This is a genomic window from Rania fehmarnensis (genome assembly GCF_056494185.1).
This window is the reverse complement of the sequence record NZ_CM151398.1, coordinates 3593432-3651102: the sequence shown is the minus strand read 5'-3', so window position 1 is coordinate 3651102 and position 57671 is coordinate 3593432. Positions and strand designations below refer to the sequence as shown.

Sequence of the window (57671 nt, the reverse complement as noted above, 5' to 3'; positions counted from 1 at the left end):
ATCAAGTCGCTGGAGAACGTCGGCTATACCTCGACGGGACCAGGACAGAACTTGTTCGTGGGTTTATGGGATTGGCGCTTGCCCATCTCGCGCGTGGATTCCACCGCTCTGTCGGCGCCTGATGGAGTCTTATCAAATGCTTCCGTGGCGACCATCACCGATAACGTCTTCGCAACCGGCTTGGATTACTTCGGCAATCTCTTAGCCCAAGTCAAAACGCTCTACCCGTCAGCCACCAAGGTGGATGTGATTGCCCACAGCGCAGGTGGTTTGATCGCCCGCAGTTATATCCAAAGCAACGTGTACGCCCAAGGAGGTCTGCCGGCTATCGATGACCTGGTTATGGTCGGCGTTCCCAATCAAGGCGTCTCGGACGTTTGGAATCTCACGCGTAATAACTGGGAATCGGAATCGACACCCAGTATGACTAGCCAGATTGTCGAGCGTGCCTACGACTTGATGCGCAGCGGAACTGCCCTCAACGTAGTTGGCGTGCCGGGTTCCGTCATCAACAACCCGAATATCTCTCTGACTTCGTTCGTGCAGCAATATGTGGGTTCACTCAAACAACTCTTGCCCACCTATGCGGCTATCGATGAAAACAACGACGGTCTCTTTGAGCCGCTCAGCAGTGCCGTGCCTGCCGGCAATACACTGGTCAATGATCTGCTGACCGACCTCAATGCGCCACCCACATCACCGGCAGGCGCCGATAAAAATGCGTGGCTCAGCCGCGTTGGTCGCACGAACATTGTTTACAGCACCGAACTCGACACAAACGATCGACTGATCAAACGAGTTGGGCCTGCCGCCGATGGATTCTCCAGCGATGAATTGCTTTCCTTTACGAACATCGTGGGCGTTAGCCCGACCGCGGGTCAAGTTTGGTATGAAAGCGTACCATCTGGCCATGGTGGCGATGGCGTCGTCTCCAGTTTCTCGTCGATCGATCCGTTTATCGAAGATGCCCGCATCGGGGGCAAGCTGCGTTTGACCCCGATCAAGTCGGCGGCGGCTGGTGGTGATGTTAATCACTATGCGCTCTTGGCCAATCCACTATCCCAAAACAAAATTCTCTCCGCCGTTGGTGCCACGAACTTCACTGCGGCCAATCTCGAGACAACGCTGGTCAAATCCGCCGCCGCCTCAGCCGCTAAGTCGATCGCGCTCGGCATCGTGCGACCGGTCGATGCTCTCCAAACCGCAGCCCTGCGATTCAAAGACTTTTTGTCTCAGGCCAAATCGCAAGGTCCGCTGGCCGGCACAGTTGCTTATGTCAATACGCAGCTATCAACTCTATTACCTATCGAACAGCTTTGGCAAGATCGTGTGGTGACACCGCTCAGTACGCTCCTGAGCACCAATGCATCGGCCACACTGAACGAGATCGCAGCCGCTTTGGGGCCGGCGGTAACTGTGCAAGCCGACACAGCCAACGAGAAGTCGCTGAAGTTCACCTTCAATGCGACGCATTTCACCGGTGGTATACCAACGATCAATGTCGGTAGCTTGAATCTCGGTCCGTCTGCGACTCTCAACAGTGGTGGCTTTACCTTCACAGGCAATTTGCAATTGGAAGGTGTGCTAGGTCTGGATCTGACGCACAGCGATGATTTCGGTCAATCACTATTCGTGCGTGATCTCTTTCTGGAGTTAGGCGGCACTGCCTCGATTCCCGATCTCGACGCGAGTATCACGCTGGGTAGCGTGACGGCAAGCGTCGAAAATGGCCACTTCAGTTTAGATGCCAAAGCCCGCGTGGCCTTGCAGAGCCCGCAAGGTGGTAGCCAGGTAACCTTGGACGATATTGTCGATGGCCTGTCTGACCTACGCGGCCTGGTGGCCATTACTCCGACTGCGGCGCTCGACCTGCGTTTGCCGCTGAACCTGACCAATAGTGCGACGAGCTTCAACCTGGCCAACTTCGGTCGACCAGTTGTCAGTGCCGCTTCACAAAACCTGTTCGCTGGCCGACCCGATGTTGTCATCGATCTCGAGATCGGTCCAGCCATTCAAGATCAGTTGCTAAACGTCATGGCATCGCTCGATGCGGCCGCGGATCGTATATCCAATCAAGCATTTTTGAATAAAGTCATCCCAGGCGTTGGTCAGTCGCTCAATGGCATACTGCGGAGCAGTCCGAGTTCAACTGCGGGTTGGGGCGATCTGATCAAGCTTGAACAGGCGGCCTCTAATTACTTCAGCAGCTTTGATCCTAGCAGCCAAAACTTCTTAGCCACGAACATTGGTAAGAAGCCGTCCGTACTCGACCTCCGCACTGCCTTAACCAATAAGATCCAACAAGTTTCTTCCACTGGATTCTCAATCGGCGGCGGCGCTTCACCTATTTCGCTTTCAGGTGGAGTAGACCTGGCGACCAACCAGTTGAACTTCAAGCTGGCGGTCAATGGAACTTTTAATCGCGATTTCAATTTCGATCTGAGCGCTTTGGATGTTGACTGGAACAAGTACGGCATCGAGTTCAATGCCAACGCCATGATCAACGTCAACACCAACATCGACATGCAGGCTCAGTTCGGCGTGTCCTTGAGCCGAGCGACTGGCATCGATCCCTACTTCTCGCTCGATCGCTTTAACATCAATGCGTCGGTCGATGGAGCCGGATCGTCGATTGGATTTGCTCTAGCGGGCGGTACGGTCACTGGCAATGTCACTGCCAATTCACTTTTGATTGCTGCCGGGGCGTCGATTGTACTTGTGAATTCGGCTGCGCCGATTTCGGATCGACTGTCGATTACACCGACGAGTTCCTTGGACTTGAACTTTGCATTTAATGCCACGCTCTTTGGTGCACCAATCGCCACCGCTCCCAATTTGCCAAACATTCGCGTTGTCGATTCCAATCTATTCGATGCAGTGGCCCCAACCTTCACTGCCAACATGGGTTCGCTCGAACTCAGCTTATCATCGGACATTGTTGTGGGTGCCCTGGTCAAGTTGGCCGAGTGGCTGGAGAGCGCCAGCGGTAGCAGCGTACTGGCCTCGAAAATCCCGCTGGTCAACAAAACGATTGGTGAGGTGTTAGCCACCGCCGCCGAGCCACGGCAATTTGATAGTCACCAGATTCTGGAAGTTACCGCTCTCACCACCGCAGACGGCTTTCGACAGTTCACTGCGCGACTCAATACAGGCGGTCGCTCAGCCGCTGCGCTCGGTATCCGCCCAGGCGATGTCGTGACATTCCTCGCCACCAATGGCGAACGTTATGCTGCCGAAGTTGCCACGCTGGAAGACGAACTGGTCACGATTCAGTATCCAGACAACCGCACGGACCAGCCAGACTTGGTCAATCCATCTTTGATCTTCCAAGTTGGTGGTACTTTAGCCGATACACTGCGAGCTGCACTGGCCAAGTACTCGGATCCAAGTGTGCTGGCACCGTCGCTCGGCGATTTGCTGAACGAGTTAGCAGGACCCCTGGGCATTAATTTTGCCAACATCAGTTACAACTCGACAACCAAGCTCCTAACCTTTACACCGACCTTTACCCCTAAGCCGCTGCAATTCAAATCGAAACTCGACTTTGGCGACGAAATTCCTGGCTTGAGCTTTAGCGCATCGGGTGAATTTCTGATTACGGCTGCACCGACCATTCGTTTACCATTGGAAATCAACCTGGCTTTGAATAGTGGGCTAACGCCCACCAATCGCGTCGCGATCATCGACGATGCTGAACCCGAAGTACGCCTGGCTATCTCAGCCCAACTCGACAATCCACAAGCTCGCGCTTCATTGGGCTTTGTGACCGTCCGCTTGAGCGAAGATGCTACACCCGACAACAAGGGTATCCTGTTTACCACCAACCTCGCGCTGAACATCAAAGATCCAGGCGTAGGTCCGGCTGCCAATAGTCGCGCCACCATTAGTGAGTTGCTAACACCGAGCAATCTTTCGACCACTTTCATACCCAGCGTCGGTGGCGCCTTCGATATCGATGGCCTGGTGATTCGTCCAGAAGTTGCCGGCACGCCAATACCTGGTTCCATTTCCATTTTCACAACCACCACGGCCGGTGGCAGCACACGTGGACCGGCTCCCTATAACAGCCTGGCTGAACTGGGCAGTTTGTTCGACAAGATCACCATTAATAACTCGATCGGTTCGTTCACTTCGCTGACTCCCGAGTCGGTGGTCACCATGTTCGTCCAACTCGGCAACTCGGTACAAGAGATCGCGGCCGAGTTGGATGTCCCCGATGGCATTCCGTTTGTTAAAGATGCAATCAGCGGTGTCGTCGACTTTACTAAAACGGCCCAAGACTTCGCGCGCCAGCTCTATTTCAATCCAAAGTTGATCGGCGCCAGTGATATTGCTGTCACCAATGGTCGCTTGACCGCTGATGCAACCTTTATGGTACGCATCGAAGGGGGCGAGCCGCTCTTTATCACCATCCCAGCCAGCGCCACTGCAACCAATAACTCGATCGACGATCTCTACGCGGATATCAATCAAACGTTAGCCAGTCTCGACCTGGACGACAAATTAATCGCCGAGCGTCAAGAACCGTTTACTTCGACCTCCATCACATTAGCGGATATCACGTCCAGTCCCGTGCCGTCTTATGTTGAACCACTGCCTGTGGGCTTCAGCCGCTATCGCGTTACGTTCAGCTCGGGTGAAAACCTGTTCAGCTTGGGCATTCGCGTGGGAGATGTCATTCAGTATCTCGATACAACTGGCAATATTCAGTCGGCTTCAATTGATGCCATGTCCCTAACCGCCATTGATATGCGATTCGCCGACACACAAGCGGCCCCGAGTATGGCAGCGGATCGGGCCGTCAACATCTACGATCCCGATGATGCTAACAAACTGACTTTGCGCACGACCAGCCCCACGGCCGGTATATCGCTCGAGTTAAACACTGTTCAAATCACGGCGATTTCGGACTTGCCGAGCCAGGTCAGCGAAGACTTGACGTTTGAACTGGAGATTGATGGCAGTCCCATCAGCGTCACCATTCCCGCCGCCTCAACTCGGCAAAACAGTCAACCCGTAGACATGATCGGCAGTATCAACCAGGCGTTCAACAAAGCCACCTTTGCCGGCGCGGGCCTGGATCAGAAGTTGCGAGCCGTGTTGATTGGCTCGCGCGTGCGACTGGTCAGCATCGATAGCGCTACCATCGAATTGAATATCAACGGCGCTGAACTCTTAGGTTTTCTTGATAGCCAATCTAAGGATATTAACACGGCCCAAACCGAATTGGGTTTGGGTGAGAACCAAGTCGAGTCCGACGGCGAAGGTGGTTCAGCCGATGGTTTCCGCGATGGCATGTTGGCCAGCCCCACTTTCCGCGTCGATACGATTCAAGATTTAGTGCATGTACTGAATGGCCTGATTCAACAACAGTTCGCCGGTCTGCCGTTCACTGCTTCGCTGAACTACTCAGCCTCACCTGTGCGCACGGTGACGTTCAACCTGGCTATGGGTACCACCTTTACCCAGAGTGTCGGTCTGAATTTTGATCAAGGCTTGGATGTTGGCTTTACACAGTTGAGCGTCGCGGGCAACGTCGATGCCACCATCACTGCCAATGCGGGTGTCGAACTGACTGTGGGCCTCGATTTAGATGCCATCGGTTCTGGCCAGGTGGTGAGCGCGACCACACCGCTTTCGAGTTTAGATAAAGGCCGCGGCGTTCAAGTCAAAGTTGGGCGTCTGGGCACCCCTGTGAACTCAAGCGGTCGAGGTACTACGGCTTCAAGCATGACATTGGCCTTGACGCTCAACCGGGCAGGCGGTGCCAGCAACGATATCAGCGTAACGATTCCAGCCGCACAAGTGGCTGATAACACCAGCCTCACTGACCTGGCGCGCGATCTCTCCGATGCGCTACGGGCGGTCAGTATTCCTGGGCTGACGACGGTCGGTGGCATCGCGCCGATCGAAGTGCAAGCTCTCGATGGCAAATTGCTGATCGTGGCCAATGCCAAATCGATCAATGGCTTTACGATTCGCACCGGTACTTCCGCATTTCTAGGATTTGCGGTTGGTCAAACGAGCAATCAACCCGACCTGGTGGTCGAACTACGAAATGGCAATACGTTTACGGTCGATTTGGACTTCAGCCAAACTCTGGGCGATATCAAATCCAAGATCGAAGCCGCGGCGGGTGGACCCAACATTTTAGAAGTGACCTTTGTCGGGGATGCAGTCCAACTGCGAGACAAGACCACGCCAGTGGGCGACAACAAGTTTCGCGTTATGGCAGCCAGCGACGAAAACGGTATCAGCCCCATCGGTTCCATCTTGGGCATCATCACCGAAGTGATTCCTGCAAGTGATGACCCCAGTACGCCCGCCAATGAAACCAATGACGGCGACATGTTGTTAGGCATACCGCTGTTGGCCGCACCCATCACCGATCAGTTCTACATTAAGACTGGCAGCAGCAAAGCCTTCGCCAACGTAAGTATCGAAGCGGAGAACATTGATCTAATTGCTTCGCTGGGCATCTTGGATTTGGCCATCGTGGGCGGCATGGTGGACTTCAGTATCAATGCATCACTAACCCTAAGCGACGTTGACAATCCGGACACGCCGACCAATGAAAGTACCGATGGCAAGTTGCGCCTGAGCGATTTTAGCACAGCTGGCTTTGGTGATATTCTCACGCCTTCGTTCACCTACGGTGGCTTGACCAGCCTGCCCATCGATGGCTCGCTACTGACCTTCTTGCCACCACAGTTTCTGCCGGGCGGATCGTCGCCGCTGTCCATCGAAGTCAGCCTGGCCAATCAGCCTAGCTCGCTCAAACCCAGATTGCAGTTTCAAGTCAACAATCTAGAGACTGCTCTGTCCAGTTTCAAAGACTTCTCGGTCGCTGACCTGGTTGGTGTCATTCAGCGTGTGGTCGAACTGCTGCAAAACAGCGATCTGCAAGGCCTGAATACGGTTGTGCCGGTCGTCAACAAAACGCCCAATGAAATCCTGGATGTTGTGGGCAGCCTGGCCGATGCGGCGGCCGAGCTGTTAGGTGGCCCTGATCAAGAGTTGATCGATGCCAAGATCGCCGAGTTAGAAGATTTGTTAGTGGATCTCGGTGGAACACCGGAACAAATCGATGAAGTGCGCGAGCAACTCGCGCAAACAAAATCGGCTGCTAATCCGAATCACGTCTTCCGCCTTTCGCTCACTCAAGCGCCACCTGTCGCTGACCCAGCCGACATACCAGTGGATTCAGCTGCAGGCGAGGTCTTCGACGAATTGACTCGACTGTTTGGTCCCAATGTCGTCGATTCGGTCACGGGCGAGCGTGGCGGACCCTTTACGGTAACGTTTAACCGCACGCTCGGGGACGTGGCCTCGCTCAAAGGCACAAGTACCACGGGAGCTACCGTTCAAACGCGCACCTTAACTCCGGGTTTAGCCAACACGACCAGCGAGGTTCAACAACTTACGTTTGTGACCACTGGGCCATTGATCGCCGCCACAACGTTGCTGCGCAAGACCTTGCTGGCCATGCCTGGCACAGTAGCTGGCCGCAACGACATGAACGCTACCCTGGCTGAGTTGAGCGGCGCGATCGCTTCGCAAGCCAACCTCGGCAAGATCATCGGTGATGCCATCAAGGAACGTCTGGGACTGCCCGAAGGAGCTTTTCAATTAGAGTTGCAATTCGTCGATGCTGACACCAACCTCGCCGGCTTCCAAGCAGCCGCTGTAATACGCTTAGACATCAACAAAACGATTACCAAGAACGTAGGCTTTGATCTCGACCTGCCCGATCTCGGACCCGTTACTGTTAAAACCGGTGGGAACGTCGACTTTACCGTAGTAGCGGATCTTGATCTTGATTTTGCATTCCGCTTTGGAACGTTTACTCCCTACTTACTCAAGTCGACTTCCATCGTCCTGAGCACTTCGATCAACTCGGCGGTCTCTTTGACCGCAGGCATTGGCGGCATCGAAGGCAATCTCACGGGCCAAATGCGCCTGCGCGGTTCGACGGAAACGCCGATCGGCAATGGGCTGACGCAATTCCAATTACCCGTGGTGGCCTTAGATAACCTGGTTGTGGTCACACGCAATGGCGTTGTATTGAAACGCGGTAATGCGTTGACTGACGTCGGCGTAGACTACATCTTGGAAACCAATGTTTCACCAGCACGATTGCGATTCAAGACCGCGACTACTGGTGGCACAAGAGTCGAGTATGCCACGGCGACTAGTCCCGCGAATGCGTCCATTAACATCAACGTTCAGAATCTAGCCCCTACCGAAGTTAACACCATCGGCGGGCTACCATTTTCGCAGGTCTTTTCATCTGCGATTCCACTGGCCAATAAATTTGGCTTCGCACTTAACGGCATGGCGATCGCATCGCTAGATGCCAGCCTGTTAGGTCAATCGATCGATGACGCCGTCACCGTCGTGGTGGGTTTGAAGAATCCAGGATCGCCCGATTTACGATTTGATGGTGTCAAGAACTACATCAACAGCTTGACCGACCTGAGCGGCATGAATCTGCAGCAGTTGGTCGCCGGCGCGCGCTCTGTGGTCAGTCTGCTCGAGTCGGGTTTGAAAGATGACTTGCTGCAGAAGATGCCTCTGGTAGGTGATAATGTCAATTTAGACAATACGTTTGTCGGCGATCTGAAAACCATGATCGACAGGCTGGAGACGCTGCTCAATCAGGTCTCGGGCAGCGTGGACTCGCTCAAGTTCCAGATTCAATCTTCGATCTTTAATGCGTTGGGACCTGCTGGCGCGAATGTTCTGCAGCTGAATCCACTTCTGCATGATGATCCCAACGTCGACAACAGTAGCGAGCGGGCCGACGCCCGCGATGTGGATATCGTCATCCCCAACCCGGTTACGACTGCGCCGGCCGATCTCGAGTTTGCCATTAATCTGACCATCGGTGGCAGCGATCGATTCGAAGCCGCTTTCGACTTGGGCGTCGACGCTCTGGCCTTCGAATTGAATACGACAGGCGGCGTACAGATCGATTGGCGCTACAACTTCAGCTTCGGCTTTGGCGTTAGCCTGCAGCGTGGTTTCTTCTTCCAAGTTAATCCCAATGTGACGTACACCGGTGGCCTGCCGTCGGCCGGTACCCCCGAAATTGGCCTGGCCGTCGATGTGCGGCTCAAGCCCGGCACGACGCTCGCTGGCAAATTGTTCTTCATGAACGTTTCGGCCACGACCAACGCGACCGAAGATTACAATCGAGATGGCATCATCAATGATGGTGGCAGCGGTAGTGGCCGCGGACCGCGACTAAACGAAGCCGCGGACCAGTTCGACTACAACCGCGACGGCGATATCAGCGACCTGCTTACCGAAGTCGATATCGATGGCAACGGTCGCTTGTCCAAGGGCACGGGCCTGTCGGGTAGTATTTTTATCGACATCGTCAATCCAGACGGCGATGCCAAGAACCGCTTGACCTTCAGTGAGATCAAACAGACGCCGAAGAACGCTCTATTCAATGCCGGTATTACCACGGAAGCGTTTGCTGATCTGAGATTGAGTGCCGATATAGGTGCCGGACTGCCGCAGATCAACGCAGACTTGACGCTCGATTGGGCGATTGGCTTGACGACTCGCGATGGACTGATCGGCGGCGGCTTGCCTGACATTGTGATTCGCGATGCCAAACTGGACATGGGTAGCTTTCTGACGACTGTTATCACGCCCGTGTTTGACAGCTACACCAAATACATCGGACCGCTGCGACCACTGATCGATTTTCTGGCTTCGCCGGTTCCCGGACTCAATGACCTGTCACAACTATTGAATGGTCCGGAGTTGACCTTCTTGACCCTGGGAATTGTAGGTGCCAGCCGGACAGAGCAGTCGATCGCGATCGCTCGCCAGGCACAAAAGGTGGTCGGTCTGTTGCAAGAAGCGTTTGTGTTCATCGACAGCCTGGAAGAAGCCACGCGCGATGGCAACAACATCGTGATCAACTTCGGCACGTTTTATGTAACCGGCAAGCCACTGCTGGTAGTCAAGACGGCCACCACTGGTACAACGCTTGAGCGCATTCTGCCGAGCAATCCCAGAGCTGGCACGCCGGTGAGCGTCTTCCGCAACAACGTAGAACTGCCACGCACCGCTTACAAACTAGTGCGTTACAAAGAAGGCACCGTCAGCAAGAGCAAGATCGTCTTCACCACCGCGCAAACGGGCACGATCACCGCCAGTTACACCACGACCGAAGGTGGTTCCACCGACTTGACCAACAAAAACACGGCGGTGAAAGTCAAGCCAAGTGCATTGGAGACGACAATCCCGACCAGCCCCAGCGGCGCACCGTCCTCCAATATACTTGATCAATCAACTAATTCTACGAACCCTGGTCTCTCGCGCAGCAAGTCGTTGCTCAATCGATTGACCGGCCAATCGGATGCGCGCGGCAAAGGTGGTTTGGGGATCAAGATTCCGTTGCTTTCCGATCCGTCGAACATTTTCAAATTGTTCACGGGTGAAAAAGCGGACATCATTCAGTGGGACATTCCGACGCTCAACCTAAATGTCCCGTTCAGCATGCGATTTGGACCGATTCCGATTCCGCCTGTGCCGCTGTATGCCACCTTCAAAGCCAGCTTGAATGCCTTTGCGGATTTCTCGATTGGCTTCGATACACGCGGCATTGCCAAGACCGGCAACTTTATCGATGGCTTCTACTTCGGTGACCTGGCCAACGTCACTTCGGGCGCCGACATCGACGAGTTTGGCTTGAGTCTGCAAGCGAGCGTCGGCGCGGCAATCGACCTGGCCATTGCCACAGCTGGTATCGAAGGCGGTGTGAGAGCCGATATCGGTATGAATTGGAACGACCTGGACGGGGATGGCAAGATCTATTTGGATGAATTGGTCGATCTATTCTCGCTCATGCCTACTCCATCGACGGGCGCCGACTTTCCAGGCATTTGCGTCTTCGATGCGCACGGATCGATCAACGCCTTCATCCGGGCTTACTACGAGGTTGCCTTATTGGGTGGCGATAGCTTTACGATCGCCGACATCAAACTGTTTGAGTTCAATCATCATTGCGTTGCTCCAGGCCTGGGCGAGGTCACGGCGGGACGCGGCGATTTTGAGAATGGTACCTTACTGCTGTACGCCGGCGACTACGCCGAAGGTCGCAGCACCCTGTACGGCACCAATCCCGATGAAGAGTTCACAGTAACGCAAACGGTCGAAGGTGGTCAGCCGGCGATCAACGTGACGTTTAACTATCTCAACCGCGATGGCGAGCCCGACACGCAAACTCGCATCTTTACGGGTGTGCAGCGAATCTTTTTCTCCGGCGGTAGTGGCAACGACAAAATCACTGTCGATCCTAGTGTGACAGTGCCCGTGAGACTGTTTGGTGGGACAGGCAATGACATCCTGGTCGGCGGTAGCGGCGCCGACGTGCTGGTCGGCGGGGATGGTGATGATCAACTGTCCGGCGGGCTGGGCAACGATCGTTATGTCTTTGCAGATGGCTGGGGAATCGATTCGATTATCGAACCGCCCCTGGGCACCGATGCGCTGGATACCTTTGATCTCAGCGCTGTGACGGCGGATTTAACGCTCACCAATGCACTCACTGTGGTGAGCGGCGCCAACACAGTGAATGGTGGCCAGGTGGGCCAACCGGTCATTGGTATTGAACGTGTATTGTCGGGCGCTGGCAATGATCAATTGACCGTTAGCAATGTGATCGGTGCGGGCTCGAGCAATGTCTGGACCATGACCGGTGTCAACAAGGGCAATATCAACAGCGCCTTTGTGTTTGAGAATGTGGAGAACCTGGTCGGTGGTGCCCAAGATGATCGCTTCGTCTTCGACGGCCAAGATCGCTTGAGTGGATCGATCTCGGCTGGGGCAGGCAATGATATGCTGGACTACTCGGCGTTTAGCAGTTCACAACCCGTCACGGTCAACCGGCAAGCTCGCACAGCACCGGGCATCTCGCGTTTCGATAACATTGAAGCGGTTCTGGGTGGCGCCAGTAGCGCAGATCAACTGACAGGCCGCACCGTAACGGCCACCTGGAGCATCACTGGTCCCGATGCGGGTTCGATCCTGGACAATGGAACCACCGTTCCGTTTGCTTTCTCGGGCTTCGAAAACCTGACGGGCGGTGACAGCAACGACATTTTCATGGTCTCGGCTGGCGGTCGATTGACCGGCAAGCTGTTGGGTACTGCCACGCCCGGACGCACCGATTCCGATCGCTTAGATCTTTCCAGTTTCACTATCCCGTTGAATGTGAACGTCAGCGCGACCAACACCGGTACGATTGTCGGTTCCATACCGCTGATGAATTTCGAACTGGTTGAATCGGTCTTTACCGGAGCAGGGGATGACACCTTTGCGATGGCACCACTATCAGGCTTGACTGGGGCAACCAATGCGGGCCCCGGGTCACGCGATTTGCTTAGCTTTATCGATTGGACCGTGCCAGTTACCGTGAATTTGTTTACCGGCGCAAATAATGTCGGCACCATTACGGGAGTCGAAGATGTTGTGGGCGGTGCCGCTGGCGACACCATTACTGGTAACGACTTTGACAATCGACTAATCGGCATGGACGGCGATGACGTGATCGTGGGTCGCAATGGCAATGACTTGTTGATTGGTGATTCAGCCACTGTGAGCGCCGTCGGCGGATTGGTGACCTCAGTGCGCGTGCTGGCGACCTTTGCGGGCAATGATCGGCTGACCGGCGGCAGCGGCAACAACTTTGTCTTCGGTGGATTGGGCAACGATACGCTTGTCGTGGGCAACGGGAATAATTTTGTCGCGGGCGATGTAATACTGCTCTCGTCCTCGGGTACCAACATCTCAATGCAATCGTTGATCGGCCCGGCCGAAGGTAATGACACGATCACGCTTGGAACTGGCAACGACGTTGTCATCGGTGGTTTAGGTAACGACACGATCATCGATGGTGGCGGCCGCAACGTGATCGTGGGTGATCGCGGATCCATTGAATTAGTGAATAGTCTGCCAACCAATGCGCGGACGATCATCTCGTCGCTCAGCGGCATTGACTCGATCACCACAGGCGCGGGCAACGATACCATCATGGCCGGAGGCAATATCGATACGGTTACTGCAGGCAGCGGCAACAATTTTGTGCTCGGCGATGATGGAGCCGTTGTCTTCGCCAGCGGAGTCGCGATTTCCGCGACTCTCTTTGAAGCCACCAGCGACGGTAACGATCTGATCACCACGCTCGAAGGTCGCGATATTATCTACACCGGTGATGGCGACAATACAGTGCTAGCCGGTGGCGGTAACGATGATGTCTTTGGTGGCGCAGGCCTGGACGCGCTCAGCGGACAAGACGGTGACGATTTTCTGGTGGGCATGCTGGGCGATGATACGCTCGATGGTGGCATCGGTAACGATGTCATGTTCGGAGGTTTGCCGATCGGCCGGCGCGATGACTATGAGCTGAACACCAATGACTTCACACTGCCGCCTGATTACGTCGCGACCGAAGCACTCTATTCGACCAGCCTAGCCAATTTTGGTTTGAGAGACATCGCCGTAGGGGGCTACATTCCCGCAGTCTTGATCACGCCCGCGATCTTAGGTGGTCTAACCATTGATGGCGCCGCGTTAGACGGGCGCGACGTCTTGCTAGGCGGCGCAGGGCTGGATGTATTGCTGGGTGGATCGCAAGAGGACGAACTCCGGGGCGGCGCTGATGCAGACTACTTGGATGGTGGCGCGGGCAACGAGATTATCTTGAGAGGTGACAGTGGCGACGACGTCGTGCGCGGCGGGGCCGGTGATGATATCGTCAATGGCGACGCCGGTATCGACAACATCTATGGGGACGACGGCGACGATCGTTTGCTGGGCGGGGCCGGAGCGACCGGCGATGTGCAAGCCGGTCAACGTTTGTTCGGCGGTGCAGGTCGCGATAGTTTGTATGCTTATACACCCACTGTGACCGCAGCCAACTTCACAGCCCAGACGCTCCTGGTTGGCGACCAGTTGTTTGGCGGCGACGATGGCGACTTCTTATACGGCAACATTCGCCGCGAAGTATTCGATGGCGGCGATGGCAACGACTACATCGCTGCGGACATCACGGTCGGTCCTAACAACATCTCGCATACTCAAGCCAACATCCTGTTGCCATCGGGAGCGACGACCGTCTTGACCCAAGCCGACACGCACGGCGGGGCAGATCGCCTGGTTGGCGGCGGTGGCGAAGATCAACTGTATGGCGGTGGAGGTAGTGACGTCATCTGGGGCGGTTCGGGCACCGACTTGATCGATGGCCAGCGCGGCATCGATCAACAGTTTGGTGGCTCGGGCATCGATATCTTCGAGCTCCGCACCGATGAAGTACTCAACGACACCATCGATGGACACTTCGGTAACTTCACAGCTGGCGATATAGCTGATGACAATGCCACGGACTTGTTGATGATCAGCGGCACGACCAGCGCAGATACCATTCTGATCGGCACGCGCGGTACCCAAGCTGCCGTGCTCTATAAAGTGGGCTCAGCTGCCACGCGCGAAATCCCGGTGACAATGCTCAGTGCCACTGGCGACTTCCTGGTGGAGCAGTTCCGCATTGCAGGCCTGGCCGGCAGCGACACGCTCGGCTTCTATTCCCTCAGCGCTATTGATGCCAATCTGATCAGTAGTGCTTCGATTCCTTCTGGCTTCTTGCCTATCAATACGAGCGGCCTTACTCAGCGATCGCGCGACTTCGTGGGTGTCTTCGACGGCAATAGCGGCAATGATTTGCTGCTGGGATCGAGTGGTCGCGATCACTTGGATGGCGGTCTGGGTAGTGATTCACTGTATGGTTTCGCTGGCGATGATCGTTTGTGGGGCGACCAAGGCAACGGCTCAGCAGCGGATGTCGATCGTCTGTTTGCGGGTGCGGGCAATGATGATCTGATTGGAGGACTAGGAACCAACAGTCTCTACGCGTGGAGTTTTGATCCGACTCTAGGCGGCCAGTTCGGCGTATTCGTCAACAGCGCCGGACGATTGTTTACCAATGATGGCGACCTGAACGACAACGGCATCTTGGACCTCGATGATAGCGTGACATCGGGTGTGCGCCGACTGCCGCATGCTCGCGAGAACACTGGTCTGAATCGTATGCTGGGCGGAGAGCGGGCCGATAATCTGTTTGGAGGCACTGTCGTCGACTTTATGTACGGCAATGGTGGTCGCGATACGATGTACCGCGCCGATGGCTCGACTTTCGAGTCGATGGATGAAGGCCTGGCCGGCGATGACTGGAAACGCTATGCGCGTGAATCCGATCAAGTCTGGTATGTCGGCGGCAGCAACGCGGCGGATGAGATTCGCGTCGACTTTGTAACCGAACCTGGACTGCTGACCGATCACCACTTGATCACGCGGCTGACGAACAACAATGGCAACTTCAGCTTCGCTGCCCAGGTGCGTTTGGACTTTGATGCACTGGATAGTCAAGGCAATCCCGTATGGGACGCGGATTCGCTCAAGTTCCGCGTCGATCAATTGCATGCAGATCAAAGTGTTGACTCACGCACGAACGAGCTGTCGCGAATTAGTAGTGCTACTGTCGAGAGAGTCAACGCAGATTTGCTGGCCAGTATCATTCCACCGGAAGGTGATTTCCAAGTCATCCTGATCGATACCTTGGATGGCAACGATCAAATCACGGTCGGGCCCACGGTACAAAAATCGGTGTGGATCGATGCAGGTGCGGGTGATGACACCGTTGAAATTCGCACCGGCAATTCGATTTTGGTTGATAAGACCGAACGCACGATCAACACAGCAACTGGCGTTCAAGGTCGCAATGACTTGCCGACCCAAGCCTTTACGCTCAGTCGCATCGATGGCGGAGCGTTGCAGGCCTTCGATGGCACCGCGGCCAGCACCGGTGGTTTGGAATTTAACGGGCTGAGCATCGATAGTCCCAACGACGTCGATTGGTATCGCTTCACATTGGCGGCTACGCCCTCGGCCAACGCCCGTATCGACCTGGCCAGCGGTTCCACCATCGATGGACTGGGCATGGAGATCTATGCCGAAGGCAGCGACACCGCTGTCTTGGCCAATCGCCTCAAGCTCGGTACCACCACAGGCAATGCCGGCGCGATTGGGCTGAGTGGTTTGGTCGCGAACCAGGTTTATCTGCTCAAGGTCACCACGCCGAATGTCGTACCCACGACCTACAGTCTGCGCATTAATCTAGTCGGTACCAATTCAGCAACTACGTTGGCTGCCATTCCGAAGATCGATCTGGCGTTGCGCACCGATATGCAACGTCGCGATGTGATTCTGGGTGGCACGGGTGATGACATTTTGCGCGGTGGAGCCGGCGAGGATTGGATCTTTGGTAACGCCGGCAATGATGTGCTCACAGGCGGTCAAGATCGCGGTGAAAGCGATTTATTGTTTGGTGGTAGCGGCGACGACACCTTCCAATTGATCACCGATGCACTTCCTTTGCTGGGCAATCAGCCCAACACCGACTTTGATCCAGCTACTAAGACGGTGCGCACTACGCTCAGCGACCAGCTGTTTGGTGGGCCAGGCAACGATCGCGTGTTGTATCTGGGTGGTGATACGGATCGTCGTGGTTTCGATGTGCCAGACTATGCAGCTGTGCAGTATGATTCGCTGCTACACCGGTACGAACTGACGGACCTGGTGTGGGATATCGGCACGCAGTCGTTCCGCACTACTACCGATGCCAATGGCTTGACGGTCTATCAACAGCAGTATGTCTACTATCAGCCGCATGACATCGAAAGTAGCGTAGTCAGTCTCGGGGCAGGGGATGACACCTTCCGCGCCGACGCCGGCTTCCGCTTCTTGCCATTGGGGATCGCCGCGGACTCCAGCGCTCGTGCACACTACTCCTTTGATGGTAACAACGCCAACGATGTCAGCGGTAAGAACAACCACGGGTCGCTGCAAGCCAGTGCGACCACCGCGGCTGATAACTTTGTGTTCAATCGCGCATTGTCTCTGAACGGGACATCCGATTTTGTATCGGTGCCTGCGCCGAGCGTACCGATCGGTAACGCACCCTACACCCTCGCCGCTTGGATCAAGCCTGATGTTATGGGAGGCGGTATCGTGGGCTGGGGCAACTTCGGCGCCACCAATCAAGTTACCTCGTTGCGATTGACCAGCACAGGCATCGTCAATGGTTGGGGTAACAACGACCTGGTTTCGGTTCGCAACCTGGTCGGCAGTTGGAATCATGTCGTAGCGACGTTTGATGGCACGACCCGAAGGCTGTTTGTCAACGGAGCGCAAGTCGCCAGCGATGTGCCCACCACCGGCGTGCACGCCGTCCCAAACAGTAACAACTTTGCGATCGGCCGCGCAGGCGCAGTCGACTTCTTCGATGGTTTGATTGATGATGTCCGCGTCTACGATGCCGCGCGGACTTCGGCTGAGATTGTGGCCATGTTCAATACGGGACGCATCGGTCTGACAGGCGCCAGTCAGTTTCCAGCCTATGGCTTTGAGTTAGGTGATTTCGAGCAACAGGCAACCATCGCTGCCATGCGCATCGATGGTGGCCCAGGCAATGATGCGATCTTTGGTGGACCACTGGCTGATCGCATCGATGGCAACGAGGGCAATGATTACCTGGTAGGTGGACTGGGTGACGATGAGTTGGATGGCGGTGGCGGCACAGACACGCTGTACGGCAATCAACCAGACGGCGGAACGACCAGTCTCTTCGCACCAGCTTTGTTCGCCAAGCCCGCTGGCTTTCCCGCCAGCGCACTACCCGAAGCGTTTTCGCCTGAGTTGGCTGCCCCGTTTACCGATGTGATCGCGGTGAATCGACCAGGGTTTGACGTCAGCTTGCCTACGCCGATCGTGCACTACACCTTTGATGATGGCACTAACCTAGGCAAAGATTCATCGGGCTACAACAATAATGCGACCGCAACCTCGGGGTTAACATTGGCCGCCGATGGGAAACGTGGTACCGCAGTTCAGTTTACTGGCATCAATGATGTATTGCAGATCGGTACACAAGGCATCAACTTGGGTTCTTCCTGGACCGCCAGCGCTTGGTTCAAAGGCGTGTTCAATACGGCCAGCGCCAATACGCTCTTCGAAACCTTGGCCGGCGAAGAGATCATTATGATCGCCCCAGGCACAAACGATGTCGGCATTTTGTATAAGGGCGTGACTTTTATCGATTCATCGCTCGACTTGAATCCGACCGTGCTGGGAAACACATGGAACCAAATCACCGTTGTTGGCTCGGGCATCGGTGTTACGGTCTATCTCAATGGAGTGCTGGTGGCTCGCAGTATTGCCGATGGTTCGCGTATTCAGTCCATCGGTAATGTCAGCACAGGTGGCAAACCGTTCGCTGGCTACCTGGATGACGTAGCTCTGTACAATCACTCGCTAACGCCAGATCAAGTCGAGTTGCTTTATCAGTTTGCACCAACTGACAAAGGAGATGTCAATTTAGATGCATTGACCATTAGCGGTTCCACGAAAGACGATCAGTTGAATAGCCTGATCTCGATCGGCGACTTCAACGGCGATGGTCGCGAAGACTATATGGCCAGCCAGGCAGCGCAAAGTTTCGTACTGTTTGGCCCCGTCGAGTTGACCAACGAACACAAGATCGACGACCTGGCCGACATCGTCATCGAGCATGCCAGCTTTGGTGTGCCTGCGTCGAGATTCGGCGATGTAAACAACGACGGTACGGCAGATATGGCATTTGTTCGCAATAGCGGCACCGACTATCTCATTACACTCGTATTCGGTGGCGAGACGAGCGGTTTTGCGGGGGGTAACCTCGCACCGTGGCCGCGCACTTGGGATGGCAACTATGCAAACTTGCTCGGGAACACCACCGGTTCATTCAGCAGTGCCCGCACCGTGCGCATTGCCAGGGACCTGTTAGGCGACCATGGCAATCTATCTCTGCAGTTAGGTGACCTGACCGGCGACAATCGAGCCGACCTTGTGTTCAGTTCGGATACAACCGCTGGTGCGGGAACAACCATCGCGGGACGATACCAACTGGGTTATGTCTTTTCAGGTGCCACGATCAGTGCGTTTGTTCCAAGTTCAGGCCAGCCCAACTTGTTGGCTAGTCAAGCCATGGCGTCGATTCAGTTGAGCGAACCAACGTTTATGTCGTTGAACGCCCAACCCATACAAATCGCCACCATTATCGCTGGAGATGTTAATGGTGATGGCATCGAAGACTTGCTGTTTGGCAACGAATCGGCCGGCGTCCAAGTCTTCACGGTGAACACGACGCTTAACACCGAAACGTTATCGCCAAGTCAATCAGGATTTTACCCAATAGTAAGTCGCCTGTTTGATAACCAAGTAGCTCGCATAAGTCTCTCGACGAGTGACTATCGCAGCTCGCAACCCGTTGCTCTAGGTGACCTGGATAACGATGGTCGCGATGAGTTTGCGTTCGTCTCAGACAACATTATTCAAGTGTTCAACGGTGGAATTGACATCAGCAGCATGTTTACCACCACTGACATGCGGATAGTTGCCAACGACGCCACCATTACGGCAGGCGATTTTGACCGCGATACCATTGGCGAAGTCGTGGTCACTGGCCGACCGTTTTACAAGATACCGCTGAGCAACCTGTTTGACGACTTCAATGGCGAACGATTGCTGGATGCGATCCTCAGCGATTCAAGTACCGACAGTGTATCTGAAAGCCGGTTAGGTGTTGATCGGGTTGTGCAGTCCTCGCCACCGACCTTCAGCATCAACGGCTCGGTCAATTTCAACTTTGCCAATCTGCAGTGGAATTCGGCCGCCAGTGGATTGCCTGCCAACGATCGTGTTTCACTGACGTCGAACGCAGGCATTCGCACCAGCGGCGTTCAGTTGGAGAACAGCGGATTCTTTACGTCGTTTGAAGATGGCATCGGGATGAGCCCCAACACGGCCATCACCTTTGACTTAGATGAAATCCGCGCTGCCGGTGACATTTCGGCGACGGAGACGCTGCGATTCGTGGCGGACCGGATGGGTTCCAATGATTCGGCTACTGTGGGGCAAGGGCATTTGATTGTCTTAGTCAGCAATAGCAGTGGCGTGTTGGCTGGGTACGTCAATGGTCAACCTGTTGCAGTTACCAACAACGCTGGGGTCTGGAGTTTTACCGCGCCATTTCCTATCGAACTGTTTCCACGCGGTCCATACGCATCACTCGATACCGTCCTGCCGGCGGGAGCAAAATTCTTGACATTGGCTGTGGCGGTGTTTGCGCCAACTTCGAATTTCCAAGCGGTCTTCTCAGGGGCTCGATTGGAAATAGGTGAGACGCCGAGCGCGAGCGCACGCGTGACGCACGTCTACCAGGCGGCCGGTAATTTTCCGGTTGAGCCACATCTCTTGCCCAGCAACGGCTCGACGATGACGATCGCCGGGCTAGACCGTTCGTTTACAGGTATCGAACTGGATGGCTTTGATGACTTCGCCACTCTACCCTCGTCGGTCTATAACAATATCCCCGAACACACCACGTCGTTGTGGTTTAGCACTACCCGCACGACAAGTCAGGGGCTTGTCCTCGGTTCCGACTCTAGTGAAGGGGTTTTGGACAATCAACGCATCTTTGTGCATCTGCAGGACGCGCGAACACTGGAAGTGCGCACCCAGACGAACTCAATCACGTTCGCGATACCATTTGTCGCCGATGGACAGATGCATCACCTGGCTGTCGCAACCAGTGATTCACAGAATCTAGTGACTGTTTATGTCGACGGGAAGCTGATCGGTAGCCAATCCGTACCTGTGTCAACCGTTCAACTCGGGCAGAATGAACTGACGATTGGCAGGGGATTGGGTCAATTCGATGGTCTGATCAGCGAGTTCAGCGTATTCAATCGCATTCTCTCGGAAGCAGATGTGCGCAACATCCGGAACAACGGACTAACTGGATCCGAAGCCGGACTGCATGCCTTGTATCCATTCAGCGAAACCAGTGGCTCCGCACTGGTCGATCGCACACGCAGGCACCTCAATGGTGACTATACGCCCGCAGGTTTGACAACCAACCCTTTGCGATCGCGCCGCTCGATAGACAATCCGATGGTCGCTTCACCGGCTGGCCTGGATCTGAATAGCGATGGCAGCGATGACCTGGTCATGTTCGCGCGATACGCCACTAGTCCCGATAACATTACCAGCGCCGGTTCCTTACTGGTTAGCTACGGTTCAGCCCTTCGCGTGGCCCTGCCCGAGTCGGTGGCCATTCTCGAGAACACGTCTGTCTCTGGCAGCGGATCGTACGTGGTTGATCGCGGTACTGGCCGGCCACTGACGTTTGACGCGGGCGGCGCAGCCTTTGAGTTTGCGAGTGCATCCGTCGGCAACCTGGTAGATCCTATTGATCTCGATAAAGATGCCTATCTCGACTTGACCAACCTATCGATCGATATCGTCGGCCAAGATCGTATGCGTTTCACCGTTACCACGCGCGGGCCAATTCCCGCCGTGGGTGATCCGCGTTGGATTGGTGTGGGCTATCGAATCTACGTCGATGCAGTCGCTCCATTTGATAACGCTGTATCGACTGCGCAGTGGGAATTGTATGCGGACAGTCAGTTTCGCCCAATTCTGAATGGGCAATTGATTGACCTGCAAGTCGAGGGCAATCAGTTCTCATTCACCACTTCACTTAGCGATGAAGGGCTATCAGGTAGCGACCGGTTGTCCCTCTTTATGGATAGCGTGAATTTCAATGAAGTCGAACCCAGTGGTCGTTGGTTCGATCAAATCCCCAATACGCTTCTCAATTTACCTACCAACAATGCCAGAGTTGGTTTAGGCGAGCGCTGGTACCAGTTCTCGACGCTCGGCGATGGCAAGGCGGGTAACTTCATCGCGCTAACCGGTGAAAACGATCGCGCCTTGGCAGGCGTGCGCATGGATCTATTCGACATACAGGGTCAGAGTGTACTGCGCAACGTGGGCGCAGTAGACCTACGCACGGTTGTCGCCGGTACCTATTACTTGCGAGTGACCAATACCGAAGGCCTGGCCGATCAATTTACCATCGCATTTAGTGCGCCTATCGGTGGTCAAACGCACAGTAGCCCGTCTGCTCCCGATAGCGACATTCTTCGCGCCGGTGATGGCAATGACTTCTTAGTCGGCAATTCTGGTATCGATACCTTGATCGGTGGTAGCGGCGCGGATCAATTCACCGGCGAGCCAGTCGAGATTCACGATCGCGACACAGCAGATCTGCTGGACTTGGTTGTTTCACCAGCGGAAACAAGTTATGGCAACGTGGTGCCAGTACTCGATCCAGTTGTGGGCTTCACTTCCTCGGTTGTGTTCACTGACAATTTCCAGAGCGGTAGCTTCAGCGGGGCACGGTGGCAATCCGTCAACAATGTGGTGATGGATAACACGTTGAACTTTCCAATCGGGAACTTCGCCGCGAGATTGAACGGTAATCCCGGTGGCAACGATTCACTGGTAACCCAACCAATCAATTTGCTGGGTAGTAGCCAGGTTCAATTGCGATACGCTTTCCAACGCAAAGGAGCCGGCGAAGCCCCTGACCCGGGCGATGATTTGATTGTCGAGTTTAGCACGAATGGGGGCGGTCTATGGACCGAGGTCGATCGTCAATCGGGTGCTGGACCCGATATGACCAGTTTCCTATCGCGCTCGATCAATCTGCCGGCCAGTGCCATCTCGGCCAATCTTCAAATTCGCTTTCGTAGCATCGGAACGCCTGATGTTGCCCTCTTCTTCGATGATTGGTTTGTAGATGATGTCTCGATAATCAAAACAGAAGGCTCAGCCCAGTTGTTGGCCGCCGTGGCTCGTGAACTGGGAATGCCGATCACGACCAGCGTTATCACCGGCGCACCACTGCTCCATCAACCACTCACGGCCAGTCAGTTTGGATCGATCGTTCACTTCCGCGCTAGCGATCTTGGCCTAAGCGATTTGCATGGCATTGAGCACCTCGTTAATGCCCGTTCGATCGATTTGACGGACAACAGTATCGATGACACGGATGTTAGTCGGCTGCTGCCTAAATCAACTTCGACCGGTGACCCAATCGGGACTGGATCGTTGCACCGTTTGAAACTCGCAGGTAACAGCGAAGTTCGCGATGTAACGCAATTGGTTGGGTTGACTCAATTGCACGAGTTGGACTTACAGCGCACTGGTATCGATCCCAATGCACCTGCCAGCATTGGTGCCTTGGCCTCGCTCAATCAACTGCACACATTGCATCTGAATTCAACGCTGCTGGTGCCAGGTACTAATGTGGTGCTCACGGAGAGCCAACCAACATCGATGCCGACTACCCTGCGCTCCGTCGAGTTCAATGGCGTCGATGCCAGCATGTTAGCTGGTACGGTGCTGAGTCTCGGACTGCAAGGCGACTTCACTGCTTCGGCCTGGCTGAAAGCCGACACTTACGGTGGTCCAACCGACGACAGCCCAATCATTAGTTCGGGCGGCCCGACGGCCAGCCAAGCTCTGCTGCTGACCATTCGCGGTGGTCGCGCCTTTGCGTCGATACTGGGCGTCGAACTAACGGGCACAACAGTTTTTGAACCCGGCCAATGGGTGCACATCACCTGGCGTCTTGCGGACGGCAACCTGAGCTTGTTTGTCAATGGAATCCTGGACGCCACGCGCACGGGCGCGGGGGCATTTAATGGTGCCGGGACGGTCCATCTGGCAGCATGGCTCGGGGGCAATCGATTCTTCGATGGCCAGTTGGACAATGTGCGCATCTGGCAAAGGGCACTTTCATCCAGCGATGTGATCGCCAACATGCATGGTACGCTCGCGCCAGACAGTACACTCAAAGCTGATTGGCGCTTCACCGAGGGCAGTGGTGTGACCGTGGCTAACTTCAGTGACGATACGTTCGCTGGTCAACTGTTCGGAACAACCGCTTGGGTCGATAGTCGCACTGAGATCCTCAATCAATTGAATTTCGATGGCATAGATGACTATGTCTCACTGGGCAACGCGAGCGCGATCACCGATCTCACCAGCAACTTTACGATTGCTGCCTGGATCAAAACCGATACGCTAACCAGTTTTCATTCGATCTTGAGTGGTCCCAACTGGGGATTCCGCCAGCTCAATGGAACGCTGATCTTCACGACTTTTGGTATCCATGATTACCAAACCAGCAACCCGGTGCTTCCGTTAGGCGTATGGGCGCACGTGGCTATGACCATGAAGCCCGACTTCTCAGTCAACTTCTTCGTCAATGGTCAGTTTGTCGAGAACCGTCCGTTCAACGCGCCCGCGGCCAATGCGAGCGGTGAAGTACGCATCGGCGCACGCATCGAAGGGGATGAAATCTGGAGCGGCAGGCTCAGTCAGGTAGGTATCTGGAACACGGCGTTGGATGTTAACCAAATCAATCAAATCCGAACTGGCTTTGTTGATGGCGTCATCAACAACCAAGTTGGTTTCTGGCCACTCGATGAAGGGACAGGCACGGTAGTATCCAGCACCCCACCATCCGCCATTTCCGGCACGCTGGTCAACGGTCCAGGCTGGTACATCGACTTGCCATCGCCATGGAGCGTAACGGGGGCGATTAATGCTAGTGGTCTCCAGTCACCGATTCGCTTTACACCGACCGATGACGGCCTGGCCACGGTGACGACACGCGGTGAAAGTTTTCCGATCTTCATTCGCAACGCAGCTCCCAATCTGATTCAAGTACCGGACCTAGGCACAAGTATCACTGAGGGACAATCGATACGACTGGGCAGTGCTCGGTTGATGAATGCCGGTCTGGATGAGTTTTGGTTCGATGGCAGCTTTGGCGACGCCGAGATCTTCCCGATCGATCCAGTCGTCAACTCAGCCAGCCTCGCAGCCAAGACGCCGATCCTGACTTCGACACTCAGCCAACCGCTCAGTTATGGCAGCAGTGAATTCAGTGCGCGCGTGGGTGGTCTGATGGACCTGGACGAATTCGCGACGCTGTGGACTGGCCGCGTCACTATCGGGGCGGCCGGCTCAGGCATGCCATTGGTGGCTGGTGACGTAACCTTTGGAACAGCCAGTGACGATGGCTCAGCGATCTATCTCGACGTGAATGGCGATGGCTTGTTCTCGACCAGCGAACTACTCGTCGACAATCGCGGTGTCCATGCCGTAGTCAATGCCGTTGGATCTATCAATCTGCCAGCCGGTAGTTACAACATTGCGATTGCCTTCTACGAGCAGTTCTTTGGCGAGTTTATGGAAGCTCGCTTTGCCCAAGGCAATGTGGCGGCAACTGGCTTCAACACGATGACGGTCATCAATCCTGCAATGCCCGCGCAAGCTGGCATGTGGACCAAGTCCGGTCCAGTGCGCATGGAGCTACCGGTACTTGTCGGTAATGGCTCTACGTTTACCCCTCGCGACCCCATCGTGGTCACCGAAGCTGGATTTGCCGATGCGCAATCGCTTGACTCGACCGTGTCGATCATTGCTGAGGACGGAACCGTCACCGATCTTTCTGGACGAGCTCGCCAGTTTGCCGATGACGCTCTGTTCCTGCCCGCCGATACGCTCGATGGTCTCTCGAATATGACGTTAGCGTTTTGGATGAAGACCACTAAGACGCCCGCCCAGACAGTCGTCAGTGCTCAAGCCGATCAAGCAGGCAATCGTTTCGAAGTACAAATCAGTGCAACGCAAGTCTTGATCACGGATCTAGTTTCATCCAGCGTGGTCACCTATAACGTCCCGGCTACAGTTGCGAACCTGGCCAACAATCAATATCACCACATCACGATTATTCGCAATCGCACCGCAGGGCAATACCGCGTGTTCATCGATGGCCTTGCAGCCACTGCCACAGGGTCGATTTCTATTCCTGTCACGCAAGGTCGCTTGAGCGTTACCGACGCGGGAGTGGTACTGGGCCAAAGATTCACCAGCAACGGTGGGTTCGAATCGGGGCAAGAGTTTGTGGGACTATTGGATGAGTTTGCAGTTTGGGATCGCGCGCTGACCTTTGCTGAGCTCACTGCCGTGTTCAACGGCCGGATATCAACAAGCGATGCTGGGCTGCGCGTGTGGTTGCCGCTGAACGAAGTAGCTGGCAGCCTGGCCCAGGATCGCAGCAGCGCGGCTCGCGATGGCAATTTTGTCAGCTCCTACGCAGCCACACTCTTGGCTGGTCGACCGGTGCTTTATTATCCAATGAATGATACGGGTACCTTCATCACCGATGCCTCTGGCAACGGACGGCACGGTACGCGCTCGGGCGATGCCAGTGGCGGCGCGACCAGTGTCAACAATAATCTGGGTACTGCACTGGGCATGATTAATGGCGCCGTGAACGTGCCCGCTGTGGGGCGTTTGCCGCAATTTACCTTGGAAACATGGATCCGTCCCGAGCAATTCGAATCCAATCCAATTCTGTATGCCACGCAAGCGACGGCCGCGGAATCCTTGCAGATTTCCTTTGCCTTGCCAGGCACTTTGCGCGTAGCGATTGGCGGCGCAGCCACTCGCGATTTCGGAACAACTTCCAACTTCCCACTCAACACTTATACGCACTTGGTTGTTACCTACAACTCAGTGAGCGGTACGGTAAGCGTCTTTACCAATGGTCAACTGCTGGATAGTCAAAGCGGTGCGCCGGTCGTGACCAACTTGACGGCTGCCAACATTGGGTCGCTGGGTGGAACCACGCGATTCTATCGCGGACGGATCGATGACCTGGCGATCTACGATCGGGCGTTGTCATCCCCTGAGATTGCCGATCGCTTTGCAGCTCGTCTGACCAACGCGCATGGTCCGCGCCCCTCGGCCGATATTCCTGCGGCGACGACCAGCGATTTCACCGCCTTGGACAACGGCAACTATACTCTGCGTGTGCAAGTGGCGGATAAAGACGGTGGCCTGTCGATCTCTGAAAAACCGTTCACGGTGCAGAACGCCGCTCCAGTGATCAACGATCTCAACACGCTGGGTCCGATCGGCGCCAGTTCGGTGGCCCCAGTTAGCTTTGGCAAGTACCAATTCGATGCGGGAGATGTCATCGACGCTGGCGTAAACGAGCAGCTCAGTTACTTGTGGGATGTAACCTCGAACAATGGTACCCGCATTCTCTCCTCGGAAGGCTTCAGGTTCGAGTTTGCGCCAGCTGCTTCAGGTCGTTACGTAGTGCGCTTGACTGTCACCGATAGCGATGGAGCCACGACCACATTCGCACAGACCATCACGGTTAGTCCTATCGCTTTCGTAGAAGTAAGCCCCGCTCCGACGGCTGGTTCTATCATTGAACTTACGAGCAGCCAGTCCAGTCCGCTGGCTCCAGCGGGCGATCTGCAAGGCTCGGGGCGTTCGGTGGTTCGCGTTTACGAATGGACAGTGCGCCGTGGTACAACGACAGTCACCACTAGTACTGCCGAGAGTCTTGAGTTTGTACCGCTAGTAGCGGGCGCCTATTCGGCTCAGTTGGTCATCCGCGACCGCTTCTTTAGTGGTACTACTCAATCGCTTGAACTGACCAGTACTGTAACGCGCAACTTTACCGTAACCGCAGCAGCCACTGTCACTATCAACTTGCCTACGACCCCGATTGCTGAAGGTAGCGAGTTTCTATTCACACTCGGTAATCTACCAGCCATCCATAGCTTGGGCGAACGCTCGGTCGCCTGGACCATCACCGGCGGCAACACCACCGTACTTCCATCCGCTGACAATCAAGAGTTTCGCGTCCTGTTTAACAACAATATTGCGGGAGGTGGAGCGTTTACGATCAACGCTACGGTCACCGATGTTATCCGCAGTCCCGATGGCTCCTTCGCCACGCGGAGCTTTGTGCGTACAGCGGCACCAGCGACGCTGACAATAAATAACTTGGCCCCAACCGTGTTTGTCGATGACCGGACCACGCGCGAGAACCAGGCGGTCACTTTGTCGGCCGTCGTCTCGGATGCCGGTATTGGTGATACACATGAATTCGTAATCAACTGGGGACATGGATCCAACTCAATTGGTCCAGTCGCTGGCGGCACCTTGCAAGCCACCCATGTTTATCCGCAGAATGGCCAATACTTCGGTACGCTAACTGTGAAGGACAACGAAGGCGCGGAGCGCAGCGTACCTTTTACGGTCAACGTGACCAACGTGGCTCCAGTAGCTGTGAACGACACGGGATTGATTGCCAACGAAGATGCCGTGTTGGAGATCAATAGCTCTGTATTGATGAGCAACGATAGTGACGTTGGTCCTCAAGATGTGCTCTCCGTCGTAGCGGTCAGTGGCCGTTCGAGCCAGGGTGCCAATGTAGTATTAACAGGTAACACGATCGCTTACGATCCCACGCAAGTCGCTGCCTTCAACGCTCTTAAAGCGGGTCAATCATCGACAGATACCTTCACTTATGTACTGTCGGATGACTCTGGTGCGCGCAGCACGGGTACGGTTACCATAACGGTACAAGGCCGTAATGATCGGCCGCAAGTGGTCGCTGCCATCAACGCGCTATTCGAAGACGCTCTGCCGGTGAGCGGCTCGCTGCTCAGCGGAGCGACGGATGCCGACAGCAATACAACCCTGTCGATCCTGAACGTCGCCGGTTCTGCCGCGACACTGACCACCGGACAGTTTGGAACGCTTAGTTGGTCCAGCAACGGCGCGTACACTTATTCGCTCAACAACACATTGCCAGTTGTCCAGCAATTGGCTGCTGGGCAAACTCTGACGGATACATTCGCTTTTAATGTGCGCGACGAGGTAGAGACTGCGCTCAACACATTGACCGTGACGATCCAGGGAACCAATGACGCGCCGCAGGTGTTTCCTCGGTCCTTTAGCGTGGCTGCCGGCGCCACAGCCAGTGCGCTGAGCGGTACGGCCGACGACGCGGTGTTGATTAATACGCCGGTGGCCTACTTCCGACTCGGAGAACGGGAAGGCACGGTCGCCGCCAATACGTTAGCCCCCGTATCGCGCGATGGAACAATCGTCGGCAACGTGCAGTTGGCTCAGCCCAGCTTGATACCCAACTCGCCGGACTACGCGATGAGCTTTGGGGGTACGGAGTATGTCAGCATCGCCAGCAACGCGCTGATCGACTCTTACAGTGGCGAAGCCGCGGCCAAGTCGATCGAATTGTGGTTCAGTACGGTCGACACATCAGCTCGCCAGATGATTTTCGAACAGGGCAGCTCGGTCGCCGGCTTGAATCTCTACATCGATGCCGGTCAGCTCTATTTCGGCACTTGGGATAACAGTACGTTCAGTCCCTTGGTGCGCACTCCTATCGTCAGCAACGTGGTCTATCACGTCGCGGGCGTATTCGCCACTGGTTCATCGCGACTGTACGTCAATGGCGTTCAAGTGGCTTCGGCGGTAACGGCGTTCGATGGGGCAGGGGGGATCAGCGCGGGGCCGAGCGAAAATGCGATTGGCTTCTCACGAAATAGTCGCTTTCATAACGGCGCAGCCGGCTTGGGCTTTGGCTTCCGTGGCACGATCGACGATGTGGCTCTATACAATTCCGCTTTAACGGGCAGCCAGGTCCTAGCCCACTATCGCGCCGCCGGCTTGTTGGCCGGCACGCGCGATGTTGACAACGCGGACACGCGATCCGTGATCGCTGTCAATGGCCAATCCGTTGTGGGCCAGCCGATCAGTTTGGATTCTGGTGCACGTTTAACTGTCCAGGCCGATGGCTCATACGTTTACAATACGTTGCGAGCATTCGACTATCTGCCGCTCGGTGTCAATGCCACGGAAACGTTTGCCTACACAGTTGCCGATGCGTTGGGTACTACTCAAACTGCCACAGTAACGGTCACGATCGCTGGACGCAACGATGCGCCGACGAACATTGCCCTAAGTTCCAGCGCGGTCACCAACTCCAATACGATTGGAGTGCTGACGGTAACTGATGCAGACACTACGGACAGCCATACCTTCACGATGGTCAATGCTGGTCCTGCGGGACAATTTGGAGTGAGCGGCAATCAGTTGGTGGTGCTCAGTCGGACCGGCCTGGTCCCTGGCCAGTCTTACCTGGTTACCGTGCGCGCGACGGATGCCGCTGGTGCGACAATCGATCAAGTATTTTCACTAACGGTGACAGAAGCCCCCGCCGCTCGCCTGGCTTTCGCAAGTCAACCGATGGATGTCAATGGCGACGGAGTGGTCACACCCATGGATGCCCTGCTGATCATCAATCAGCTGAACATGGCCGCAGGATCTGCACCGAGCCAGGCAGAGAACGATACGCTGTTCGACTTTGACACCAACGACGATGGTCACGTGAGTGCCATCGATGCCCTGTTGGTTATCAACCATCTAAACCAGCAGTTCCCCAGTACAGCCGAAGGCGAACCCTCAAGTGAGACCACAGTGGACATGGCGATTTGGGAACTAACTGAAGGCATGAAACGGAAGGGCCATACTTTACATATAAAGTAATTGTCAAACAGAGGGTTTTATCGTACTTCTACTCCTACTCCTACTCGAAAATTCTGCGAGTAGGAGTAGGAGTAGGAGTACGAGTACGAGTAGGAGTACGAGTACGAGGGCGTCGCCAGACGAACCCGTCCAGTACGTAGTGCGTAATTTGAGGCACTGCCAACAGCGGTAGCAGCACTGCATGGTAAGCGCTCCAATCTTGAGGCGAACCAAACAGCCAACTACGCTCGTGCCAAACGCCCACGTCCCACAGAAATTCCTCGGCGTATGCCAACAACCACAATAGCGCCAAATACTTGAGCCAACGGGCCTGGCCGCTGGCCTGCTCCTTCACATGCTCCTCCTTCACTGGGTTCGCTGGCATGTGAGGCTCTCGCACATGGTTCTCACTATGCGACTGATGGCCATACCAATAGACCAGCACCAGGTACGGGATACCATGCGCAACGACGTTGGTTACCGTAAATGCATAGTCAGAATTGAATACGACAATACCTACGAACCATAAGACGGCCGTGGTCGCTACAACCAGGTCCTTGCCTGGATTCCAGCGACCCGAACGGGCAGAGGTGATCGAACGCACAGCGTAAGTGCTGAGTGCCAGTACGTAGACGGTTGCAGCCAGGGGCGAAATCCAGGTTGGCAACGTGACGAAATCTTCCGGCGTAAACCAGGCGAAGTTACGAGGGTGCGTATGCCAATAGACTAGTGGAAAGATTGTAGCCGCGTATATTGCCGTGGCGTCGATCCACCAACCTGCACGCGACTGGTCCGATTCACGCCGACGATACAGAGCGACCCAGCCATACTGCTGTCTGACGAAGTGGAATACGGCCAGGTAAGCCAGGACTCGCCAGAAGAATTGCGTACCTTGTTGCAGCAAGAGCCACGAACCGATGAAGGCCAACACCGGTGTTGCACCATACAGCCAAGGACGGCGTTTTAATTCGCTCGGCACAAAGTAAACTCGAAAACCGGTGGCGTATACATGCGCGACATCAATCAGCAGGATCGCCCCGATCCAAACCAAGTCTGGCGTTTCGCCTTGAGTCAAACCCAGCGGCCACCCCACCGCCAGTAGGAGCATCGAAACCGCGAAGCTGCCACCAAATGCCAACAGGTCGACTTGGGGCGAAAACAGCCAAAGATCTCGCGCGGCTTTTGCCCTTGGTTTCAGGTGCTGTTCTGCACTTGAATCAACTGTGATGTCCATGGCGCGATTAGCCTGATGAGCTTACCTAAAGATGCGTTTGAAAAGCTAATACTTCATCGGCCGCGCGGACACCGTGATAAAACGCTTCTTCCATCAGCGCGATACCGCTCAAGTCGGTGTTGGCAAAGTGAACGGCACCCAGCGGCTGGGCGGCTGATCGACGCGCGTCGCTCCAGACAAAGTTGGGACGAGGTTCGATCATAGCATGACCCCAGCGCATGATGTCGATGCGCATGACTAACTGACGGATGTCAGGATGCGCCTGCTCGATATCGGTCAGAGCCAAGTCGGCCCACTCTTTCCATTCCAAACGCAAGAGTTGATCGCGCGACAGCTTGCCTTCGATTTCGGCAAACGGGTAATACCAGGTGATCACGGTCGGTCCATGATCAAGGCCACTTTGATGCGTTGAGACGACATAGCCCAAAGACCTGCTGTCGTAAAACACGTTGTCCCAACAGATGGGAAAGCCAGTTGCTTGCGGCCGTCCACTCAAGTGCAAGTTCGCCACCAGCCATGAACTGTACTGAAATTTATCGTGGTTGGTCGCGTGGCGCGCAGCCAGGCCGTCGATAACACGCTGGGCGACAAACTGTGGCCCAGCGAAGATGACGCGTGAGGCAGCGATGCCGCGCACGACACCGGTCTGGCCATCAATCGTGGTCAGGTAAACACGGCTATCAGCCTGGTGGTCAACGGGCGGTTTGGTTGGCGTTTCCTGGGCTTGAGGCGGAGAGGGTTCCGCTTGACTGATGCGTACCACCAGTTGACCCGTTCGCAAGTGTGTCGCCAGTTGCTGCGACAGGTATTGCACGATGCGACCATTACCGGCCGGCCAGGTGATCACGTTTTGTGATTCGGCTTGATCGCTCCGCAGCCGGGCCGCAAAGTAAAAGATGCCAGCCCAGGCGCTGGTGCGATCGATGGTCAATCCATAATCGTCGCGACAGGCATAATCGATGTACCAACGCAAACGTATGGATGTCCATCCCTGCTGCTGGACCCACTGGGCCATCGAGATTTGATCTAGTTTCAAGAACTCTGCAGCAGTGGAACAACGGGCGATGGGAATAGTAAAGGCGCGCCGGCCATCCGCATCGCGGCTCTGCGACCACTGACGCATCGATTGCTGGAATTCGTTCATCTGGCGATGGTCTTCTTCCGTGGCTTCCAAGGCTGGATACAGACCTTCGATCCAGGTGCCATTTTGAAAGAGACGCTCTTCCGGTTCGCGGCACAGGTACTGCTCGGCGATGATCGGCGATCCATCCCCGTCCAGGCGTTCGACAATCTGCATCTCTTGCAGCAGCTCAATCAACTCGCCATTGTCGGCCATGGGTGTGGTGATATAGTGCGCCGCCCAAGGAAACTGGAATCGGCCGGCGCTACCACTGCGCGAAGTACCGCCAACTTCGCGCTCCAGGTCCAACACCAGGAAATCATGGAAGCCCTGCTTGAGCAGTCGCCAACCGGCAGCCAGCCCGGCAAGGCCGCCGCCGACGATGACCACGGGCACCGATTGCCAATCGGTAGGCTGAGTAAGCGCAGCGGCCGGGTCGCGCAGGCGGTGGCCAAGCGCGAAGTCTGGCGCCAGGTAATCGCCTTCTGGCGGTAAGTTGACGCGGTTACAACCAGCCAGGGCCAGACTGGATGAACCCAAGACGGCTTGCAGCAGTTCACGACGACTAAGCACGTGGACACTTCCATTTCGGGATGAGGGCACACCCAGAATCGAAGATAAATCCCGAATTGGAGGTCTCCACGTGCTTAATCAAATTCATGCCATTCCTCGTCGTAGTAGCGAACGAGTATCTGGTTGTCCAAGCGATTGACTTCCGTATCGACCGCCCGAATATCGCCAGGCAATTCGAACATAGCTCGCAGAGCCTCGTTGGTCAGGAACCTCAATCCGCCAATGTTGGGATCCAGCGGTGGCGTATCGTCGAGTGGCTGGGGGCTGGCAAGCGCGAATCCCCAAATGCCGAATGAGGGAACGGTGGCTTGAAAAGGACGCACATGAAATCCAGCGAACTGCATGCTCGCCAGGATGCACCAGTAAGACTTGGGGGCCACCACTGGTGAGGTGCATTGAATCGAAACCACAGCATCAGGCTTTAGTCGCTCCAGGAGCATGCGATAGAACCGCGTGGTGTACAACTTGCCAATCGAATAATTGCTCGGGTCTGGAAAGTCGATGATGACCACGTCGTAGGTAGCATCATTGGTGCCGATCCAGACAAACGCATCATCGTTAACCACATGGACGCGTGGGTCCGAGAAGGCGGCGCCGTTGAGTTCCTTTAATGGTTGAAACCGTTCGGACAGCCCAGTCATGGCGGGATCCAGATCGACCAACGTAACCGACTGGACACTCGGATAGCGCAGGCATTCGCGGGCGGCCAGTCCGTCACCGCCGCCGAGTATCAAGACGTTTTCCGGATGCTTGGATCCCAGCATGGCTGGATGTACCAGCGCCTCGTGATAGCGATACTCATCGGTCGAATTGAATTGCAAATGGCCGTTGAGAAACAGCTGGAAACCTTTGCCTTTACGAGTGATCGCGATGCGTTGGTAGGGCGACTGTGTACTGTGAATGATCGCGCCGCCCAAAACACTCTCTTCGGCCAGCCAGGTCAGCTGATCGGCCTTGAGCAGCCCGACGCTTAGCAGCACAATCACGATACCCGCCCGCAGACGCAGTCGCTCTAAGCCGCGGGCACTCAGCAGCGGCCTGAGTAAGTAAGTGCTCCACAGTCCCACAACACCATTGAGGATGCCAAAGGCCAGCGAAGTTCGCACCAGGCCCAAGTAGGGCACAAATAGGATTGGGAACAGCAGACTCGCCAGCAGCGCTCCGATGTAATCAAACGTCAAGACGCGCGACACCAGGTCGCTGAACTCCAGATGCTCCTTCAGAATGCGCATGAGCAGCGGCAGTTCCAGTCCGACTAATACACCGATGACAAACACCATTCCCAGCAGCAGTGGGGCAAACCAATCGACGAAGGGGAATGCCAGGAACAGGGCTGGTGCAGAGATGCCGCCCAGCAACGCAAGCGCTAGTTCGATCTCGATAAAGAACCGCGCCAAATGGTCATGGATATAACGGCTCAGCCATGCGCCTACCCCCATCGCTGAAAGATAAACGCCAATAACAAATGAAAACTGCGTTACCGAATCGCCGAGGACGTAACTGGCCAAGGTGCCGGCCAGTAGTTCATAAACCAAGCCACAAGTCGCTATTACTAATACGTTCAAGTACAGCAGCGAGAGTGGCGCGCGAGTTAGCATGGCACTTAGCCTATGATCGAAGCAGCGATAATCATGGAGACGCCCAGCACAATCGCTGATACCACAATAGCCAAAGCGGTGTTGTGTTCTTCGACGATTTCATTGGTGATCGAGTAGGGCGTTAACTTCTCCATCAACAACAGGCAGACCAGCAGCACCAGAATGCCCACACAAGAAAAGATCCCCACGGCCATCAAATGATACCCGAGCAGACCAGACTTGCTCTCTTCGATTGACACTTGTGCGAGCGGCAGAAGAATGTGCCAGGTTTGATCCAAAAGATGCATTACTTTCCACCTCCCCAAAATCCACCGTATGATCGACCCATGTACGAATTGCTACTGCTACTGGTACCGCTGCCCATTGCCGGCCGTGGAATCTTCCAACCATTGAAGGCAGCCACGCCGAACCACAAGCAGACGAAGCAGCCCATGATTAGGTAACTTTGGAATAACAGTCTCACTATCCGACTCCGATTCTTCTTGGATTATTCGCGCGCGTAGGGGCTATAGTCGCTGTTTTCCCAGCGTTTGACTTCGAAGGAATATCTGTACAAGTAGGCCAAAACAGGAATGATCGAGACCAAACCAGCCGCCAAGAAGGTGACCAAAAAATCAGGTGCCTTGTTGGGATGCAGCGCGGTAAAGCCCACATGTAGCAGCCCAATCAGCATGATGAAACCGAGGTGCGATCCGATGAAACCAGCCCCTACTTCGGGAGCAGGCTGGATCGGGCCAACGCTGAACGGACGCGGCAATGCCTTGAGTCCAAATGCCTTTTCGACCTCTGCGATTGGCAGGTAGGTACCCAACGATACATTGACCTCTTCGGCGGCCACCGAGGAGAGCACTCGTCGATCGTTTTGGTCACGCTCCGTGCCGGCTTGAATCTGGATCGTGCTTTCGAAGGATAGCATGTAGGGCGGCGCGATGTAGTCGATCGTTTCTGCCTGTTCGCCTAGGTGGACTCGCCAAGGAAACTCACCCACGACTCCGCGCACAAACGCGGTGCCCTGGTCGTATTTGCGGTACGTCCGACCTTTATAGCTGACGGTGCTGCTTGCGCCCTTGGTCGCCGGGTAATCGATCGTTTCAACGAACGACCAATGTCCCTGATTGTTGACTAACCAACGAAAGCCTTTCGGATTGTTGTACAGCAGGTACTCCGTCCAAGAGAAGGCAGTGCCCTCGTACAGCACATAACGCTCCATGAAACCCACAACCGTGAACTCAATACCATTGATGACGCCCTTGCTCGAGAGCATGATCAACGGTTGAATTTGCTTTTTTGAAAGAGTGAGCAGGTAACTTAGTTTGCCATGATCGCACTCCAGCATCGCATGACAATTGGGGCAGGTGACGCGCAGCGAATCGTCGGGTGCGTGAAGTGTTAGCGAGCCAGCGCACTTGGGGCAGTTCAAATGGACAGCCGTCGTAGCGATCGTGTCGCTACCATAAGCATCCAAATACCCCGACAGTTGCAAGGTAGCGGGATCAACAGCGTAGCCGACGTAAATGATTGGCGGATTGGAGGCGTAATCTATTGTTGCGAACAGTCCATTATCTCCGCGCAGGTCTGCATACAAATGCTCGGCATCAGGACGCACTTCCCAAGGTATCTCACCCTCAGCAGAATGAACACGCGCCGCAGCCTTCTCTGTCACCGTCAGCTGGCTCTTCATCATTTCGAATGATTCGCCCAGCTGCACGGAATCAAAAGGGGTAATAGATGTGCTCGATTTAAGTCGCTTTTCGAAGGTCATATAAAAACGACCTTGGGCTTCCGCTAACCATCCCCAAACGTCACCAGCGAACAAGAGATACCATTCGTTCCACACGGCACCTGACGGATGGCGATACTGTACTCTGCCTACCACGTCGAATTTCTTGTCACGATACTTGCCGGTCATGCCCAGCATCAGCGGTGACTTGAGCTCCGCCAGGTCGGAGACTTTGCCATGATCTTCCGGATGTTTGTCACCGCGGCCGACGGCCGAGTGGCAGAACTCACAGATGGTTACCAGCGAGGAACTGGCGCGAAACTCGACGGGTGCTCCGCAGGCTGGACAGTTTGCAACCCGTGTCTTCATACGGGCTCCTTGGCGTGCGGTGCCTGGTGTCCACCGCGTATGACTTCGGCGACTTGCACATCTTCTGCAGCCAAATCCATCGTCAGATGATTCTGCCACGGCCAGGCCGGCCGACTGCGACAGCAATAGAGATTAAACGTAACCAGTCGATGCTCAGGATAAGTATGACAAGCCAAGTGTGACTCGCTGAGCAGATACAATCCGGTGACACCGGCATGTCCAGGAAACTGATGCCACTGTGGCTGGCCTACAACCTTCAGCTCCAGATCGTCGATGACGCGCTGACACAAACCTTGCATCAGCGCCAGATCTTGCAGGCGCAAGGTATCACAGCCGTGTGCATCGACGATCCACTCGCATCCCACAACTGCTTGAGAAGCGGGACCACGATCAATCGTGGGGGAGGTCAGTCCAATTGGCTGTCGCGACATAGGGTTCAAACCGCTGGAGGTGGCGGTGGTGGAGGCGTCTGTGTGAACGACGCCAATTGGGGAACTTGAGAGATACTAGTCCACTGAGCCATACCGGCCGACCAGACCAGCGAAGTAGGCTGCAGCTGGCCACTTCCCAAGGCAGTGGCAATCTGTTCTTGTGAAAACGGCCCGTGTGTTTGTCCGTTGGTAGCCACGTACCAACTCGGCACCGACGGTGCAGGTGGTGGCCCGCTGCCGATGGCACCGGGCATCGCCCCCGACATCGCACCTGGCATGCCTACAAGCGCTCCGCCCATGCGATTGGCCATCGCCAATCCTAAACCGAGCCCCAGACCATCCGCGGCACCGCCACTGGCTGGATTGGAAGCAGCCATAGTCACCGCCGTGCCCATCTGATATTGCTGGTACCGATCCAGATCACCCAGCACACTCATCTTGGTACGCGTATCCAGCGCCTTTTCGACTTCCTCGGGCAACGAGATATTCACGATCAAGAGCTGTGGAATGTCCAAGCCGTATTCGTCATCGATACGCTCGATGACCATCTTTTGCAGGTCGCTAGCCAGCGAGCGATACTTGCTGGCCAGGTCCAGAGCTGCGATCTGCGATGATCCCAGCATGTCGGTGAACGCTTCTACGATGATCGAACGCACCAACTCTGTAACTTCGTCGGTCGATACTGTTGCATTGGTACCGACGATCTCTTTCAACAGTGCATTGGGTTCGGTCGCTCTGAGCACGTAAGTTCCGAAGGCCCGAATCCGAATCGGTCCGAATTCGGGATCGCGAAGCATAATTGGATTGGGCGTGCCCCACTTCAAATCGGTGACAGGCCGGGTGCTGACGAAGTAGACCTCGGATTTGAAGGGACTGTTGAATCCGTACTTCCAGCCCTTCAACGTGGCGAGGATTGGCAAGTTGGCCGTTGTCAGATCATGGGTGCCAGGCCCGAAGATATCGGCCAATTGTCCTTCCGAAACAAAGATGGCCATCTGGCCAGGGCGCACGATAAGCTTGGCCCCATTCTTGATCTCGTTTTGGTAACGCGGGAATCTCCATACCAGCGTGTGCCGCGTATCATCGAGCCACTCGATGATGTCTACAAACTCTGCCCGAATTTTGTCAAACAATCCCATAGCGGCTGTACGACCCCCTGCGCAACTTAAATTGGTGAGCCTGAAACCTGTCGCAAAACATAACGGCAATGACAAGCCCGCGTCAAGCTTCCATGCGGCTAGACAACTGAAACTTCCATGCATCAGCAACTGGCTCGGTTCCAATTCAAACCAGGCGCGCCACTGCGGGAAAAGCCGATATTCGCTGTAGGTAGCCGAAGTCGCCAGACTTTGGATGCGTCACCAATCGATTTCCAATCTCTGGCGAGATCGGCTACATGCAGTGCCCTGGGGTGACCTGTAGCCGAAGTCGCCAGACTTTGGATGCGTCACCAATCGATTTCCAATCTCTGGCGAGATCGGCTACATGCAGTGCCCTGGGGTGACCTGTAGCCGAAGTCGCCAGACTTTGGATGCGTCACCGATCGATTTCCAATCTCTGGCGAGATCGGCTACATGCAGTGCCCTGGGGTGACCTGTAGCCGAAGTCGCCAGACTTTGGATGCGTCACCTATCGATTTCCAATCTCTGGCGAGATCGGCTACATGCCGTGCCACCCTAAGACTCGCCCCACCCGGGGCCTCACCCAGGCTTTGGAGATCGTCCAGCTTTTAAGTTGTGCATTTGTATGCAGGCGGAGCCTGCGGGGCAGCGGGTTCCCAGGCAGAGGCTGGGAGCCAGGTTACGGATCGATGAGTGGTTGGCGCGCGTCCAGGTATGCCCGAGCGCGTTCCACACATTCAGGCGCCAGCTTTGCCATAGGAACGGTGATGCGCGTGTCGTCCTCTTTTTGCAAGATAATCGCATCGGCTTGAACATCAGCCACGCTCGCGTTGACCGAAAAGAGACGATCGGCACTGGTCCACTTTTCTACAGTTGTGGGCCGCTCGTGTTCTGCGAAATCTTGTACACGCTGCACAGCATTTGCATTTACATATCGACCGCGATAGATGCTCTCGATGCCGGCTTCTGTCTGTAGATCAACTTCGGTCAGGATGACCACATAAAAGCCAGACAATCTGGTCAGCTCGAACTCAGACTCGGTCTCTTCAGAAACGTTGTCAACCATTAGCAACTGAGAAACCATCTCGCCTTCAGCGTTGACAGGGAAGACCTGTACGATCACAGACTGAGGCGAAACTCGTTGGACCAAGCGCGGAAAGAATTTGGCTGCGGATGTGTTTAGCAGCTGGCCGCAGCCCATGTCGGCAACCGTTTGAAGCGGCTGGACCTCGACCTGCTTCCACACGCGCCGGTTCTTCGTTAGCTGGGCCAGCCGAATTCGTAGCTCCAAGATCTTGCGCGAACGCTCGGTCACGCTCTGAAAGCTCCACGTCGACGTGTGAGTGGTCAGCTGAGCATTCGACCTTGAGCCATCCGCTACAGGCATGGCACTAAGCGCCGAAGCGAGTAGTCGCTGACGTCGCAAAATCTCTTCTGCCAACGCGCCGCCATATCCAGAGCTGATCAATACTTCGGTGATGTACTGGTCAATGTTGTTAGCGGGCTGAGTTTGCGCAGGGGCCCACGTTGGCATTAGCCATACAATGACCGCCATACTCCAACCTATACGACTCATCCGCACGCCTCGCATTATCCACCACAGGAATATGCTATCAGATAAGCGCTTCGAACGGGAGCGTTGGACGTCACAAAGTCAAATTGAAGCAGGTTGACGGATAGCCTCCCGATGGCGTGGGCAATTTCCGTGCGGGTTCTAATGAAGCTTGAAACGCAGAGACCGCAGAGCAGACCTACGGCATGGGGTCGCCGGAAAACGATGTACGCCCTTTGGGGTCGTCGCGACGCGACAAAAAGCGATCGAGCACGCTGACAAGTTTATCGGTCGCGCCGCTCAACGCCTGCTCACGTGTTGATCCTTCAGCGCTGGCTGTTATGGGTTTGAGCCCTGTCAGGCGCGCTTCCAGCAAACATCGCTGATCGTTGCCACCAGACTTCTGCCGGCTGTTCTCGTCAGTGAAATGGGCTTCCACTCGCGTGATTCGTTCGCTGAATCGCGACAGGGCGTTTTCCAATTCGCCTTCGACGTAACCGGCAAAGTCTGCGGTGCCAGCGATATGGTTGTCGGTATTCACTTGGACTTGCATGGCCTGAATCTCCAGTGGTTTAACAGCCGAGTCGATAATGGTCGACCATCTGTGCGCAGGGCGCACAACACGCCCCATCCGTATTTCGTTAATCAATCGCTTGACCCAATCGCTGCCAAAACGAGGTGGCAGCCACCGGATATCTCAAAGCAACTAGAGTGCCAGCATGCACCGAAAGTGGACGGTCCTTCGTTTTTTCGAAAACGCTTGACATTTACGACGCAGGTCGTAAAACTGTACGACACAGGTAGTAAACAGTGGTAGCTTGAGGGCCGTGCCAGAACGACGGGGGGGGCGCAAGAGTGAAGAAACGCAACGTCAAGCTCTCACCGGGCGAGATGGAAATGCTCAGTATGCTCTGGCAGCAGGGCGAGCTCTCGCTGGCTGAAGCGCATGAGGCCATCGGCCGTCCGCTAGGCTACACGACGATTCAAACTCGACTGAATCGACTGGTCGACAAGGGTTTTGTGCAACGCTCGGAGACCAGGCCCAGTAAATATTCAGCGGTCGTGACTGCCGAAGCGGTCAGTGCCAATCATTTGGATGTCTTGGTTCAAAAGGTCTCCGGAGGCCATGTGGTGCCTTTGGTTGCCCAACTTCTTCATAATCGTGAACTCAGCCAGGCAGAGATCACCGATCTCAAACGACTTATCAAAGACGCGGAAGAACGTAACGCGAGGTAAATCATGTCGCTCGATCACAACAATTTGGCTCTGCTGCTGATCTATAACTTTTGCTGGATAGCGATGGCCGCCGTCGCGGTAAAAACGTTGACAAGCTGCTGGCGACTTAACTCAGCCGCTTGGCAACAAGTCGCGTGGTTCCTGGTGCTTCTACCCGCCTGCTGCTTGCTGGATGTTCGTTACCCGGTGGCCATTGCATCACGATGGATCGACGCAGGCACGGGGGCTGCCCAGCTCGAATCTCGCTTGACCCGTCAGCCCGCGCAGCCCGGTGGCGATCACGTGATTGCCATGCCAACACACCAGTCGTTCGAGAGCTCACGCGTTGACAGCCGTGAACAACATCGCCATCTCAGTGATCACAGCGTTGCAACTGCACAATCGCGATTCGCGAGCAACATAGATGAGACTCTACCGGGCACTTCCAAGACAGTTCTGCAGCCATCCACGTCGGAACCACTCGATAGTCTGTTCTCTCGTGCTCCAGTTTCAGCCGCTCCGATCGAGGCCGGGTCAAGCGTCCCAGAGCAGCTCCTCGAATCTTCGGGCAATTGGTTCGATCTTGCGGCACAGTTGATCGTGGTTGTGTGGTTAGCTGGACTGGTTGTCATCTTAGTTAAGACTCTGATTCACTTGGCCACGTTTCAAATCGCCATTAGTGATGCTGTGCCTGCCCGGCAAGAGTTTCAGAAACAATGGTTGTCCTTGATGGTTTCTTGCAAGATCCGGACACCGATTCACTTGTATGAACATGCCTGCTTAGGTCCTTTGTTGACGATGACCCCTCGGGGCATGACCGTCATTGTACCCAGTGACTTCTGGGAGGAACTCAATCGTGCTCAACGTTTGGGGATTTTGCGTCACGAACTGGCGCATTATCAGCGCCATGATATCGCCTGGTCTTTTGCAGCTCGAATTCTGGCGACCGTGCAATGGTTCAATCCATTCGCGTGGTATGCCCTGAAGCATTTCGAAGAATGCGCCGAGCTGAGTTGCGACGAAAGTTTATTACGCGATGCATCGATAAAGCCGACCGATTACGCACGAGCTTTGGTTCAACTGATCGAGTATCCGCGCTCCAATCCGCTGGCGGCTCGCTCGGCCAGTGGAGCATCCGTCTCGCGTCGCATCCGCCGTTTGCTGGCGTTTGACACCAGGCGCGACACACGCCTCAAGCAGGCACTCTGGGCAAGCATGCTCACGCTACTGATCGCGTCGACATTCTTTCGAATTGAACTAGTCTCCAGCGCGGTGGCTGGACAACTCGATGAAGCTGACAATGTAGCTACCAGCGCTGACACTGCGCAGGAGCAGTCTGCGCCGAATCAAGATTCCGATAAGCCTCCAGTCGTGGGACCATCCGAACGCGAAGCCGCCATAGCTGCTTTTGTAGCCAAGCTCACCGCCCGGAGCGATAACGATCGCGAGTTGGTTCAGCGGTTTATCGAAGCTGTGCGAACTCCAGCCGGGTTGGTCGTCCTGTCTGGCAGTGCCTCAGAGTACGAAAATCAATTGCGGCAGCAAGCTGAAGCTGAATCGACGTTAGCTTTTGCTGGCGAGATGTTCGAAAAAGTAGGTGAGAAGTATGCGCTGAAAAAAGAGCACCTCGAATTCGCGACTCGCTTTGAAAACGCCTGCCGACAATTTGATAACGATACACAAATCGTCGCCAAAATCTTGCAAGACTATGCCAACCGTTTAGATGGTGAAGGTGAAGCCAATCAGCTTGTAAAACGCTTCTTCATGGACAAAGATTCGGCAGCCCAAATCTACATGGAGCAAGTGCAGAACAAAATCCGCCCCGACTATCGAATCGTCCGGGAGCAATGGAGCGAAATTTTCGTCTTGGATCGCAACAACCGCTTGGTCTATCGATCGGGAGCCAAGCGACTGGCTGATCAACGATTAAAAAAGCTGATCAAGGCTCAACAACTGGCTGATCGTTTGCATCGCGCTTTGGGCCAGTGGCGACAAGATCTATCGGAAGCCAATGAAGTTGCAATCACCATTCGCAGCGCTATGGGCGAGAAGGCTCATGCTGCACTCTTCGCCATTGAGAGCTTTAACGAAGACTACTCGGGCGAGCAGCAGATCGATAACTATTTCGACTATTTGGAAAATGCCTTCATCGACAAGCCAGAAGGTTTGATTCCCAACGACGAATCGCTGGTAGAGATTCAAGAGAAGTTAAAGATATACGCCGCTACCAAGTCCCTCAGTGCCAAAATTCAACCGCACCTGGTAACCATGGCGCAGCAGTTGGCAGACGCGCTGCCCGAAGCGCAGCAGTGGCGATCGGTGTTAGCTTCAGAAGTTGCCAATTTATGGACCGTAGGCAACATCGGAACTCCAGCTGCCGATGTGGAGTCGGCGTTAAAGAGCTGGCTGAATGAGTGGCTGATCGACGCTGACAATGGCAAGTTGACGGTTCGACCCGAGCAACAGGAAGACGTACTGTATCAAACTCGCGAACGCTTGCGCAGCGCCCGAGCGCTGCGGCGTAAGGGGTTAGATATCGTCGAATTCGCGAAGCAGATCGACCATCCCGGACTCTCCGCCGCTTACCAAACGACCGCCGGTCGAGCGTTGGTTTTGCGCTCGCTGCAAGATCGACTCAGTCGACAATACTTTGACGGCTTCGCAGCTTGGGTCAGCGAGAACTTCGATGCCAGCGATGATGGATACATGCTCAAGGAAGGTCACGAGTATGTCCTGACTGGCATCTTGGAGAACGTCGATCAAGTCAAGCAGGAGCTGGTCAATGACGACTTCTAAAGTCTTGTTTCTGGTGCTGGCTTGTGTGGCGATGATGTCGATCCCCGTTTCGGCTCAGACGTCAATCGATGCCATACTGGCCAGCGAACATGCCAGCCGCAGCCTGCAACCCGCCGCCCTCTGTTCGGACGAAGTCTTTCTGCGGCGAGTAACGTTGGACCTGACTGGACGCATTCCCACCCTGGAAGAAATTCGCCAGTTCCAAGCCGAACCCGATCGCAGCTCCACCATTGATCGCCTATTAGATGCTGACGAGTTTTCTACTAGCTGGGCAGAGACCTGGACCAGCATGCTGGTCGGATACGATCTTGATTTTCAACTCGGACGAGAAGCGCTGCGAGGTTGGCTGGAGCGGGCCTTGAATGAGCGCATGGGCTACGACAAACTTGCGCAACAACTGATTACGGCCAAGGGGCAACTAGCCCTGGATGGCCAGGTAGCGTTCCTGATGCGTCATCGCGAAGAACCAGCGGTGCGTGTTTCACGTGTCTTCTTAGGTGTACGACTTGACTGTGCTCGCTGTCATGACCATCCATTTGATCGTTGGACGCAAGCCGATTTTGAACATGTGTCTCGGTTCTTCCAAGGCATGGACGTGCGACAGGTATCGGATCAGAACTTTGAGTTGTTGGACCGGATTGAAGCCACCAGCCGCATGGCTAAAGAGGAGCGACCAAAGTTCTTCACTTCGGCAGTGCCCAGCACGCCGATGTGGCGTGACGAATTTGCTTTGTTTGTAACATCTTGTAAACCATTCGCCCGCACCTTCGCCAACCGCATCTGGTATCAACTGATGGGGCGAGGCATTGTGGCCACACCCGACGATCTCAATCCTCAGAACGTCCCCAGCAGCCGAGCTCTGCTCGATTATTTGACGGACCAAGCCCGGCAAGAAAAATTCGACATCCGCAGCATGGTGCGACGAATCTGCAATTCGCAAGCCTATCAGCGAACATCGATCAAGTCGGATCGTTCAACTACCGACGAAGAGTTATTCGTGGTTCGAACCGTCAAACCCTTAACGCCCGAACAGCTGGTCGACTCGCTGGCTCAAGCCTTAGATACCGCTTTCACTGTCGAGCGCCGAGATGAATTGATACGGTATTGCATTGGTTCGGCAGATGAAGAGTTCAGTGACACCCATCGCTATCGTGAATCCGTTCAAGGATTGATGATGCGGTTGACTGAGAAAGTCAAATCACCGACGCAGTCGTTGGACGAACTATTTCTGCGCACCCTTGGGCGACTGCCGACCGAATCGCAACACCAAAGTTGCCAAGGCCGTTCGATCGATGAGATAGCCTTTGCGCTCGTACATAGCAGTGAGTTCTTCTTCAATCATTAAGCGGACGTCCATCCAACATCTGGTCTATCGAGCGGAGTGTTAGCATGTTCCCGTTAAATCGACGACGACTTTTTAGCGGTGGCTTGGGTGGTTTGCTGGGACTGGCTGCCGCGCGTCGCTTGAATGCCTGGTTCACCGCCGCCGCACCGCCGCGCCGTTGTATCGTACTGTGGATGGATGGAGGTCCAAGTCAGTTGGATACTTTTGATCTCAAGCCGGGAACAAAAACCGGTGGCGAATCTCGTGTGATGTCAACTGCCGTTCCAGGTATTCAGATTAGTGATTCGCTACCGCTGCTTGCCAAACATATGGACAAGCTTTCGATCATTCGCAACTTGACATCCACCGAGGGCGACCACGAGCGGGGCAATTATTATCTGCATACCGGTTTCACTCCCGTGCCCTCCTTTCCGCGGCCCGCAGTGGGTGCCGTGGTTTCCGCGCACACGCCGGCTGCTGAAATACCCAAGTATGTATCACTGGGAGGGCGTGGCTTTGGTCCAGCCTACATGGGTCAAGACCATGCACCATTTATAATCGAGGATGCCAACCAGGCCAAAGACTTGCTGCTGGAATTGCGACGGCGCCGCAACCAACTGAGCCTGATCAATAAGCTTAGCGCCGAATTCGATACGTTGCACCCCGAAGCGATGGTCGAGCGACGTCAAGCAATGCTTAGTCGAGTTGAGCGGATTGTCACGACCAACTTTATCGATGCCCTAAACCTCGACCTGGAGCCGGCTGCCGCGCGAGCGCGTTATGGAGAAACCGACTTTGGTAAGCAGTGCTTGTTGGCTCGACGATTGATCGAAGCTGGTGTTCACTTTGTCGAAGTACAACTGGGCGGTTGGGACACGCACAATGACAACTTCGCTGCAGTTCGCAATCTGTGCGGACAATTGGATCAGCCTTGGGCTGCCTTGATGGATGATCTATCGGCCAGCGGGTTGTTGGCCGAGACGATCGTGCTCTGGATGGGCGAGTTCGGCAGAACACCCGTCATCAACGGTGCCAACGGCCGCGATCATTTTCCAGATATCACGCCAGTGGTCGTTGGTGGCGGCGGTATCGCGGGCGGACAAGTGATTGGGAAAACCAATCGAGATGGTACCGAAATTGAAGGGCCAAAGTACCAAGTAGCGGACCTGTTTGCCACCCTCTTGAAGCGTTTCGACATTCAACCCAACACCGAGTTCACCACCAGCTTCGGCAGCCCAACGCAAGCGACCGATCAAGGTCAGATCATTCCCGAGTTGGGATAACGATAAGCCTTCACGTACATTGCGTCGGCGCATCCTAGCCAACCAGTCGGAGCTCCACCGAGAGGCGCTCGATGGAGGACAAGTTGCAGGTAGAATAGGGGCTGAACATATCATTGCAATGAGTAGGCAAGTCGAGCAAAGCGGAACATGAACGAGAATGTTGACAAGTACCTGGTGGACGGCTGTGGTCGATGTGCGCTCGGTGGCACGCCGGAATGCAAAGTGAACAACTGGCCGGCCGAACTGAAGCGATTGAGGAAACTAGTTCTGGCATGTGGGCTGACCGAAGAACTAAAATGGGGCGTACCGTGTTATACCGTGGACAATCACAACGTGTTGATCGTAAGTGCCTTCAAAGATTACTGCTCGCTGAGCTTCTTTAAAGGTGTACTGCTGAAGGACCCTACTGGCATCTTGGAAAAGCCCGGCGAGAACTCGCAGTCAGCCCGCTTGATTCGCTTCACCAGTGTCAAACAAATATCTGCCATCGAACGCGATTTGAAAGCCCTCGTTCACCAAGCCATTGAAATCGAAAAATCTGGGCAAAAAGTCGATTTCAAAGCCAAGCATGAACTGGTGATTCCCGACGAACTGCAGCACAAGTTTGAGCAACTACCTGCCCTGGAGACAGCCTTCATGGCTTTAACTCCTGGCAGGCAACGCGGCTACATTCTGTACTTTACCGCCGCCAAACAATCCCAAACTCGGTACACCCGCATCGAGAAATGTATGGAAAGAATTCTCAGCGGCCAAGGCTTGCATGACTAAAGCATCCGAGCCAATGTTGACATGCTTAGCCAATCGTCGACGTGCTTAGATCACCATCGAGAATGTGTGCGTAGGGGACAAAGCCCGCTTTCTGAAGCGTGCGCTGTGAGGCGACATTGGTGGGATTGCAACGGGCACATGGCACGCCGCCAAGCCTGTAACACTGCTGCTTAAGTTCTTGGACCAGAAACGCTCCCCAACCTCTCTGCCTGTGTGGTTCTTCGATCTCCATATGGATATCGGCGTAGGGACGATTGTAATGAAACAAGACACCACCGGTTCCAACTTGAATGCCGTCGATCTTCAGGGCCCACTTGCCTCCGCCCCTTCGTCGCTTGACCGCCGCAGCGATATCTTCCGCGGAGGTTAGGGCTTCCAGCTCTGCGCCGGGGACGGCCAGCTGGCTGGAACTATGATCGTAGAAGACAATGGCTTCGCTACGTATGTTCTCGGCGTAGCGAAAGAGCATCGAAGTTAGCAGAGCCTGCGACGATTGAACTTCGAAGTACTTGGCCTGGCTAAAGTTCAAGAAGTCTTCAAAGATCTTGAATGACCACAGCCGAGCCTCGGGCAGCAAGTAATATTCGTAAATTGTCGGTCGATCCTTCCAAGGACCTGCCACCGCGGTAGATGCGAACCCCACCACCCAGTTGTCCAGTGAGAGTTGATAACAGACCGTCCAACCCGATCGCATGTGCAATGAGTCATGAACAATCTGCTGATCACATTCAGATCGAAAGCGTGTTCGCAAAGCAGAAACCACCCGCGCCTCGACAATTTGGACCTGAATGTTCATGACTTGGTTTGACTCGTTTAACCCGTAGCCGCCAGGCGAGGTGCACCCTCTAACCAATCTCTGCGTTTACCTGAACGTCGGCTTGCCCAACGTAATGACTTAGCCATGCCAAGACAATCCCTTCGATTGCCTCGCCTTCGGCTACGGGTTAAACGATTTGTCGCCGAGCAAGGTGTCCTCGTTTAACCCGTAGCCGACAGGCGAGGTGCACCCTCTAACCAACCTCTGCGTTTACCTGAACGTCGGCTTGCCCAACGTAATGACTTAGCCATGCCAAGACAATCCCTTCGATTGCCTCGCCTTCGGCTACGGGTTAAACGATTTGCCGCCGAGCAAGGTGTCCTCGTTTAACCCGTAGCCGCCAGGCGAGGTGCACCCGCTAACCAATCTCTGCGTTTACCTGAACGTCGGCTTGCTCAACGTAATGACTTAGCCATGCCAAGACAATCCCTTCGATTGCCTCGCCTTCGGCTACGGGTTAAACGATTTGTCGCCGAGCAAGGTGTCCTCGTTTAACCCGTAGCCGCCAGGCGAGGTGCACCCTCTAACCAATCTCTGCGTTTACCTGAACGTCGGCTTGCTCAACGTGATGACTTAGCCATGCCAAGACAATCCCTTCGATTGCCTCGCCTTCGGCTACGGGTTAAACGATTTGTCGCCGAGCAAGGTGTCCTCGTTTAACCCGTAGCCGCCAGGCGAGGTGAACCCGCTAACCAATCTCTGCGTTTACCTGAGCGTCGGCTTGCTCAACGTAATGACTTACGCCATGCCAAGACAATCCCTTCGATTGCCTCGCCTTCGGCTACGGGTTAAACGATTTGCCGCCGAGCAAGGTGTCCTCGTTTAACCCGTAGCCGACAGGCGAGGTGCACCCTCTAACCAACCTCTGCGTTTACCTGAGCGTCGGCTTGCTCAACGTAATGACTTAGCCATGCCAAGACAATCGCTTCGATTGCCTCGCCTTCGGCTACGGGTTAAACGATTTGTCGCCGAGCAAGGTGTCCTCGTTTAACCCGTAGCCGACAGGCGAGGTGAACCCTCTAACCAACCTCTGCGTTTACCTGAACGTCGGCTTGCCCAACGTAATGACTTAGCCATGCCAAGACAATCCCTTCGATTGCCTCGCCTTCGGCTACGGGTTAAACGATTTGTCGCCGAGCAAGGTGTCCTCGTTTAACCCGTAGCCGACAGGCGAGGTGCACCCTCTAATCAATCTCTGCGTTTACCTGAACGTCGGCTTGCTCAACGTGATGACTTAGCCATGCCAAGACAATCGCTTCGATTGCCTCGCCTTCGGCTACGGGTTAAACGATTTGTCGCCGAGCAAGGTGTCCTCGTTTAACCCGTAGCCGCCAGGCGAGGTGCACCCTCTAACCAATCTCTGCGTTTACCTGAACGTCGGCTTGCTCAACGTGATGACTTAGCCATGCCAAGACAATCGCTTCGATTGCCTCGCCTTCGGCTACGGGTTAAACGATTTGCCGACAGGCGAGGTGCACCCTCTAACCAATCTCTGCGTTTACCTGAACGTCGGCTTGCCCAACGTGATGACTTAGCCATGCCAAGACAATCCCTTCGATTGCCTCGCCTTCGGCTACGGGTTAAACGATTTGCCGCCGAGCAAAGGGTCCTCGTTTAACCCGTAGCCGCCAGGCGAGGTGAACCCTCTAACCAACCTCTGCGTTTACCTGAACGTCGGCTTGCTCAACGTGATGACTTAGCCATGCCAAGACAATCCCTTCGATTGCCTCGCCTTCGGCTACGGGTTAAACGATTTGCCGCCGAGCAAGGTGTCCTCGTTTAACCCGTAGCCGACAGGCGAGATGCACCCTCTAACCAATCTCTGCGTTTACCTGAACGTCGGCTTGCCCAACGTAATGACTTAGCCATGCCAAGACAATCCCTTCGATTGCCTCGCCTTCGGCTACGGGTTAAACGATTTGCCGCCGAGCAAGGTGTCCTTGTTTAACCCGTAGCCGACAGGCGAGGTGCACCCTCTAACCAATCTCTGCGTTTACCTGAGCGTCGGCTTGCTCAACGTAATGACTTAGCCATGCCAAGACAATCCCTTCGATTGCCTCGCCTTCGGCTACGGGTTAAACGATTTGTCGCCGAGCAAGGTGTCCTCGTTTAACCCGTAGCCGACAGGCGAGGTGCACCCTCTAACCAATCTCTGCGTTTACCTGAACGTCGGCTTCCCCAACGTAATGACTTAGCCATGCCAAGACAATCCCTTCGATTGCCTCGCCTTCGGCTACGGGTTAAACGATTTGTCGCCGAGCAAGGTGTCCTCGTTTAACCCGTAGCCGCCAGGCGAGGTGAACCGTCTAACCAACCTCTGCGTTTACCTGAACGTCGGCTTGCTCAACGTAATGACTTAGCCATGCCAAGACAATCGCTTCGATTGCCTCGCCTTCGGCTACGGGTTAAACGATTTGCCGACAGGCGAGGTGCACCCTCTAACCAATCTCTGCGTTTACCTGAACGTCGGCTTGCTCAACGTAATGACTTACGCCATGCCAAGACAATCGCTTCGATTGCCTCGCCTTCGGCTACGGGTTAAACGATTTGCCGCCAGGCGAGGTGCACCCGCTAACCAATCTCTGCGTTTACCTGAGCGTCGGCTTGCTCAACGTAATGACTTAGCCATGCCAAGACAATCGCTTCGGTCGCCTCGCCTTCGGCTACGGGTTAAACGATGTTAGTCGGCGTTAGACGACTGGGCGCTTCAAACTCATGCGTCGGCGCGATCTCCAAGCAGCTGCGACTGCAAAACTGCCCAGCAAAGCCATACTGGAAGGCTCGGGAACCCCTACAACCAAGAAGCTACGAATCTCGCCACCGGGAAACGCTTGACTGTGAACGTTGAAGTAGGAACTGCCACTGGCCAACGCATTGACCAGTGTGGCGGCGGCATTGGCTACGCTTCCCTGTGCTGTTACGAACGAAGGATTAAACGTCGAGGCCAAGGTCAAGTCGTACGTTTGATCCATACTCCCACTCGTCACCCCCAGAGGAAAGCCTACGAAGCTAGGCGTGGTCGTCATCACGCCAGCGGTACCAGTCCCTGGCACTCCGGTCGGGCCGTGAATATGCGCCGCCGTTGTATTGCCATTTAGCCCCGTGAACGAAGCTACCACTCGCATGGTATTGAGAACATTGTCGTGGTAAACCAATACTTGTCCCGAACCAGGTGAAGCGTTCACGGGAGCTTCTTTGGCTCCATTCATAGCCCCACCATACAGAACGATCGCTCCCGGTAAAGGAGTTGCAAACCAACAACCCAACAAACCAACGAGGAAAATTTTTATCATCGCTAATCGAGACATAGTCGGTACCTCAAGAAATAACAAAGTTGAAATGATCTGCGATGCGCGTAATGTTAACAACCTCTCAGCACCCGAGCTACCAATTTTCAGCTGTTTTGAGAAAATAAGAAAAGAAAATACTGAACAATTTTTCAATACGGTTGTCGTGCTGAAAGCAGTGTAATGACGCGACTGGCACAGAAATACCTGCTTGGCAACCGCCATCGATATCGCGTTCGACGTCTAGGCAACGGCTTCACTGGTCGAACAAGATACAAATTGGCGTCGGGGCGTAAGTGCTAGTTTGATTGAAGACAAGAGGCGTGGCACCGCGCACGTTCACACGTTCGATCAAACTCAAACGTCCATCTTGAGCATCCACGTTAAACGCAGCGATGGTGTCATGACCCCGATTGGCGGCGTAGACAAAACGGCCACTGGGATGGACGCGTATTTCTGAAGTACTCTTGGCCTTCTCTTTTATTAATTCGGCGGCGGGAACTGTTTCGATCGTTTGAACGGCTGTCATCGTTCCGGCCGAAGCGTCGTAATGAAACAGGGTAACTGTCAGCGACAATTCGTTGACGACGTAAATCCAACGTCCGTTGGGATGGAACTTCATGTGTCGCGGACCACTGCCAGGCGGGACAATTCCGTGGCCGTGCGGTTGCAAGAGAGACTTCTCGGCATCAAGTTTATAAACTACGATTTTGTCGAGTCCCAGGTCAGGTACAAACGCAAACCGGTTGTCGGGCGAAACACCGGTCCAGTGGGGATGCGGCGCCTCTTGCCTGCCTGCGTCAACTCTCGATGGACCTTCATGTTCAATCAGAGCGGTTCGCTCGAGCAAGTTGCCATCGGCCTTGACAGCAAAGGCGGCGACCGAGCCGCCACCGTATTGCGCTGTCAACAAAGTCCTGCCCGTATTGTCGAGCGACACATGAGCCGCTCCACCATCTCCGATAGGTACCGAGCCCAGTAGGCGTAGTGTGCGATGCTCAGCAGGGCCTTCCATCGCCAGCGCGGCCACCACCGGCTGACCACTCACGCCTCCAACGGCATACAAGATGGGTAGCTGTGGATGCTTCTCCAGGAAGCCTGGTCCTGACATCTCGGCAACCAACCGCGACTCACTCAGCTGGCCGTCGGCAGTATTCAAGCGGCAATGGTAGATCCCGCGACTGAGCGAACTACTACCGGTACCAATCCACACATCCAGCGACTGACCTGAAACCACTGCATTGGCCATGCTGAAAGCGTAGAAGAAACTAAGCCATAAACTGAATCGAATACACATCGCCTACGTCCTCTTGAATCCAGGGATTGTCCAGCTATTAACTATCTTTGGTTTATCCAGCCGAAAGACCGAATGTCAATCGCTCCGTTTTGTGCACTGGCAATGCTGCGCATAGCCAGTGCCACCCAGCCCCCTAAACGCCATGCTGGCAAACTAAGCCCCAACGAACAAACACTATCCTCGATACCTGTTTGTGCCCATATCCCGAATTGATTGTCCACGTGCTTAAAGCGCAGAAACCTTCGGTTATAATAGGCTTAACTGCCCGCCCCCACGACCTTAACTCAAGCTGGTTCAACCAAAATTTCCATGACGATTCCCGATTGCGGACAATTTATCCAAGCAGAACGCCTCAAGCGGTTACGGCGCGATTGGTTATTAACGCCGGAAGAGCGTCTGGAACGCTTCGCCGCTTTGCAGCGTGGCGCTGAACAGCTGTTAGCTTCGAACCCCACGGCACTGGCACAGTTTCATCACCGCAATCGACAGAAACGGCTGGCAGCGCGTGTGCGGGAACTTGAAACCCACTGGCGCTGCCAATCGTGTAATGACGGACAGCCATGACAGCTGCCAGTGTGTTTGAGTTTGTGGATCGACTCAGCCAGCGCCAAGTGCGCTATGCGATCATCGGCGGCCACGCGGTCAACTATCACGGGTATATTCGGGCTACGGAAGACTTGGATATCGTTTTCCGACGTGATCCGGTCAGCGAAATTGCGATCTTCGAGACACTGACAGAATTCGCAGGTTACTGGATCAGTAACGAAATGGATCCTTTAACCGGAATCGAAAAAACTGTCCCAGTGAGCCTCGAATACGTCAAGTCGAATCATCTCATGATGCTGGGGACACGCATCGGATATGTGGACTTGTTCGACTTCTTGCCAGGAGTGGCCGCTGACGAGCTCGACGATTTTCTAGCTGCGGCCCAATCCAGCCATGGCAGGCATTTCGCCAGCCTTGCATGGCTCAAGCGCCTAAAAGCTGCTGCCAATCGCCCCCAGGATGTTGTTGACTTGCAACATTTGCCCTGAGCGGCACTTAGCTCAGCGCTGAGGCTTGAACGCACAGAAAGCAGGGGCGATGAATCAGCTCGTTATACTTGCGCAAGTCGGCGGCGCGAAATTGTTCGTTGGGCAATGGCTCGATCACCTTCAGTAGCTGAAAACCTGTTTCGATAACGGGCATCAGCATTTCCTGCAACGATCTGCGGTAGCTGGGAACAACCACTGGCGGACCAAAGCCGCGCCACGTGCAGCGGACCTGCTCAACTGTAAAATACTTTTTAGTTTTGAATAGCTCAGCGTCCGAAGCCGGATGGGAACAGGAGAACTGTAGAATCGCACCGACCTTGAGAATCCGCTTGAACTCTGTAAATAGCCTGCGCCAATCTTCGATATAGTCCAGGCACAACGGCGCGTTGACCAAGTCGAATTCCGCACTGGCGAACATGTCGAGCGGTTGTGTTAGATCGATCAAGCGCAAATCAGCCGCCGACCCCAAACGCTGCCGGGCCATGTCCAGCATGCGTTCGCTAATATCGATTGAGGTCACGTGCGCACCCCGCGCGATCAATAGCTCTGCATAGGCTCCCGGACCACAGCCGGCATCGAGCACGCGCCTGCCGCTTACATCCGGCCACATGTCCACCATGGCCGGACGCTCGTAATATGCATTGTGAGGCTTGGTATCGATCCGCGCCGCGTAGTGTTCGGCCAACTCTTGATAAGCCTGGTAGGCAATCGGTTTCTTGTTCATACGATCGGGCATCTGGGTCTGGCGGTGCCTTATGGAAAGTTGCGACGTCCGTGCAGGAGCCAACCCAGCGGCGTGTAGCGAACGAAAACTACATAACTGGCCGCGGTCGCCAGCATCGTGACTATGATAACAATGGCCAGCTTTAGCAGCGCTGGCCAGGGCAGGGGTATCAGACAAGTCTGTAAAAAAAGTACCAATGGTAAATGGACGAGATAGACCCAGTAGGAAGCATCCGCCACAAAGCTCATCAGCGGGCTGCGCTGCTGAAGATAGCGACTTCCCAGCAACAGCGCACACACTGTCAAACTAGCCGAGAGATACGCTGTCAGCAAACGCGTAACCACGTTCTGCCAGCTACCAAGGGCCATCGAGCTCTCGGTCAATTGTCGAATGTCCAGCAGTGGCATACAAAGGTAGTAGAGCCCGTACATGACGCAGCTGATTACCATTAGGGGCCAGGCATATGGTTGCAAAGACTGCAACCATTCTTCACGACCACGCGTCTGCCAGCCTGCCAGGTAAAACAATCCATAAAAAGCCAGTGGCCACCAATGCGGCCAGAACGACTCGGGAGCGGGCAGCGGTACATCAGTGCCCATGACTCCAGGCAAGAGCGCCAATGGCGACAGCAACAGGATCCCAAATCGAACTCTGAGTGAAGCAGACCTGAGCCACGTAAACTGAACCGACTTACAGCGTGAGAGAACTGCGCTCAGGATCGTAAAGATCATCAGATAGTACAAGAACCACAGATGCATGGTCGTCAGCGGCTGGCTCTGGGGTGGGCCATCACTATTCTTACCAGCCTGCGCAATTAGGCCCATCAACCCCTGCGGCTGATCTTGGTAGTTTAAAGAAAACACGATCACCGCTGCCATGGAACCCAACAGAAACGGATAGAACAAGATAAACGGCAGCAAAATCCGCAGGGCTCGCCCCAGCAAGAAAGCCCGCCATCCCTTGCGCTCCATGACTAGCTTGGCAAAGTAACCTGACAGCCAAAAGAAAAGGCTCATGCGAAACAAGTGAATGAACCAAATCGAACCGTCAATCAATCGGCTCGAGCCTCGATCGGTCGCCAGCCAGACGCTCTGGGCCGGCGCAGCATAGGCCAGTGCCGCATGCAGGTACACGCCCAAGAGCATGGCCCATGCCCGCAAATTATCGAGATAATGAATACGCTGCATTAAGGTAACAAGTTGCGAAAGTTGAGTTCCTACTCCTACTCCTACTCCTACTCCTACTCCTACTCCTACTCCTACTCCTACTCCTACTCCTACTCCTACTCCTACTCCTACTCCTACTCCTACTCCTACTCCTACTCCTACTCCTACTCCTACTCCTACTCCTACTCCTACTCCTACTCCTACTCCTACTCCTACTCGTGCTCGTGCTCGAACGATTCGAGTACGAGTACGAATCTGGCGTCGTGCCTAGTGTTCGAAATGCTTGACGCATTCCGCTACGGGTTAAATCAGGTCGCGTTTGCGAGTTTGGAATGCCAAGGCTATGGCCAAGGCGAGTAGGATTACGGCGCCTTCGATGGCCAAAATCTGCAGAAGAGCCGCTGGCCATACGACCACATCGCCTTTACTGGCGGCAGAGATCTCGGCGTTTCCAAACAGCTTCATCAGAAACACGTTCATCGCCACATTACATCCGACCATTACCGATATGGTCCAACCCACCGATTCGCTGATCACGGCCGTCACCAGTTGCAACATGAATGTGCTGAGCAAGAATAGGAATATCGCGGGCAAAACGACCGCCGAGCCATGGTTGGCCCAAGGGACTACAAACGTCAAGATTATCGAACAGGCAAACATAGTTGCCCAAGGAATCAAATACGTTGTCAGCACAACGCTGATCTTGCCCAGCGAGTAATCCAGCAGACTCACCGGCAGACTCATCACGAACAAACGTGTCTGGTCGACCGACTCGGATAACATCAGCGTACCGATCAAGTGAATCCCGGAGGCAATCGCGGTGGTGATGACCAATATAAATCCAACGAAGGCTACAGTTGGATCCGGAATGCACGCCAATAGACAGCTCACCAAGCCTGCCACGAAATAGGCGAACAAGTGTCGACGGCTGAGGAACAGGTCCTTCAGGAATAGAATCCGAATCGCTTGCATATTCACATTCATGAGAGGTTTCCTTCGCGACCACGCATTACGGAACTAACAAAGATTTCTTCTAGGGTCATGGGGTCAATCGATTCGATATCCGCGCCAGAGTCGGTCAAGCGCGCGGCGACCGTCTCGTCGAACTGGTTGAGAGAGAGCACGCGCAAGCCGCGAAAAGTGGTCTCGATCTTCAATCCGGCGATCGGCGGTAATTGCCAGGTGTCGTTGACATGGACCTTGATGCGCTTCCAGTTTTCCAAAAATTCATCGCGATCCTTGCAAGCAATGACTTCGCCTCGATCGATGAAGGTGATCGTATCGCTAATCAATTCAATGTCCTGCGTGTTGTGCGACGAGTACAGAATCGTCCGATCCGCGTCTTCAACGATCCGCATGAGTTCGCTCAGCACTTCTTGCTTGGCGACGGGATCTAGCCCGTTAGTTGGCTCGTCAAGTATCAGCAACTTAGGCCTGCGCGCCAGAATTAACAGCAGCATGGCTTTCACCCGCTGTCCATGCGATAGTCCTTTAACGGCCTGGCGTTCGATCAAACCAAAGCGATTCAGCAATTGCTGTGCATACTGATCATCCCAGTTCGGATAAAGTGAGCGCACAAACTGCATGTGCCAGCCCACTGATTCAGGCTTATACATGCGCATATCGTCTGAAAAGTAGCCAATCTCTTGTTTGGCGGACGCCTCGTGCGACGAGATGGATTTACCCAGCACAGATACACTGCCGCTATCAGGATTGACCAGGCCCATCATGATTCGCATGGTTGTCGACTTGCCAGCGCCGTTGGGACCAATCAAGCCCATGACGCTGCCGCGAGCCAGTTCCAGACTGATACTCTTCAACTGGAAGTGCTTGTAGTGTTTGCTGACGCCGT

At 54.8% G+C, this 57671-nt stretch carries 24 protein-coding genes (2 of these 24 running past the window's edge); 8 read left to right on the top strand and 16 right to left on the bottom strand.

The features are described from left to right. Positions 1 to 30411: the 3' portion of a LamG-like jellyroll fold domain-containing protein gene (locus SH573x_RS12265; RefSeq protein ID WP_479355405.1), read on the top strand. 270 nt of this gene lie to the left of the window's left edge; the window shows 30411 of its 30681 coding nt (coding positions 271–30681); its start codon lies off the left edge, out of view; it ends in the stop codon at positions 30409 to 30411. A gap of 40 nt (positions 30412 to 30451) precedes the next feature. Here the strand turns inward: SH573x_RS12265 and SH573x_RS12260 are convergent, their stop codons facing one another. The 9 genes from SH573x_RS12260 to SH573x_RS12220 all read right to left on the bottom strand — a co-directional run bounded on the left by SH573x_RS12260 (position 30452) and on the right by SH573x_RS12220 (position 40727). Further along, on the bottom strand, positions 30452 to 31624 hold the full coding sequence (locus SH573x_RS12260) for a hypothetical protein (protein WP_479355404.1): 1173 nt from the start codon (positions 31622 to 31624) through the stop codon (positions 30452 to 30454). 25 nt (positions 31625 to 31649) lie between these two features. Next, complete coding sequence (locus SH573x_RS12255; RefSeq protein ID WP_479355403.1) at positions 31650 to 33317, bottom strand: FAD-dependent oxidoreductase; 1668 nt, start codon at positions 33315 to 33317, stop codon at positions 31650 to 31652. A 74-nt stretch (positions 33318 to 33391) separates the two neighbouring features. Continuing rightward, on the bottom strand, positions 33392 to 34915 hold the full coding sequence (locus SH573x_RS12250; protein WP_479355401.1) for a polyamine aminopropyltransferase: 1524 nt from the start codon (positions 34913 to 34915) through the stop codon (positions 33392 to 33394). Between the two features lie 5 nt (positions 34916 to 34920). Beyond that, positions 34921 to 35202, bottom strand: coding sequence for a DUF350 domain-containing protein (locus SH573x_RS12245; protein ID WP_479355400.1), 282 nt, complete (start codon positions 35200 to 35202; stop codon positions 34921 to 34923). Between the two features lie 200 nt (positions 35203 to 35402). Then, positions 35403 to 37004, bottom strand: coding sequence for a DUF4178 domain-containing protein (locus SH573x_RS12240; RefSeq protein WP_479355398.1), 1602 nt, complete (start codon positions 37002 to 37004; stop codon positions 35403 to 35405). Further along, on the bottom strand, positions 37001 to 37435 hold the full coding sequence (locus SH573x_RS12235; RefSeq protein ID WP_479355396.1) for an S-adenosylmethionine decarboxylase family protein: 435 nt from the start codon (positions 37433 to 37435) through the stop codon (positions 37001 to 37003). Before SH573x_RS12235 ends, SH573x_RS12240 begins: the two co-directional genes overlap by 4 nt. Before the next feature lie 5 nt (positions 37436 to 37440). Next, the gene (locus SH573x_RS12230; protein WP_479355394.1) at positions 37441 to 38574 is read right to left on the bottom strand and encodes an SPFH domain-containing protein; all 1134 of its coding nucleotides are present in this window, start codon (positions 38572 to 38574) and stop codon (positions 37441 to 37443) included. Between the two features lie 661 nt (positions 38575 to 39235). Further along, a complete protein-coding gene (locus SH573x_RS12225) occupies positions 39236 to 40132 on the bottom strand; it encodes a hypothetical protein (protein WP_479355393.1) in 897 nt (298 codons plus the stop codon). Positions 40133 to 40307: 175 nt separating this feature from the next. Beyond that, positions 40308 to 40727 (bottom strand): HPF/RaiA family ribosome-associated protein, encoded by a 420-nt coding sequence (locus tag SH573x_RS12220; RefSeq protein ID WP_479355391.1) that lies wholly within the window; start codon positions 40725 to 40727, stop codon positions 40308 to 40310. Between the two features lie 236 nt (positions 40728 to 40963). Here SH573x_RS12220 and SH573x_RS12215 point away from each other — a divergent pair, with 236 nt between their 5' ends. The 5 genes from SH573x_RS12215 to SH573x_RS12195 all read left to right on the top strand — a co-directional run bounded on the left by SH573x_RS12215 (position 40964) and on the right by SH573x_RS12195 (position 47494). Further along, positions 40964 to 41344, top strand: coding sequence for a BlaI/MecI/CopY family transcriptional regulator (locus tag SH573x_RS12215; protein WP_479355389.1), 381 nt, complete (start codon positions 40964 to 40966; stop codon positions 41342 to 41344). Positions 41345 to 41347: 3 nt separating this feature from the next. Next, on the top strand, positions 41348 to 44119 hold the full coding sequence (locus SH573x_RS12210; protein ID WP_479355387.1) for a M56 family metallopeptidase: 2772 nt from the start codon (positions 41348 to 41350) through the stop codon (positions 44117 to 44119). Beyond that, positions 44106 to 45464, top strand: a complete 1359-nt coding sequence (locus SH573x_RS12205) for a DUF1549 domain-containing protein (RefSeq protein WP_479355385.1) — start codon at positions 44106 to 44108, stop codon at positions 45462 to 45464. Before SH573x_RS12210 ends, SH573x_RS12205 begins: the two co-directional genes overlap by 14 nt. Positions 45465 to 45508: 44 nt before the next feature. Continuing rightward, positions 45509 to 46726, top strand: coding sequence for a DUF1501 domain-containing protein (locus SH573x_RS12200; RefSeq protein WP_479355381.1), 1218 nt, complete (start codon positions 45509 to 45511; stop codon positions 46724 to 46726). 147 nt (positions 46727 to 46873) lie between these two features. Then, positions 46874 to 47494, top strand: coding sequence for a YdeI/OmpD-associated family protein (locus SH573x_RS12195; protein ID WP_479355379.1), 621 nt, complete (start codon positions 46874 to 46876; stop codon positions 47492 to 47494). Between the two features lie 25 nt (positions 47495 to 47519). On the opposite strand, the gene SH573x_RS12190 is transcribed toward SH573x_RS12195, so the two are convergent. The 3 genes from SH573x_RS12190 to SH573x_RS12180 all read right to left on the bottom strand — a co-directional run bounded on the left by SH573x_RS12190 (position 47520) and on the right by SH573x_RS12180 (position 52895). Continuing rightward, positions 47520 to 48290 carry a GNAT family N-acetyltransferase gene (locus SH573x_RS12190; RefSeq protein WP_479355377.1) on the bottom strand — a complete coding sequence of 257 codons (771 nt, stop codon included), beginning with the start codon at positions 48288 to 48290 and terminating at the stop codon, positions 47520 to 47522. 2711 nt (positions 48291 to 51001) lie between these two features. Then, positions 51002 to 51619 carry a CHRD domain-containing protein gene (locus SH573x_RS12185; RefSeq protein ID WP_479355375.1) on the bottom strand — a complete coding sequence of 206 codons (618 nt, stop codon included), beginning with the start codon at positions 51617 to 51619 and terminating at the stop codon, positions 51002 to 51004. Positions 51620 to 51854: 235 nt separating this feature from the next. Further along, a complete protein-coding gene (locus SH573x_RS12180; protein ID WP_479355373.1) occupies positions 51855 to 52895 on the bottom strand; it encodes a lactonase family protein in 1041 nt (346 codons plus the stop codon). Positions 52896 to 53204: 309 nt separating this feature from the next. Here SH573x_RS12180 and SH573x_RS12175 point away from each other — a divergent pair, with 309 nt between their 5' ends. After that, entirely contained in the window at positions 53205 to 53459 is a 255-nt protein-coding gene (locus SH573x_RS12175) for a hypothetical protein (RefSeq protein ID WP_479355371.1), read from the top strand. Continuing rightward, the gene (locus tag SH573x_RS12170) at positions 53456 to 53929 is read left to right on the top strand and encodes a hypothetical protein (protein ID WP_479355369.1); all 474 of its coding nucleotides are present in this window, start codon (positions 53456 to 53458) and stop codon (positions 53927 to 53929) included. Before SH573x_RS12175 ends, SH573x_RS12170 begins: the two co-directional genes overlap by 4 nt. A 7-nt stretch (positions 53930 to 53936) precedes the next feature. Here SH573x_RS12170 and SH573x_RS12165 read toward each other — a convergent pair whose 3' ends face one another. The 4 genes from SH573x_RS12165 to SH573x_RS12150 form a co-directional block, all read right to left on the bottom strand. Beyond that, a complete protein-coding gene (locus tag SH573x_RS12165) occupies positions 53937 to 54653 on the bottom strand; it encodes a class I SAM-dependent methyltransferase (protein ID WP_479355367.1) in 717 nt (238 codons plus the stop codon). A 29-nt stretch (positions 54654 to 54682) separates the two neighbouring features. Then, complete coding sequence (locus SH573x_RS12160) at positions 54683 to 55840, bottom strand: acyltransferase family protein (protein ID WP_479355365.1); 1158 nt, start codon at positions 55838 to 55840, stop codon at positions 54683 to 54685. A 282-nt stretch (positions 55841 to 56122) separates the two neighbouring features. Then, entirely contained in the window at positions 56123 to 56803 is a 681-nt protein-coding gene (locus SH573x_RS12155; protein ID WP_479355363.1) for a hypothetical protein, read from the bottom strand. After that, a protein-coding gene (locus SH573x_RS12150) for an ABC transporter ATP-binding protein (protein WP_479355361.1) crosses the window boundary here: on the bottom strand, positions 56800 to 57671 show its 3' portion. Its footprint extends 52 nt past the window's final position; the window shows 872 of its 924 coding nt (coding positions 53–924); its start codon lies off the right edge, out of view — the gene reads right to left on this strand; its stop codon occupies positions 56800 to 56802. Before SH573x_RS12150 ends, SH573x_RS12155 begins: the two co-directional genes overlap by 4 nt.

Excerpts from the sequence above, each read along its gene's own strand:
- SH573x_RS12260 (WP_479355404.1), bottom strand. The coding sequence starts at position 31,624 with ATGGACATCACAGTTGATTCAAGTGCAGAACAGCACCTGAAACCAAGG.
- SH573x_RS12175 (WP_479355371.1), top strand. The coding sequence starts at position 53,205 with ATGACGATTCCCGATTGCGGACAATTTATCCAAGCAGAACGCCTCAAG.
- SH573x_RS12200 (WP_479355381.1), top strand. The coding sequence starts at position 45,509 with ATGTTCCCGTTAAATCGACGACGACTTTTTAGCGGTGGCTTGGGTGGT.
- SH573x_RS12245 (WP_479355400.1), bottom strand. The coding sequence starts at position 35,202 with ATGCATCTTTTGGATCAAACCTGGCACATTCTTCTGCCGCTCGCACAA.
- SH573x_RS12250 (WP_479355401.1), bottom strand. The coding sequence starts at position 34,915 with ATGCTAACTCGCGCGCCACTCTCGCTGCTGTACTTGAACGTATTAGTA.
- SH573x_RS12160 (WP_479355365.1), bottom strand. The coding sequence starts at position 55,840 with ATGCAGCGTATTCATTATCTCGATAATTTGCGGGCATGGGCCATGCTC.
- SH573x_RS12155 (WP_479355363.1), bottom strand. The coding sequence starts at position 56,803 with ATGAATGTGAATATGCAAGCGATTCGGATTCTATTCCTGAAGGACCTG.
- SH573x_RS12165 (WP_479355367.1), bottom strand. The coding sequence starts at position 54,653 with ATGAACAAGAAACCGATTGCCTACCAGGCTTATCAAGAGTTGGCCGAA.
- SH573x_RS12185 (WP_479355375.1), bottom strand. The coding sequence starts at position 51,619 with ATGTCTCGATTAGCGATGATAAAAATTTTCCTCGTTGGTTTGTTGGGT.
- SH573x_RS12210 (WP_479355387.1), top strand. The coding sequence starts at position 41,348 with ATGTCGCTCGATCACAACAATTTGGCTCTGCTGCTGATCTATAACTTT.
- SH573x_RS12195 (WP_479355379.1), top strand. The coding sequence starts at position 46,874 with ATGAACGAGAATGTTGACAAGTACCTGGTGGACGGCTGTGGTCGATGT.
- SH573x_RS12170 (WP_479355369.1), top strand. The coding sequence starts at position 53,456 with ATGACAGCTGCCAGTGTGTTTGAGTTTGTGGATCGACTCAGCCAGCGC.
- SH573x_RS12180 (WP_479355373.1), bottom strand. The coding sequence starts at position 52,895 with ATGTGTATTCGATTCAGTTTATGGCTTAGTTTCTTCTACGCTTTCAGC.
- SH573x_RS12190 (WP_479355377.1), bottom strand. The coding sequence starts at position 48,290 with ATGAACATTCAGGTCCAAATTGTCGAGGCGCGGGTGGTTTCTGCTTTG.
- SH573x_RS12235 (WP_479355396.1), bottom strand. The coding sequence starts at position 37,435 with ATGTCGCGACAGCCAATTGGACTGACCTCCCCCACGATTGATCGTGGT.
- SH573x_RS12230 (WP_479355394.1), bottom strand. The coding sequence starts at position 38,574 with ATGGGATTGTTTGACAAAATTCGGGCAGAGTTTGTAGACATCATCGAG.
- SH573x_RS12240 (WP_479355398.1), bottom strand. The coding sequence starts at position 37,004 with ATGAAGACACGGGTTGCAAACTGTCCAGCCTGCGGAGCACCCGTCGAG.
- SH573x_RS12225 (WP_479355393.1), bottom strand. The coding sequence starts at position 40,132 with ATGAGTCGTATAGGTTGGAGTATGGCGGTCATTGTATGGCTAATGCCA.
- SH573x_RS12205 (WP_479355385.1), top strand. The coding sequence starts at position 44,106 with ATGACGACTTCTAAAGTCTTGTTTCTGGTGCTGGCTTGTGTGGCGATG.